42 protein-coding genes and 1 pseudogene are annotated in these 56,205 nt (G+C 72.1%); 11 read left to right on the top strand and 32 right to left on the bottom strand.

The annotated features are described in order from the left end of the window. Nucleotides 1-292: 292 nt before the first annotated feature. Together ACSIH6_RS27140 and ACSIH6_RS27135 are read right to left on the bottom strand one after the other, a co-directional pair. Nucleotides 293-823, bottom strand: coding sequence for a DUF1360 domain-containing protein (locus ACSIH6_RS27140; protein ID WP_435111179.1), 531 nt, complete (start codon nt 821-823; stop codon nt 293-295). Next, on the bottom strand, nt 816-2,687 hold the full coding sequence (locus tag ACSIH6_RS27135; protein ID WP_435111178.1) for a glycoside hydrolase family 15 protein: 1,872 nt from the start codon (nt 2,685-2,687) through the stop codon (nt 816-818). Before ACSIH6_RS27135 ends, ACSIH6_RS27140 begins: the two co-directional genes overlap by 8 nt. A 155-nt stretch (nt 2,688-2,842) precedes the next feature. On the opposite strand from ACSIH6_RS27135, the gene ACSIH6_RS27130 reads away from it, so the two are divergent. The 3 genes from ACSIH6_RS27130 (at nt 2,843) to ACSIH6_RS27120 (ending at nt 4,738) form a co-directional block, all read left to right on the top strand. Beyond that, nucleotides 2,843-3,895, top strand: a complete 1,053-nt coding sequence (locus ACSIH6_RS27130; protein ID WP_435111177.1) for an SDR family oxidoreductase — start codon at nt 2,843-2,845, stop codon at nt 3,893-3,895. A 33-nt stretch (nt 3,896-3,928) separates the two neighbouring features. Beyond that, on the top strand, nt 3,929-4,294 hold the full coding sequence (locus ACSIH6_RS27125; protein WP_435111176.1) for a DUF3140 domain-containing protein: 366 nt from the start codon (nt 3,929-3,931) through the stop codon (nt 4,292-4,294). A 261-nt stretch (nt 4,295-4,555) separates the two neighbouring features. Next, nucleotides 4,556-4,738 carry a Scr1 family TA system antitoxin-like transcriptional regulator gene (locus ACSIH6_RS27120; RefSeq protein ID WP_435111175.1) on the top strand — a complete coding sequence of 61 codons (183 nt, stop codon included), beginning with the start codon at nt 4,556-4,558 and terminating at the stop codon, nt 4,736-4,738. 69 nt (nt 4,739-4,807) lie between these two features. On the opposite strand, the gene ACSIH6_RS27115 is transcribed toward ACSIH6_RS27120, so the two are convergent. The 10 genes from ACSIH6_RS27115 to ACSIH6_RS27070 all read right to left on the bottom strand — a co-directional run bounded on the left by ACSIH6_RS27115 (nt 4,808) and on the right by ACSIH6_RS27070 (nt 17,888). Beyond that, nucleotides 4,808-5,488 carry a pentapeptide repeat-containing protein gene (locus tag ACSIH6_RS27115; RefSeq protein ID WP_435111174.1) on the bottom strand — a complete coding sequence of 227 codons (681 nt, stop codon included), beginning with the start codon at nt 5,486-5,488 and terminating at the stop codon, nt 4,808-4,810. Further along, nucleotides 5,472-7,982: a hypothetical protein gene (locus ACSIH6_RS27110; RefSeq protein WP_435111173.1), complete on the bottom strand. Its 2,511-nt coding sequence runs from the start codon at nt 7,980-7,982 to the stop codon at nt 5,472-5,474. Before ACSIH6_RS27110 ends, ACSIH6_RS27115 begins: the two co-directional genes overlap by 17 nt. A 33-nt stretch (nt 7,983-8,015) precedes the next feature. After that, the gene (locus ACSIH6_RS27105) at nt 8,016-8,351 is read right to left on the bottom strand and encodes a DUF6507 family protein (protein WP_435111172.1); all 336 of its coding nucleotides are present in this window, start codon (nt 8,349-8,351) and stop codon (nt 8,016-8,018) included. Further along, the gene (locus tag ACSIH6_RS27100; protein WP_435111171.1) at nt 8,348-8,665 is read right to left on the bottom strand and encodes a cell envelope biogenesis protein TolA; all 318 of its coding nucleotides are present in this window, start codon (nt 8,663-8,665) and stop codon (nt 8,348-8,350) included. Before ACSIH6_RS27100 ends, ACSIH6_RS27105 begins: the two co-directional genes overlap by 4 nt. A 234-nt stretch (nt 8,666-8,899) precedes the next feature. Then, complete coding sequence (locus tag ACSIH6_RS27095) at nt 8,900-10,321, bottom strand: DUF6177 family protein (protein ID WP_435111170.1); 1,422 nt, start codon at nt 10,319-10,321, stop codon at nt 8,900-8,902. A 59-nt stretch (nt 10,322-10,380) separates the two neighbouring features. Further along, nucleotides 10,381-11,553 (bottom strand): VWA domain-containing protein, encoded by a 1,173-nt coding sequence (locus ACSIH6_RS27090; RefSeq protein ID WP_435111169.1) that lies wholly within the window; start codon nt 11,551-11,553, stop codon nt 10,381-10,383. After that, a complete protein-coding gene (locus ACSIH6_RS27085; RefSeq protein WP_435111168.1) occupies nt 11,550-14,009 on the bottom strand; it encodes a DUF5682 family protein in 2,460 nt (819 codons plus the stop codon). The genes ACSIH6_RS27090 and ACSIH6_RS27085 overlap by 4 nt, the downstream gene beginning before the upstream one ends. Further along, nucleotides 14,009-15,079, bottom strand: coding sequence for an ATP-binding protein (locus ACSIH6_RS27080; protein ID WP_435111184.1), 1,071 nt, complete (start codon nt 15,077-15,079; stop codon nt 14,009-14,011). Before ACSIH6_RS27080 ends, ACSIH6_RS27085 begins: the two co-directional genes overlap by 1 nt. 41 nt (nt 15,080-15,120) lie before the next feature. Further along, a complete protein-coding gene (locus ACSIH6_RS27075) occupies nt 15,121-16,644 on the bottom strand; it encodes a DUF5691 domain-containing protein (RefSeq protein WP_435111167.1) in 1,524 nt (507 codons plus the stop codon). Next, a complete protein-coding gene (locus ACSIH6_RS27070; protein WP_435111183.1) occupies nt 16,641-17,888 on the bottom strand; it encodes an SWIM zinc finger family protein in 1,248 nt (415 codons plus the stop codon). The genes ACSIH6_RS27075 and ACSIH6_RS27070 overlap by 4 nt, the downstream gene beginning before the upstream one ends. 389 nt (nt 17,889-18,277) lie before the next feature. Between ACSIH6_RS27070 and ACSIH6_RS27065 the strand changes: the two genes are divergently transcribed. Next, on the top strand, nt 18,278-19,621 hold the full coding sequence (locus ACSIH6_RS27065) for a cytochrome P450 family protein (RefSeq protein ID WP_435111166.1): 1,344 nt from the start codon (nt 18,278-18,280) through the stop codon (nt 19,619-19,621). Nucleotides 19,622-19,742: 121 nt separating this feature from the next. Here the strand turns inward: ACSIH6_RS27065 and ACSIH6_RS27060 are convergent, their stop codons facing one another. The 4 genes and pseudogenes from ACSIH6_RS27060 to ACSIH6_RS27045 all read right to left on the bottom strand — a co-directional run bounded on the left by ACSIH6_RS27060 (nt 19,743) and on the right by ACSIH6_RS27045 (nt 23,412). Then, nucleotides 19,743-19,883 carry a hypothetical protein gene (locus ACSIH6_RS27060; protein WP_435111165.1) on the bottom strand — a complete coding sequence of 47 codons (141 nt, stop codon included), beginning with the start codon at nt 19,881-19,883 and terminating at the stop codon, nt 19,743-19,745. A 173-nt stretch (nt 19,884-20,056) separates the two neighbouring features. Continuing rightward, nucleotides 20,057-20,155: pseudogene (locus ACSIH6_RS27055) on the bottom strand (IS481 family transposase); the annotation flags it as partial. A gap of 116 nt (nt 20,156-20,271) precedes the next feature. Next, nucleotides 20,272-21,237 (bottom strand): TIGR03557 family F420-dependent LLM class oxidoreductase, encoded by a 966-nt coding sequence (locus ACSIH6_RS27050; protein ID WP_435111164.1) that lies wholly within the window; start codon nt 21,235-21,237, stop codon nt 20,272-20,274. Between the two features lie 66 nt (nt 21,238-21,303). Continuing rightward, a complete protein-coding gene (locus ACSIH6_RS27045; RefSeq protein ID WP_435111163.1) occupies nt 21,304-23,412 on the bottom strand; it encodes a catalase in 2,109 nt (702 codons plus the stop codon). A 285-nt stretch (nt 23,413-23,697) separates the two neighbouring features. On the opposite strand from ACSIH6_RS27045, the gene ACSIH6_RS27040 reads away from it, so the two are divergent. Further along, nucleotides 23,698-24,552, top strand: a complete 855-nt coding sequence (locus ACSIH6_RS27040; RefSeq protein ID WP_435111162.1) for an SDR family oxidoreductase — start codon at nt 23,698-23,700, stop codon at nt 24,550-24,552. 135 nt (nt 24,553-24,687) lie between these two features. Here the strand turns inward: ACSIH6_RS27040 and ACSIH6_RS27035 are convergent, their stop codons facing one another. Continuing rightward, the gene (locus ACSIH6_RS27035) at nt 24,688-25,101 is read right to left on the bottom strand and encodes a ChaB family protein (RefSeq protein WP_061082020.1); all 414 of its coding nucleotides are present in this window, start codon (nt 25,099-25,101) and stop codon (nt 24,688-24,690) included. 492 nt (nt 25,102-25,593) lie between these two features. Here ACSIH6_RS27035 and ACSIH6_RS27030 point away from each other — a divergent pair, with 492 nt between their 5' ends. Continuing rightward, on the top strand, nt 25,594-26,529 hold the full coding sequence (locus ACSIH6_RS27030; RefSeq protein WP_435111161.1) for an alpha/beta hydrolase family protein: 936 nt from the start codon (nt 25,594-25,596) through the stop codon (nt 26,527-26,529). 815 nt (nt 26,530-27,344) lie between these two features. Here ACSIH6_RS27030 and ACSIH6_RS27025 read toward each other — a convergent pair. The 7 genes from ACSIH6_RS27025 to ACSIH6_RS26995 form a co-directional block, all read right to left on the bottom strand. Next, nucleotides 27,345-28,646, bottom strand: coding sequence for an HNH endonuclease signature motif containing protein (locus ACSIH6_RS27025; RefSeq protein ID WP_435111182.1), 1,302 nt, complete (start codon nt 28,644-28,646; stop codon nt 27,345-27,347). Between the two features lie 796 nt (nt 28,647-29,442). Next, complete coding sequence (locus ACSIH6_RS27020) at nt 29,443-30,768, bottom strand: ABC transporter substrate-binding protein (protein WP_435111160.1); 1,326 nt, start codon at nt 30,766-30,768, stop codon at nt 29,443-29,445. Nucleotides 30,769-30,883: 115 nt separating this feature from the next. Beyond that, the gene (locus tag ACSIH6_RS27015) at nt 30,884-31,978 is read right to left on the bottom strand and encodes a branched-chain amino acid ABC transporter permease (RefSeq protein ID WP_435111159.1); all 1,095 of its coding nucleotides are present in this window, start codon (nt 31,976-31,978) and stop codon (nt 30,884-30,886) included. 2 nt (nt 31,979-31,980) lie between these two features. Then, nucleotides 31,981-32,832 (bottom strand): branched-chain amino acid ABC transporter permease, encoded by an 852-nt coding sequence (locus tag ACSIH6_RS27010; protein WP_017562488.1) that lies wholly within the window; start codon nt 32,830-32,832, stop codon nt 31,981-31,983. 12 nt (nt 32,833-32,844) lie between these two features. Then, nucleotides 32,845-33,564, bottom strand: coding sequence for an ABC transporter ATP-binding protein (locus ACSIH6_RS27005; RefSeq protein ID WP_435111158.1), 720 nt, complete (start codon nt 33,562-33,564; stop codon nt 32,845-32,847). Continuing rightward, the gene (locus ACSIH6_RS27000; RefSeq protein WP_435111157.1) at nt 33,561-34,478 is read right to left on the bottom strand and encodes an ABC transporter ATP-binding protein; all 918 of its coding nucleotides are present in this window, start codon (nt 34,476-34,478) and stop codon (nt 33,561-33,563) included. Before ACSIH6_RS27000 ends, ACSIH6_RS27005 begins: the two co-directional genes overlap by 4 nt. An 85-nt stretch (nt 34,479-34,563) precedes the next feature. Next, on the bottom strand, nt 34,564-37,425 hold the full coding sequence (locus ACSIH6_RS26995) for a helix-turn-helix transcriptional regulator (RefSeq protein WP_435111181.1): 2,862 nt from the start codon (nt 37,423-37,425) through the stop codon (nt 34,564-34,566). 385 nt (nt 37,426-37,810) lie between these two features. On the opposite strand from ACSIH6_RS26995, the gene ACSIH6_RS26990 reads away from it, so the two are divergent. Continuing rightward, nucleotides 37,811-38,983 (top strand): carboxylate-amine ligase, encoded by a 1,173-nt coding sequence (locus tag ACSIH6_RS26990; RefSeq protein WP_435111156.1) that lies wholly within the window; start codon nt 37,811-37,813, stop codon nt 38,981-38,983. Nucleotides 38,984-39,224: 241 nt separating this feature from the next. Here ACSIH6_RS26990 and ACSIH6_RS26985 read toward each other — a convergent pair whose 3' ends face one another. Both ACSIH6_RS26985 and ACSIH6_RS26980 read right to left on the bottom strand, forming a co-directional pair. After that, entirely contained in the window at nt 39,225-40,271 is a 1,047-nt protein-coding gene (locus ACSIH6_RS26985) for a carbohydrate kinase family protein (protein WP_435111155.1), read from the bottom strand. Then, nucleotides 40,268-41,551, bottom strand: a complete 1,284-nt coding sequence (locus ACSIH6_RS26980) for an AGE family epimerase/isomerase (RefSeq protein ID WP_435111154.1) — start codon at nt 41,549-41,551, stop codon at nt 40,268-40,270. The genes ACSIH6_RS26985 and ACSIH6_RS26980 overlap by 4 nt, the downstream gene beginning before the upstream one ends. Nucleotides 41,552-41,827: 276 nt before the next feature. Here ACSIH6_RS26980 and ACSIH6_RS26975 point away from each other — a divergent pair, with 276 nt between their 5' ends. Then, nucleotides 41,828-42,685, top strand: a complete 858-nt coding sequence (locus tag ACSIH6_RS26975) for an SDR family oxidoreductase (RefSeq protein WP_435111153.1) — start codon at nt 41,828-41,830, stop codon at nt 42,683-42,685. A 122-nt stretch (nt 42,686-42,807) separates the two neighbouring features. On the opposite strand, the gene ACSIH6_RS26970 is transcribed toward ACSIH6_RS26975, so the two are convergent. The 5 genes from ACSIH6_RS26970 to putP all read right to left on the bottom strand — a co-directional run bounded on the left by ACSIH6_RS26970 (nt 42,808) and on the right by putP (nt 49,056). Next, complete coding sequence (locus ACSIH6_RS26970) at nt 42,808-43,668, bottom strand: alpha/beta fold hydrolase (protein ID WP_435111152.1); 861 nt, start codon at nt 43,666-43,668, stop codon at nt 42,808-42,810. A 133-nt stretch (nt 43,669-43,801) separates the two neighbouring features. Next, nucleotides 43,802-45,130, bottom strand: a complete 1,329-nt coding sequence (locus ACSIH6_RS26965) for an acyltransferase family protein (RefSeq protein WP_435111151.1) — start codon at nt 45,128-45,130, stop codon at nt 43,802-43,804. A gap of 687 nt (nt 45,131-45,817) precedes the next feature. Next, on the bottom strand, nt 45,818-46,648 hold the full coding sequence (gene nadE, locus ACSIH6_RS26960) for an NAD(+) synthase (protein ID WP_435111150.1): 831 nt from the start codon (nt 46,646-46,648) through the stop codon (nt 45,818-45,820). A 131-nt stretch (nt 46,649-46,779) separates the two neighbouring features. Then, a complete protein-coding gene (locus tag ACSIH6_RS26955; RefSeq protein ID WP_435111149.1) occupies nt 46,780-47,364 on the bottom strand; it encodes a putative glycolipid-binding domain-containing protein in 585 nt (194 codons plus the stop codon). 123 nt (nt 47,365-47,487) lie between these two features. Beyond that, nucleotides 47,488-49,056, bottom strand: coding sequence for a sodium/proline symporter PutP (gene putP / locus ACSIH6_RS26950; protein ID WP_435111180.1), 1,569 nt, complete (start codon nt 49,054-49,056; stop codon nt 47,488-47,490). Nucleotides 49,057-49,500: 444 nt separating this feature from the next. Here putP and ACSIH6_RS26945 point away from each other — a divergent pair, with 444 nt between their 5' ends. Together ACSIH6_RS26945 and fxsT are read left to right on the top strand one after the other, a co-directional pair. After that, nucleotides 49,501-51,369: a S1 family peptidase gene (locus ACSIH6_RS26945; RefSeq protein WP_435111148.1), complete on the top strand. Its 1,869-nt coding sequence runs from the start codon at nt 49,501-49,503 to the stop codon at nt 51,367-51,369. Nucleotides 51,370-51,586: 217 nt separating this feature from the next. Further along, nucleotides 51,587-55,372 carry an FxSxx-COOH system tetratricopeptide repeat protein gene (gene fxsT / locus ACSIH6_RS26940; RefSeq protein WP_435111147.1) on the top strand — a complete coding sequence of 1,262 codons (3,786 nt, stop codon included), beginning with the start codon at nt 51,587-51,589 and terminating at the stop codon, nt 55,370-55,372. A 51-nt stretch (nt 55,373-55,423) separates the two neighbouring features. Here the strand turns inward: fxsT and ACSIH6_RS26935 are convergent, their stop codons facing one another. Further along, nucleotides 55,424-55,639, bottom strand: coding sequence for a DUF397 domain-containing protein (locus ACSIH6_RS26935; RefSeq protein ID WP_435111146.1), 216 nt, complete (start codon nt 55,637-55,639; stop codon nt 55,424-55,426). Between the two features lie 146 nt (nt 55,640-55,785). On the opposite strand from ACSIH6_RS26935, the gene ACSIH6_RS26930 reads away from it, so the two are divergent. Further along, nucleotides 55,786-56,106 (top strand): CU044_2847 family protein, encoded by a 321-nt coding sequence (locus tag ACSIH6_RS26930; protein ID WP_435111145.1) that lies wholly within the window; start codon nt 55,786-55,788, stop codon nt 56,104-56,106. Nucleotides 56,107-56,205: the final 99 nt, after the last annotated feature.

Here is a 56,205-nt window from a genome sequence, read left to right as displayed (position 1 = left end):
CTTCTCTGTCGCGCCCTCCGGGGCTTCGGTCGCTCCAAGCCGATGGCCGGGATCGTAACGGCGCTACGCCCAAGCAGTAACAGCGTTAACTGGGCACTGGGGCGTAGCGGTGCTATCCCCAAGGCGTATCGGCGATAACGGCGGATCGGGCCAACACCCGGGCATAACGGCGCTAACACCAAGCGGTACCAGCGCTAACCCACTCACCGGCCGCTGGGACGTAGCGGCGCTAACCCCAGGACGTAGCAGCGCTACTCGGCACTACTCGACGCTGTTCCTGAGCCTTCTGACACTACTCCTGGGCCTTCTGGAGGCGCACGTACGCCAGTTGGAGCCAGTCGGACACGGCCACGGCACTGAACACCGCCCCGGTCCCACGGGTTACCCCGGGCGCGAACACCAGACCGAAGGCGTACGCCGTGGCGATCCACTGCGCGGTGCAGAACGGGCAGGTGATCAGCTCGCCGACCGCCCGGCGGCCGCCCTGGCCGCGCACCTCCTCGGCCAGCTCGGCCGGAGCCGAGACCCCCTGGAAGCGGGTGAAGAACGCCCGGAGAGGGCTGGTGACGGGATCCTTCGCCAGCATCCGGGACAGCTTGTGCGTGGTCAGCCCCATCAGCGCCAGGTCCCACGGCCCCACGCTCTCGGCCCTGCGTCTGCCCCGGAACCGGCGCGCGGCGAGCAGCCCGACTCCCACCAGGGCCAGGTAGCCCGAGACCACGGCCGCGTACCCCAGGAGGGGCTGGTCGCTGTCGCCCCGGTAGGCCTCAGCCTCCTCCTGGATCGTCTCCTTGATGTCCCCTGTGGTGTTGTGGTCAGCCATCTGTTCCAGTCCTCCTTCGTCGTGTCGTGCCGCCCGACCTGTCGCGCACCCACGCGTGCAGCGCCTCCCCGTCCCCCGCCTGGTCGAGGTTGACCGCAGCCTCGATCAGCGCGAGGTGGGTGAAGGCCTGGGGGAAGTTGCCCAGCATGGTGCCGTCGGCGGCCATCTCCTCCGCGTGCAGGCCGAGCTCTCCCGGGCTCCCGCACAGTTCCTCGAACCTCCGCCGCGCCTCCTCGGTCCGCCCGGCCAGCACCAGGGCGGAGATCATGTCGAAGGAGCAGAGGAGGAAGGCGCCCTCCGGGGTGCCCAGTCCGTCGTCGGTCGTCTCGGGGTCGTACCTGTGGACGAGACCGCCCTCTCCGCCCAGCTCCGCGTCCACCCGCTCCAGGGTCGCGAGCACGCGCGGGTCGGTCCCGTCCAGGAAGCCCAGGAGCGGGATCCGCAGCAGCGACCCGTCCACGTGGGACGAGCAGTAGGACTGCGTGAAGGTCCCGGCCGCGGCGTCGTAGCCCCGGTCGAGGACCTCCTCGCGGATGGCGGCCAGCTCCTTGCGCCACTCGTCCAGGGGGACGTCCCCGCCCGCCTTGCCGGACTCGGTGACCAGCTGGATCCCGCGGTCCAGGCACACCCAGGCGTAGACCTTGGAGCTCGTCCAGTGCCGCGGCCGCGACCGCACCTCCCACATGCCGTCGTCCGGCTCGCGCCAGATCCGACATGCCGCGTCGACCATCGAGGAGAGCTGTTCGACGTCCTCGCGCGCGAGCTCGCCGGTGGCCTCCTCGTAGGACAGCGCGGCGTCGAGCACGTGCCCGTACACGTCCAGCTGGTGTTGTGAGTAGGCGTCGTTGCCGACGCGGACCGGCCTCGACCCGGCGTGCCCGGCGAGGTGGTCCAGGGTCTCCTCCCCGGGCGGGGGCTGCTCGTCGACCGCCTGCACCGGGGGAACCCAGTCGATCGGCTGACCGCACATCCGCAGCAGGAAGCGCAGGTAGTGCCCGGCCTCCTCCGCGTGCCCGAGCCGCAGGAAGGCCAGGACGACGAGCGCGGCGTCGCGGTGCCAGACGTAGCGGTAGTCCCAGTTGCGCGGACCTCCCGGCCACTCGGGCAGGGACGTGGTGGGCGCGGCGATCAGGGCGCCGCTCTCCTCGTGGAGCAGGCCGCGCAGGGTGAGCGCGCTGCGGCGCACGTGCGTGGCGCCGACCCCGTCGTAGCCGATGCGCCCGGACCACTCCCGCCAGGATTCCAGGGTCTCCCGGAGCAGGGCCCGCCCCTCCCCCAGTCCGACGCGGCGCCCGCCCTCCAGGTAGTCCAGGGCGAACACGGCGGTGTCCCCCTCGGCGAGCTCCACGCGGTACTCCGGCACGCCGTCCCGTGCGAGCGCGGGGGCGGGCGAACCCGACAGCAGCGGCCCCGAGACCTCCCGCAGCCCGCCGTCCACCCGTTCCCACACGGGTTCGGCACGCGCGAAGTCGGGCCTGGCGTCGAGCCGCGAGCGCACGGACGTGCTCCCCGAGCGGCACTCGACGACCCGCAGGAGGAAACCCTCCCGGTACAGGCCCGTCTCGCTCTCCCCCGACCTTCGCACCGCGAGCAGGTCGCGGACGGCCACCTCCGTGTCCGTGCCCCGCCAGAGCGTCTCCAGGACGAGCGTGTCGTCGACGTAGGCGCGTCCGGCCGGGCTCGCCCCCTCGACCTCCAGGGTCCACCCGCCGCCGCGCGGATCCAGGATCCCCGAGACGAGGGCGGGTCCGTCGAACCGGGGAACGCACAACCAGTCGACAGTGCCGTCCGGTGTGGTGAGCGCGGCGGTGTGGCAGTCCGAGAGGAAGCCGTGGTCGCCGATGCTCGTGGTGCCCTGCCCCATCCGCACCTCCGAGTCGTGTCGTGTTCCCGGGAACCCCTCATGTGCGACTGCCCCGGGGCTCCCCTGGCGAAACGACAGCTCAGAAGCTTGCCGTGGCATGTACATATCGGGCGGCGCTCCCGGGTAGCGGAGGGGGCGAAGGGCCGGAAGCGGCCGTGTCGACCCGTGTGGGGGTGGCCGAGGTGGCCGGGAGACCGAACGGCCGGATCGCGGTGGTCAGCGGGGCCAGCGCGGGTGTCGGCAGGGCGACCGCGCGGGAGTTCGCCCGACGGGGGTACACCGTCGCGCTGCTCGCGCGGGGACAGACGGGGCTGGAGGCCGCCTCGGCGGAGGCCCGCGCCGAGGGCGTGCCCGCGATGGCGCTGCGGGTGGACGTCAGCGACGCCGAGGCGGTGCGCGGGGCCCTGGCCCAGGTCGAGTCGGAGCTGGGACCGGTGGACGTGTGGGTGAACTGCGTACTCGCCACGGTCATCTCGCCGTTCATGGAGGTGGAGCCGGAGGAGTACCACCGGGTCACCGACGTCTGCTACCACGGCTACGTGCACGGCACCCAGGCCGCCCTGGAGCGCATGCTGCCCCGGGACCGGGGTGTGATCGTGCAGGTCGGGTCGGCCCTGGCCTACCGCGGCATCCCCCTACAGGCGGCGTACTGCGGGGCCAAGCACGCGATACGCGGGTTCACCGACTCCGTACGGGCGGAGCTGATCCACCGCGGATCGGGGATCCGGGTGACGGAGGTGCACCTGCCCGCGGTGAACACACCGCAGTTCACCTGGACGCGCGCGCACCTGGACGGCCGCCGCCCGCGCCCCGTGGCCCCCGTGTACCAGCCCGAGGTCGCGGCCCGGGCGATCGTCTGGGGCGCCGAGCACCCGCGACGGCGCCGGTACTGGGTGGGGATCTCGACGGTGGCCACCGTCCTGGGCCAGCGGTTCGCACCAAGGGTGCTCGACTGGCAGCTGGGACTCACCGGACGCAGGAGCCAGGTCCGCGACGCCCACCCGCCCGCGCGCGACAACCTGTTCCGCCCCCTGGACGACGAGCACGACTTCGGCGCGCACGGCGAGTTCGACGACGAGTCGCGCGAGTCGAGCCTGCTCCAGGAACTGAGCCAGCGGCGGGGCACCGTGGCCCTGGTGGGCGCCGCGGGGTTCGCGGCCGGAGCCGCGGGCTACGCGGTCGCACGGGGAGCGCGCCGACGGCCCTGATCTCGAACGAAGCCGAAACCGAGGGGGAAGAGCATGGTTGAGCACGATCCCGTCGTCGACGAGGCGTGGGAGGAGTTCCACGCGGTGGTGAACATGACCGGGGAGCAGCTGCGCGAGTGGCTGCTCACGAACGCCTCAGGTGAGGACTCCTTCCGGACCGAGCCGGGCCACACGGTGTCCAGGAGGGGTGAGGCGGTCGTGAACCTGCTGAACAAGCGCCGCGGGGACGTGACCGAGTCCGACGTCGAGCTGATGCGCGAGGTGACCGAGTACGTCCGCGGCCAGCTGGCGGACCCGCACCGCGAGGACGCGGAGTGGCGGCACCGGCTGATGTCGGTGGGACACGACCCGCTCAGCCCGGACTCGGCCCGACCCGACGAGGAGGACCTCGCCGGATAGCGGTCACCGTGAAGGCGGGGCGGGCGCGGGCGCCCGCCCCGGCGCGCGTCGGCGGCCGTCCGCCGAGCCGTCCCCGCGGGGCGGGACGCCCCTTCGCCGGGGAGATCACCTATCGCAAGGTCGCCACCCACCCCTGAGTCCGCGCGGGTTCTCCGCTGGAGTACACGCGCGGAGACGACCAGCGCCACCGTGAGGCCGCCGACGAACTGTCCGCGATGGACCGGGAACTGGGCCTGGACTGAGGCGCCCTTCGTCGTCATCATGCTGCATGTCAGCAACCATGGGCTGACAGCGGTGTACACCGAAGGACGGACTTCCAGCTTCTTTCTGACCGGTCAGGAGGACGTGGAAGAGTACGGCGCTCTCTTCAACAGGCTCCGGGCCTTCGCCCTGAGCGAAGGACAGCCCACACGCAGGCTTTTGGAGCACCGCGACATCCGCTGAACCCCCCGCCTTAACCCTCGGCGCACGGAGAGAGCGGGTGGGGACCGCCACCGGCTCGCCCGCTCCCGCTCAGACCTCGTCTGCGATTCTCACATCCGGTGCCCCGTTGTCCCGGAACCACTCGGCGAGCTTTCGCCCACCGATGACGCGGGGCTCGCTTTCTGTGCCGACGTCCACGGTCCCCCTGACCCAACCACCGGCTCCGGCCACCCCACACCCGAGGACCTTGGCCTCCTTGAGGACAGCGGTTCCGGAATCTCCGCCCGGTCCGAACCACACGCCTGACAGATCTGATCCACGCAGATCCGCCTCGTGCATCCACGCCGCGTTGAGGTGCGCCCCTCTGAAGCATGAGCCGACGATTTCGGCACGGTAGAACTTAGTACCAACGAACGAGGCCCTGGTGAAGTCAGTGCCCCGGGCCTCGCACTCCGAGAGGTCGGCCTTGCGGAAATTTGCTCCGATGAACTTCGAATTGTTGAGGACGGCCGCACTGAGTTCCGATTTCGAGAAGTCGCATCCGTTAAAAGCACACCCACTGAGATCAGTCTGAATAAAATGCAGGTATGCCATAGGTATTCCCGACAGGTCAGACCCTCGCATGTCCATCGTGGACACGCCGAGCTCCCCTCCTCGATCCCCGTTCGTGTTCAGCCAGTCAATATATGAACGGACGGCCGACGCAGCCTCACTGTCGACCGGCAAGATAGCAGCCTCGTACACCGTCTCGAATTCACTCTCCTTCTTCAACGATGATCACCTTGCCATCCCATTCTGGGTTGTTCTTAATGAGCTCACGCAAGGACCTCAAGTTTTCCGGCAAAGCTATCCCCGTAATATCTAGAAGCACGTTCTCTCCATTTTCGAGCTCGCCTCGGATCTCGTTCTCGATCCGATTTATATCGAACCCGCCCCTCATGCCTGGTGGCATGGGTTGCCCTGCTCTTGGACCTGCTGGGAAGGTATCCCGGAAGCCCTTGATGTCCCACGACTGTCCAGCGCCATCGATAATATCACCCTGGTCTCGTTGAAACGCAGGGTCTGAATTATCGATTTCCGCGCGTTGAATGGGACCAGGAACCAAACCCTGCCGCTCTGCCGCCAAACCGACCTCGGCCTCCCGCCTGGCCTTATCCAGTTGGTGCTGAGTCGGATTGTCATTTTTCTTGGCAGGGTCGTCCATGAGCTCTTCCACGCGGGACTCGAAAGCGTCCGACCCCGGTTCAGGACTCTGGTAATCAGAAGAGTCCGAATCCGAGTCCCCGGAATCCGGCTCTTCGGACGATCCGTCTTCACGGTCGCCGCCGCTGTCGGGATCGTCCTCGTCCCCGCCGGTACCGGTGCGGTCGTTGGGGGGCTCGTCGCCACCACCGCCACCGCCGCCGGTGGCGGGCTCGGGACGCTCCGCCTCCGGTTCCTCGCGCGGACCGCCCGTGCCCTCCCGCTCGTCATCGCGACGCGGTGCCCGCTCATCGCCTTGGTCGCCCTCGGCGTCCTCGTCACGACGCGGGGGACGCTGCTCGGGGTCGTCCTCCGCTCGGGGTGCGCCGGAGTCGCCGCGATCGGACTCACCGTCCAGCCGCGGAGTCGGTGCCGGTGCGCCGGGCCTCTCCTCGGGCCCCCTCGGCACGCCCGCCTCCTCCTCGCGGGGACGTGACGCCTCTTGCCCGTCCTCTTGCCTGTCCTCGGCGGGGCGTCGCGGGGCAGCCTCCTCACTGGGACGGTGGGGCGGTGTGCCGCCCTCCTGAGCCTGCGGGGCCTCACTCCGCTGCGGCGCGGACGGGCTCTGGGAGGGCCGGTCCCCAACACCTTCGGGAACGGAACCGGTCGGACTGGGGGAAGGTGTGTTCGGCGGGCTGGAGGGAGTCTCGCGGAACCGGTTGGGGTCGAGCAGGGATTCCTGGAGCACCGTGAGCTGATGTGCGAAGCGCTCACCGGTCGGAGTGCTGCCCTCCGGACGCTGGGGCAGGGGGCTGCTGGGCCAGTTCCCGCTCCCCGGCCCGCCTTGCGACATGGAGTTGTCGGAGCCTCCGGAGTCAGAGCCGTCAGAATCCGAACCGTCTGAACCGGAGGAGGGGACGTCCACACCCGTCCCAGCGATGATCTTGACCAGCTTGAGCGGAAGCCCGCCGGTCATCATCACCGCGTTGGTGGCCATGGTGGTGTTGGAATAGGCGACGCCGTCCTCGCGCGTGGACCAGGCGCTGTGGCCCTCCCACACCTCGGCACCGCTGGCCTCGATGTTGTCGGTCCACCGGTCCCATCCGGAGCCCCAGCCCTCTCGACCACCCGCTCCGGGGTCCCACAGCCAGCCGTGTTCGTCGTGGATGCCGATCAGGGCGGCCGCGTCCATCCCCGCGTCGCCCCAGGCCGCCTTCGTGTTCTCCCAGCGGCCCGAGGGATCGAAGCGCCACCCGTTGTCGGGGTGCCAGTACCCGAGCTTGGACGTCAGCCCCACCGCCGAGCCCCACAACACGTCGGTGACCACCACGTCCCAGACGGCCTGGCCTATGTCGTTGTCGAAGCTGGCCAGTGAGGGGTGGAACTCGCTGCCAGCCCAAGCCGCGAAGTCGTTGAAGTTGGCGTTGACGCCCTCGAGACTCAGGTGGTGTCCCAGGGACATGTCGCGCTCACCGGCGTCACTGGGCAGACCGTAGACGAAGTCGCCCGCGCCGGCCTGGTCCGGGGAGGCGTAGGCGGGACCGCCGAACACCGCCGAGATCCGGGACGCGCACGCGTTCTCGGCCTCGTTGAACGTCGACCAGGCCGTGTTGACCGCGTCCTTGATACGGATGTTCTCCAGCCAGGCCCACTCGTCGGTCTCGTCGTCCTTGTTCAGCCACCACACCTTCTTGTCGTGGTTGGCGTTCCACAGACTCTGGGCCTCGATCCGCAGGCCGTTGAGCGACCGGCGTGCGGTCTGCGCGGCCTCGGCCAGGTCCTCCAGCGCGCTGGCGACGGTGCTCAGGTCGCTCTGGATGTCCTCGCCGCGGGTGAGGACCGGGTCCATCGCGGCGAAGAGCGTCTCGCTCTCCGGCGCGGTGTAGTGGGACTGGAGCCCGCCCCAGGTGGAGGACATGTCCTCGGCCCCGCCGAAGAGGTCCTCCCCGCCGGTGCGCAGGGTCTCGGCCGCGTAGTTGAGGGACCAGACATCGGTGAGGGGGTAGGGGATGGTGTCCGGGTCGATGAGCGTGAACGGGTTGGGGTCCACGCCGTCCTGGGGCTGGGTGGGCTCGAAACTCACCAGGGGGCCTTCCGTGGGGGGCGAAGCGTCAGGTCACAGGTCGAGGTTCTCGCCGGTGCCCGCCTGGCTCTGGGCCTCGGCGGCCATCTCCTCCTGGCCCTGGTTGTAGGCCATGGTGGCGTCGTTGGCACCCTGGAGGCAGGACAGGGTGCGGGTGAACATGGCGTCGGTCTCGCCGGTGAAGTGGTCGAAGAACCCGGCCAGGGCGGACTCCACGGGCGGGCTCTTGGCGTTGGTCAGCGCCATCTCGATCCCGTCGGCGGTGGAGTCGATGGTGTCGGAGAACCCGCCTCCTTCGAGGCCGAGCTGGTCGCCCAGGTCGCTCAGGACCAGCGAGACCCCGTAGACGTCGATGTTCCACTGGCTCATCGCTTCTCCTTTCCGGGAACGCCAGCGGCGAACCGGTGCGCGTGGAACAGGGCTCCGGTCTGCGCCACGGGCACAGGAGCGGCAGCGCCGCGGGCCTCGGTCATGCTCCGCTCGGCGGCGCGGGCCCGCAGCAGCTCCAACGAGGCGCGCACACCCTCGACCGCCCTGGCCCTGCGTTCCCGGACGGGTGTGCGGGAGGTTTCGTCCGGCTCCTTGACGACCACGATCCCGTCAGCGAGTGCCGGGTCTCGGAAATCGGCGACGGCGGCACTCTCGTCCGACTCGTCCGACGGCTCCACCAGTTCGAACTTCATCCGACCGCTGCCCTCCCTCGTTGGATCCGGGGTCCGCCTGGCGGACTCCAGTAGCAGTATGCGTATAGGGGGTGACGCCCCACGACGGGCTCTGGTTCGCGGGAAGAGCCGCCCCTGCGATGGTCGGGACAGGGTTCTCCGTCCGGACGAACAGAACACGCAGCTGAAGACAGCTCGAGTGATATACATCATTTTTTCTGCGAGAAAGGGGAACCCGACTCCCTCCGGAACGACTCAGGCCCTCTTCGCGGAAGTCGCGGACAGGTACTCCGTCTGCCTCCGCATGAGGTCCAGCGCCCGCAGGGGCGCCCCAGCCTCCTCCACCACCGGGTACCAGACCGCCTGGCCGTCACCCTCGCCGACGAGCGTGCCCGGGATCGGCCCCGCCTGGGCACGGCCGGTTCCGATCCTGCGCAGCCGGCCCGGCCCGACCGCGAGCCCGACCGGGACCGCGGGCCCCGCCCACACCGGCACGTAGGTGACATCGGCGCGCCCGGGGATACGGCGCACGCGCAACCCCTCCAACAGCCCCTCGGCCGCCAGCGCCTCCACCAGGGCCGGGAACGCGTCGAAGGGCACGGTGTCCTCGTCCTCGAACCCGGTCACCACCGACACCCGCTCCAGGAGTCGGCTCCCACGCCGGGCCAGGTGGAGCTGCCCCGAGAAGGGACGCCCCTCGCCCAGCGGCCCCTCCAGGTACAGGATCGAGGGCTTGGGCCCGCGCTCGCGGACGAAACCGGCCACCCGTTCGCGGTCCCAGGCCATGAGCGCGGGCTCGTGCGGACCCCACGCCGACGGCGCGGTCCCGGCCAGGTGCTCGGCGACGACCTCCGCCGCACGGCCCAGGTCCGGGGTGAAGGGGGCGCGGTGGAGAACCGACACATCCACCACGACCTGCGTTCCGGCGCTCTCGGCGAAGTCCGCCAGGAACCCCGGAACCGGCTCGGCGTCCGGTTTCCCGGCAGCCCACGCCAGCCCGACCGGTTCCCTGTCCGCGCGGAACCCCTGCTCGTCGTCCCAGCGCACGGGCAGACCGGTGATGCCGTCGTAGTGGCCGCCGTCCTCGCCCCGCACCACCCAGCGCCCCAGCGATCCGGCCGCGAAGGTGCGCACCGCGTAGGTCAGGCGCGCGGTGGGCGGGGTGAGCACCTGGAGCGTCCTCTCCCCGCCGTGCGTGGCCACCGCGTCGCTGAGCCAGGACGAGAACGGCACCACCGCCCGGTCCTGGGCGACCAGGAGCGCCCTGGTCGCGGTGCGCTCGACCGCCGGGTGCTCCGGCTCCTCCCACAGGCCGAAGTCGGCCTGCCCCGAGGTCCACACCGCCCCGCCGAGCCGCAGTACGAGCCCGTCGGCGAACCGGTGGGCCACCTCACGCCCCCGTTCGTCGGGGCGGGCGCGCGTCTCCACCCACCAGAACGTCTCCGGCAGCCCCGCCACGACCTCCGGCCCCAGCAGGCGCACGACAGCGTCCGGACGCTCCACCCGCTGCCCGGGTTCGAGGGTGGCCAGCAGGTGGGCGTCCCCGTCACGGATCTGCATGACATGGGTGTCGCCGTGCCAGTGCAGCCGCAGCTCGGGGTCCACGCCTTGCAGGGCGTGGACGATCGCGTGCTCGTCGGGCTCTTCGGTGACCAGGGCCACCACGTCGTAGCTCAAGGGCTCTCCCGGGGGGACTGGGGGGCGGGCGGGGACCGCCACGGCCCCGCCCGCCCGGATCAGGCGTCCTGGTGCTTCTCGACCCAGGACGTGAGGGGTTGCCCCTGGATGGCCGCCGCCATCAGCTCGGGGAACGCGTCGGGGGTACAGGCGAACGCGGGCACTCCCATCTCGGCGAGCGCGGACGCGTTCTGTCGATCGTAGAACGGCGCGCCCTCGTCCGACAGCGCCAGCAGCACCACCACCTGGACCCCGGCCGCCTGCATCGCGGCCACCCTCCTCAGCATCTCCGCTCGGACACCGCCCTCGTACAGGTCGCTGATCAGCACGAAGACCGAGTCGTTCGGCTTGGTGATGAGCCCCTGGCAGTAGGCGATGGCCTTGTTGATGTGCGTGCCGCCGCCCAACTGCGTACCGAACAGCACCTCGACCGGGTCGGTCAGCTGCTCGGTCAGGTCCACCACCGCGGTGTCGAACACGACCAGCGACGTGCGCAGGGTCTTCATCGAGGCCAGCACCGCGCCGAACACGCTCGCGTAGACCACCGAGGAGGCCATCGACCCGCTCTGGTCGATCGCCAGCACCACGTCCTTCTGCACGCCCCGGCTGCGGCGACCGTACCCCACCAGGGTCTGCGGCACGATCGTGTCGTACTCGGGCAGGTAGTGGGCCAGGTTGCGGCGGATGGTCGCGTTCCAGTCGATGTCGGCCGCCCGGCGCGGCCGGTGCGTGCGGGACGACCGGTCGATCGCCCCCTGCACCAGGGAACGCGTCTTCTGCGCCACTCGGCGCTCCAGGTCGTCCACCACGCGGCGCACCACCGCGCGGGCGGACTCGCGGGCCTGGTCGGGCATCACCCGGTTGAGGGACAGCAGGGTCCCCACCAGGTGCACGTCCGGCTCGACGGCCTCCATCATCTCCGGTTCCAGGAGGAGCTGGTGCAGCCCCAGCCGATCCATGGCGTCCTTCTGCATCACCTGCACCACGGAGGAGGGGAAGTACTCGCGGATGTCGCCCAGCCAGCGCGCCACGCGCGGCGCCGAGCCGCCGAGCCCGGCGGAGCGCTGGGCGCTGGTCCTGCCGGGGCCGACACTGTCGTAGAGCGCCTCCAGGGCTCCGTCCATCCCCTGGTCGGCGGCGCTGAGGCCGGAGGCGCCGACCCCGCCGGAGCACTGCGCCTCCCTGCCCAGCACGAGCCTCCAGCGGCGCTCCCGCTCGTCCACGGCGTTCATCGGCGCACCTTTCCGTCGGTGAGGATGGCCAGCGCGGTGGCCAGGGCCGGGGCCGCGCGTCCGGTGTCCACGTCCACGCGGGCCGGGGCGGCCCGGTCGGCGGCGGGCGCCGTCCCGAGCCGCAGGGCGGCCGCGCCGATCTCCTGGCGCTCAGGGCCGTCGAAGGCCCCGAAGGTGCGACGCAGCAGCGGCAGCACCGCGGTGAAGCGCTCCTCGGGCAGGGAGAGCAGCCAGGCGTCGATCAGCCCGAGCAGCCTGTCGTCGTGCACCAGGATCAGCCCGCTGCCCTGGAGGAACCCCTCCAGCCAGGCGGCGGCCGAGGCGGGTTCGGCGCCCGGGGACATCGCCAGGCCGAGGCGGCGGCGCAGCTCGTCGGCGTCCACGAGCCCGGAGTCGGACAGGATCCGGTTGACCCGACCGGCGATGCGGCCGGGCAGCGTGTCGCGCACGGCCAGGGCGGCCAGGGCCGCCGTCCAGGCCTGGGCGCCCTCCCCGCCGAGGAGGGTGGCGGCGCCCTGGGTGGCGTCGATGCGCCGGACGAACTGCGCCGCCGCGTCGTCGTCCAGTCCGTGCACGGCCGGTGCCAGCCCGACGCACACGCGCCGCAGGATCTGCTCGGCGACCGTGCTCAGGTGGGCGCTGTCGGTGCCGCGCACGTCCCCGTAACGGGCGGAGCGGGCCAGCGGCGGCAGCGCCTCCATCAGGTGGGTGACGTCGCTGTCGGTGGCCGCGCGGTCGGTGAGCAGGGACAGCACGCGGGGCAGGGCCTCGCCCAGGTCCGCGAACAGGCACTGCTCGGTGAGGGAGGTCAGCGCGGGCAGGGCCGCGTCCTCGGCGAGGTCGGCCACCCGGGCCGTGGCCGCGGAGGCGACGGTGGTGCCCCACCGGCTGGCCTCGATCAGCGCCACGTCCATGTCGGGGTCCCAGCGCAGCCGCCACGACTCCCGGAAGGTGCCCTTCTGCCCGCCGTCGGGGGTGCGGGGAACGCCCCACTCGACGCCGAGCAGCCGCAGCCGGTGCAGCAGCACGCCGCGTTCGCGCTGGCTGTCCTTGCGCAGGTCCAGGTCGAGGTCGCTGTCGAAGGGCTCGGCCTTGAGCCGCAGGCGCTTGCGGAACGCGATGAGGTCGCGCTGGAGCGGGACCATGGGCGTGGACGGGGGCACCGAGCCCATCCGCTCGCCGACGGCCATCCGGCGGTGGACGAGGGCGGCCCGGGTGGGCTCGCCCTCGCACAGGACGGCGGTGAGCGCCTCGGCCACCTCGTCGAGTCCGGCGAGCGGTCGCCCGCGCAGCACGGCCAGGCTCTCGGCCAGCCGCACGCCCTCGATGACGTGGGACGAGGACACCGCCAGCCCCTCCTCGCGGAGCATACGCGCGGCGCCGGTCAGCCACCGGTGCACCGGCAGGTCGGGCGCGGTGAACAGGTGGTGGTACCAGCCGGGGGCGGCGACCCCGGCGCCGTAACCGCTGGAGGCGGCCAGGCGCCCGTGGGTCCAGGGCACCCAGGTGGCGGTGACCTTCACCTTGGGCAAGCCCTTGAGCAGCGCGGTGTCGTCCTTGACCGGGTAGTCGGCCAGGTCGCGCAGGGCGGGTGCGTGCCAGGCGCCGCAGACCACGGCGATCCGCTCGTGACCCTCCTTGAGGGTGGCGCGCAGGGTCTGGCGCATGTACGCCTCCCGGCGCGCGTCGCGCTCCGTCTCGGGGCCGGACTCGGCGCGGACGGCGGCCATGGCGTCGGCGATCGCCGGGAACGGGGAGGGCTCCCCGTCCCGGCGCTGCTCGACGACGTCGTCCCACCAGCGCTCGGCGTCGTCGTAGCCCGCGGCCTCGGCGAGCACCCCGAGGGGGTCCAGCCGGATCCGCTCCGGCTCGCCGACCTCGCCGCCGTCCGTCCCGTCAGCGGTCTCCGAAGCCTCGGTCCCGTCGGTCTCTTGTTCCGCGACAGCCGCACCGGTTCCGGCCGCCTCGGTGTCCCCGGGAGCCCCCTCGGCCCGGGCACTCTCCTCCTCGGCCCGGCGCCGCTCCTCGGCCTCGGCGACGCGCTCGGCCAGGGTGTGCGTGGCGGGCAGGTCGCAGAAGCGGACCCGCACGCCGTTCTCCACCGCGTAGCGCAGCGCCTCCCACTCCGGGGAGAAGCTGGCGAAGGGCCAGAACGCCCACCCGTCGCCCTCCGCCACCCTCAACGGTCGCGCTCCGCGCGCAGTGCTTTCTTTTCCCTCGCCAGCCCTCGGCTCGCCCCCCTTCGGGGTGTCGGCGAGGTAGGCCAGCAGCGCCACCGGAGGCTCCAGTTCACCCACCAGTGAGGTGAGGGCGTCCGCCTCCGGCGGCCCCTCGATCAGCACGGCGTCGGGCTTGATCTCCTCCAGCGCCGCCCGGACGGCCCGGGCCGACCCCGGGCCGTGGTGCCGCACGCCGAGGACGTGCAGCCCGCTCGTGTCCAGTCGGGGCCGACCCATCAGGCGCCCACCTCGCGGCAGGCGCGGTAGAACTCGCTCCAGCCGTCGCGCCCGCGCGCGACGGTCTCCAGGTACTCGCGCCACACCACGCCGTCGGACACCCGGTCCTGGACGACGGCGCCCTGGATGCCCGCGGCCACGTCGGCCGGACGCAGCTGCCCGTCGCCGAAGTGCGCGGCCAGCGCGATGCCGTTGGTGATCACCGAGATCGCCTCGGCGGTGCTCAGCGTGCCGCTGGGCGACTTGACCTTGGTGCCGTTGTCCTCGGTCACCCCCGAGCGCAGCTCGCGGAAGACGGTGACCACCCGCCGGATCTCGGTGAGGCTGGTGGGCACCTCGGGCAGGTCCAGGGCGCGGCCGAGCTGCTCCACCCGCTGGGTGACGATGCGGACCTCGTCCTCGGCGCTGTCGGGGACGGGCAGCACCACGGTGTTGAACCGGCGGCGCAGCGCGCTGGACAGGTCGTTGACGCCGCGGTCGCGGTCGTTGGCGGTGGCGATGATGTTGAAGCCGCGCTGGGCCTGCACCTCGATGCCCAGCTCGGCCACCGGCAGGGCCTTCTCCGACAGCACGGTGATGAGGCCGTCCTGCACGTCGGAGGGCATGCGGGTGAGCTCCTCGATGCGGCCGATGGAGCCGCGCGACATGGCGGTCATGACGGGGCTGGGCACGAGGGCCGCCTCGGAGGGGCCCTCGGCGAGCAGCCGGGCGTAGTTCCAGCCGTAGCGCACGGCCTCCTCGGAGGTTCCGGCGGTGCCCTGGACGAGCAGTGTGGAGTCACCGGAGACCGCGGCGGCCAGGTGTTCGGACAGCCAGGTCTTGGCGGTACCGGGGACGCCGATGAGCAGCAGGGCGCGGTCGGTGGCCAGGGTGGCCACGGCGACCTCGACGACGCGGCGGGCGCCGATGTACTTGGCGCTGATCTCGGTGCCGTCGTCCAGGGTGGTGCCCAGCAGGTACTGGGTGACCGCCCACGGGGAGAGCTTCCAGCCCGGGGGCCGCTGCCGGTCGTCGACCTTGGCCAGCGCCTCCAGCTCGGCGGAGTAGGTCTGCTCCGCGTGCGGGCGCATGGCCTGGGCGGCGTCGGTGCGGATGGAGGGGGTGGAGGTGGTCAACTGAGCTCCCTGTGCATGTCGAGTCGGAACCGGAGGGTGTCCCGGAGCCGGAGGTAGGCGTCGGCGGAGGTGTCGATCGGGGGGTCGCCGGGCAGTTCGGCGACGTACCCCGGGGCCATGTGCGCGGCCGCGGCCTCGCACAGCTCCCGGTATCCGTGGTGGTCGTGTTTGTGGGCCCTGGTGAGCAGGCGTCCGATCACCCGCGTGCTCAGCTCCGGGGTCCAGGGGCCGTGCGTGGCGTGCAGCAGCTCCCCCCAACGGACCAGGGGGGCGGAGTCGTCGAGGAGGCCGCACACGAGCTCGCAGCGCTCCGGCAGTGACAGCAGCCCCAGCAGACTCGTCAGCTGGAACAGCTGGCCGGTGTTCGGATGGCGCATGGTCTGGGCCCCGACCGTTCCGAGGACGGCCCCGGCCCATTCCGCGTCCCGCTGAACCACCACGGCGTTGACGAGGGCTCCGAACAGCCAGTTGCTCCTGCCGTATCCTCCGGACCTCTTCACCACCGCCGCGAAGACCCCGGCGGGACCGGTGCCCACGAGTTTGGGCCACACGTCCAGCGGTGTGTGGGTGACCAGCGCCCACATTCTCTCCTGCCGCTGGTCCGCGCCCTCCCCCCGGCCGTCGGACGCGGCCAGGGCGAGGGCACGGCGGATGGCGGAGTCGTCGGTGCAGGCCGGGTCCATCCGCAGGGCCCCTTCCGCGTCGAGCGAGGCGTGCGCGCGGACGCGGCCGCGCAACAGATCGGCGTGCGCGCTGTCGGGCAGACGGGTGAGCAGGGACAGCGCGAGTCCGCGCACGTTGGCGCTGCGGTCGTCCAGCGCCCGGTCGAGGAACTCCCCGTCCGCCGGGCCGAGCCCGATGGCGAAGGTCTCCAGCAGGCGGCGGCGCAGGTCGGCCTTGGCCAGGCCCGTCCAGACCGCGCCGAGCAGTTCGCGGGCGCGGTCGGGGTCGGTGGCGCGCAGCGCGGCGAGCGCGCGGCGGCGCTCACCCGGGGTGCCGCAGCCCCAGTCGCGCTCGCTGAACCGGTCGGTGGGGACCGACTCGGCCAGCATGTAGGACCAGGCGGGGTTGAGCCCGGCCAGCCAGTGCCCGCGGGTGCCGACCGCGGCCGCGAGCGCCGGGCGCAGCTGGCTGTCGCGCGCGCCCTGGTCGAGGAGGGCGGGAACGCTGGAGTGCGCGACGCGCCGTCCCGAGGCGGCCACCAGCTCCAGCCACTCCGGGAGGAGTTCGGTCCGTGTCGTGAGGAGGCCCTCCAGCCGGGTGGTGGCGGCCTGTCCGGGCTCGGGGCGCCCGTCCTCGGCGCCGGGCTCGACCGGCGCGATCCCGGTGGCGGGGGTGTACCCGGCGGCGCGGCGGACGGCGATCAGGGCCGCCCGGTCCAGGAGGGCGACGGAGTCCTCGTCCTCGGGGGTGGGGGGCAGGTCGGGGGTGTCGGGGACGGAGCGCTTGGAGGTGCCGACCAGGGCTGTGGAGACCAGGCGGTCCCAGGAGTCCACGGCGGCCAGGGGGTCGGGGGTCACAGGGAGACCGCCTTTCCGTTCCGGTCCCACACGGTGATGGGGGTGAGTCCCGTCCCGGGCGTCCACTCGGCGGCGACGGTGGAGGGGTGGCCGCCGGTGACCGCGAGGAGGCGCCAGGGCTCGGGGGAGGCCAGGGGCAGTGCGTGTCCCTCGTCGTCGGTGAGGTACCACCGGCCGTCGCGGGCGGGGGCGGCGCGGTCGAGCACGACCGGCCAGGTGTCGCGCCAGGGGTCCTCGGCGAGGGAGGCGGCGAAGGCGTCGAGGGCCTGTGTGACCGTGCCGCCCTCGGGCGGGGCCGCGTCACTGGTGACGCCGTCGCCGACGGGGGCGACGCGGTTGCCGTCGGGGTAGAAGGCGAACTCGGCCTCCACGTCGGTGCCGGCCCTGAAGGGGGTGGTGGGCGCCTGGCCGGATCGGGCGAAGGCCAGGTACAGGGCCACGCGCCCGGTCGCGGTGCCACGCAGCCACAGGCGTCGCACGCGCATGTCGGCTTCCAGGGTGGGGGCGTCGCGCCAGCCCAGGACCCGCCAGGTGTCGCGGACGCGCTCGCCGCTGGCGATGACCTCCTCGGCCTTGACGGTGATGCCCACCCGGGAGCGGACGGCGCCGCGGACGCGCTCGTCGAGGGCGTCGCCCGCGCGGTAGCCGTTGACCAGCAGGTGGAGAAGGCTGAGTCGTTCGAGCATGCGCTCGGGCCAGCTGTCCCCGCGCGCCGCGGAGGGCAGCCGGGAGACGAGGGAGGCCGCGCCGCCCGCCTTGGCGTCCACGAGGCGCTTGGCCATGCGGTCCCAGTGGTCGTAGCCGTGCTTGGGCACCTCCACCAGCCCGGCGTCGACCTGGTCGCGCAGCCAGAGGCCGAGTTCGTCGACCCCGACCCCGACCGCCTCCTCCCTCTTACGCAGGGTCGCGGCCGCCCTCTCGGGGTCGGCGGGCGCCGCCGGACTGTCCGCCTTCGCCTGGCGGGCGGTCCGTCCGGAGAGCCACTTGGCCACCCACTCGGGCCGCTCCTCCCGGTCGGCCACGCTGTCCTGGGCCCACAGGGCCAGCAGGCCCAGGACGTGCTTGCAGGGAATCTTGCGGCTGGGGCAGCTGCACTTGTAGGCGGTCCCGCCCGCGCCGTCCAGGTGGACGGCGGCCAGGTAGGGCTTGGAACCGCTGCCCTTGCACTCGCCCCAGACGGCGGAGGCGCCGCCGGAGGGGGCGGCGACCGCTCCGCGCTCGGGCCAGGACGACTCCTTGGCCACCTTGAGGGCGGCCTTACGCGAGGAGGCGTCCGGAGCCAGAGCCCATACGTCGTCGGTACTCCATCGATCGCTCACACAGAGAACACTACGGACTCCCTATGACAAAAATCGGCCTTTTCGAACCTCCTTGCGAACGCTCGCGGAACTGTCGCATCCCCGTGGCAGACTCCGGCCGCGGAGCGGCTCCCCCGCGGCGATGAGCCCCGGGATCCGGCATGCGTGCGCCTCAGAAAAAGCACACTTAATACCATTTATCACTAATGCGTGAGCGCCTTTTCTCCGTCGTGTTGAAAAAAGAACTCCACCCCTTCTACAATGAGTGATCCCGCTTCTCCCCTCCGTCACCGCACCGGCACACCATCTCCCCCAAGAGAGAGGGCATCGGTTCGATGACGACCACCCGGCTGTACGGCACCACACCCGACACCGGACGCGACGCCCTCTGGGCCGCGCTGCGCGAACGCCACGGACCCGTGGCCCCGGTCGAACTGGAGAACGGCGTCCGGGCCTGGCTGTTGCTGGGCTACCACGAGAACCTCGCCGTGTTACAGAACCAGCACCTCTTCTCGCGCGACACCCGCCGCTGGCGCGAGGTCGCCGAGGGGCGCGTCGACCTCGCCTGCGCCCGGCCCGCGCTGTCCTGGCGTCCCAACGCCCTGTACGCCGACGGGACCGAGCACACCCGGCTGCGCTCGGCCATCGCGGACAGCCTGGCCCGGGTGGACCTGAACGCCACCGCCCGCACGATCCGGCGGATCGCCGACGAGCTCATCGACTCCTTCGTCACCGACGGCAGGGCCGACCTCATCGCGGAGTACGCCAGCCCCCTGCCCGTGCTCGTGGTCAACAGCCTGTACGGGCTCTCCGACAGCTACGGGTACATGCTCGGCGACCTCACCGCCATCGTCTTCGGTGAGAACGCCGAACGCGCCGAGGACGCCGTCGGCCGCATCCACCAGTACTTCTCCGAGCTGGTGGCCCGCAAGCGCAGGGTCCCCGGCCAGGACCTGGTGTCGTGGATGCTGGAGCACCCCGCGGGGCTGAGCGACCACGAGGTCGCGCACCAGGCCGCGCTCATCAACAATTCGAGCCACCAGACCACCACACACCTCATCGGCAACACGATGCGCACCCTGTTCACCGACGAGGTGGTCCGCACCGCCTACACGGACGCGCAGATGACCGTCCACGAACTGCTCGACCACGTGATGTGGACCGACACGCCCTTCCAGGTCCTGCCCGCCAGGATCGCCCTCCAGGACATGCGCATCGGCAGCGCCGACATCCGCGCGGGCGACGCCCTGCTGATCGGCTTCGACGCCGCCCACCGCGATCCGGCCGTCCGGTGCGAGCAGGCGGGGGGCAGCCGGGCCCACCTGATGTTCGGCGCCGGGCCGCACGCCTGTCCGGCCCGCGAGCTGGCCCGGCTGACCGCCACGATCGCGGTCACCACGCTCCAGGAACGCCTGGGCGGACTCCGGCTCGCCGTGGAACCGGAGGACCTGCGCTGGGTCCCGTCGCCGTTCCTGCGCGGGCTCCGCGAACTCCCGGTGGCCTTCACCCCGGGCGAACCCGTCGCCGTCGGCCCCCGGGAGGGCGCCGGGAGGGGCGGGTCCGGAGGGGACGGGCAACCGGAGTCCGGGACACGGGCGGGAGACCGGGACCACGACGACGATGGCCACGAGGACGACCTCCTCAGCCGCCTGCTGGCCTGGTGGCGCGGGCGGAGTTGACCCTGCCGCAGCGTCAACTCCTGGGGTCGGTGGCGCGGGCGGAGGTACCGCGGCGGGCCCGGGGCGCGCCGGGGAGCGGACCAGTGATCTCCGGCCTGCGATGATCTTGTACTTAGAGGTCCTAACACAAGGTGCGTACTCGCCTGTACAAGATCATGCAGGCAGCCAGTTGGAGGAAGCCGTCGTGGATGTCGTCGCGGCGTTCCCAGCGCACTCTCAGGTGTCGGAAGCCGTGCAGCCAGGCCAGGGTGCGCTCGGCCACCCACCGGTAGTGCCCAGCCCGGAACCGTGGGGCTGCCCGCGGCGGGCGATGAACGGAGTGACGCCCATCGCCCGCACCGGGCGGCGGTAGCGGTCGTAGTCATAGGCGCGGTCGGCGTACAGTCGACGGGCCCGACTTTGGGGCCTTCCCGCTCGGCCCCGCACCGCCGGGATCGCCTGGAGCAACGGCCAGCCCTGGTCCACGATGCAGCGGGCCAGAGCCAGGCGACCGGTGGGTGTGAGCTTGGCGTTGGCGTGGGTAATGTGGGCCACGGAGGGCCTCCTGACCTTCTTCAGGTGTTGATCTCGACAATCCACACCTATGTCGGAGGCCCTCTCTTGCTGTCAAATCGCTGCTGGTCTGTATCTAACCTCTGTGGTCAGTACAGTTAGCCGGTCCCCATCGCGCGGATCGGCCCGGCCAGCTCCCGCTCGAAGAAGCCGAAGAACCCCTCCGGATCGGGTCCGGCGTTGATCAGGCACAGGTGGTCGAACCCCGCGGAGGCGAACTCCCGCACCACCTCCAGGTGCCGGTCCGGGTCCGGACCGTACGCGAAGACGTCACGCATCGCGTCCCTGCCGATCAGCGCGGTGGCCGCCTCGAAGTTCACCGGGTTGGGCAGTTCGGCCTGCACCTTCCATCCCGTGAGGGCGAAGCGGAACAGCTCGCGCGCCGACTCCAGGGCGTCGCCCTCGTTGGTCGCCCACGCCAGCGGCACCTCGGCGTAGCGGGGGCCGAAGCCGCCGTTGTCCCCGTAGACCCGGTTGAGCGCCTTGCTCGGCTCGGTGCAGAACATGCCGTCGCCCGTCTCGGCGGCCAGCAGGGCGGCCTCCTCACCGCCCGCGGCCACGACGATCGGCGGCGCCTCCTCCGGCAGGTCGAAGACCCGGGCGTCCTCCAGGGTCAGGTACCTGCCGTCGTAGGAGTGGTAGCCGCCCGACCACAGCAGGCGGATGATCTGGATCGCCTCGCGCAGCATCTCGTGGCGCCGGGTCGCGTTGGGCCACCCCTGGCCCACCACGTGCTCGTTGAGGCGCTCCCCCGACCCCAGCCCGAGCGTGAACCGCCCCTCGGACAGGATGGCCGTGGTGGCCGCCGCCTGCGCGACGATCGCCGGGTGCACGCGCAGGATCGGGCAGGTGACGCCGGTGGCCAGCTCGACGCTGTCGGTGCGTTCGGCGATGGCGGCGAGCATCGACCACACGAACCCGGAGTGGCCGTGGCTGTACAACCACGGGTGGAAGTGGTCGCTGATCTCCACGAAGTCGAACCCGGCCTGTTCGGCGCGGACCGCCTGTTCCACGATCTCGCGGGGCCCGAACCCCTCGGCGAAGAGCTTGTAGCCCACCTTCATCGCGCCTGTTCTCCCTTCACTCTGTCTTCGCTCCGTGTCAGTCGCTCCCCGCCCGTGCGGGCACCGTCAGGCGGGCACCGACGCCGTCGGCCGGTCCCAGAACCGGTGCTCCCCCAGCAGCCTCGTGAACGCGGCGACGCCCTCCTCCTCCGCGTCCGGCGAGGCGACCACCCCCAGCTCCACCCGCAGCGCGTCCACGGGCCCGGTCACCTCCTCCGGCAGCGGCGGGGCGAGCAACTCCGTCCCCGCGCCGACCGCGGCCACCGGCTTGTGGTGCTTGTACGCCTCCAGGACGAAGTGCCGAGCGAGCCCGTCGCCCGCCAGCGTCCGGGCGGCGTCGGGGCCGCCGGTCACCACGACCGCGTCGTAGAGCACCGAGGAGACGGTCGGGTAGGCCCGGTCGACGGTGACGACGCCGCCCCGCGAGGTGCGGACCGCACCGTCGGTGGCCGCGAGGAGTTCGACCACGGCCCCGGACCCGATCAGGGGATCCCGGAACGCGTCGACGGCGGCCTCGTCCACCCCGTCCGCGACCAGGACGGCCACCTTGCGGCCGACGACGGAACCGAACGTGGTGCTGAGCTGGCTCAGGGCGGGCGAGGAGCGGCCGTGGTTCGGCGTGACCTCCTCCTCCGGCGGCTCGACGCCGAGCCCCTCCGCGACCTGGACGGACAGCCGGTGGTCCACGTGGTTGAGGTTGGTCACCACCCGCTGGCGCACCTCCAGCTCCTCGCACTTGCCCAGCTCGAAGCGGAAGGCCTCCACCAGGTGCTCGCGCTCCCACCCGGCGAGGCTGTTGTAGAAGAGCGTGGCCTGCGAGTAGTGGTCGGCGAAGCTCTCGCTGCGGACCCGGATCTTGTCGCCCTCGACCTTCTCCGCGTAGTGGCGGTAGACGCCCTCCCCGTGCGCCACGGCTGGGCAGCCGCCGCCCAGGCTGTTGGGGTGGTAGGAGGTCCCGCCCCGGTGCACGCGGTGCTGGGCGAAGCCGTCCCGCTGGTTGTTGCTCACCGGCGCCAGCGGCCGGTTGACCGGGATCTGCTGGAAGTTGGAGCCACCGAGGCGCAGCAGCTGCGTGTCCAGGTAGGAGAAGTTGCGGGCCTGGAGCAGCGGATCGTTGGTGAAGTCGATGCCCGGGACCACGTTGGCGGTGTGGAAGGCGACCTGTTCCGTCTCCGCGAAGAAGTTGTCGGGGTTCCGGTCCAGGGTCAGCCTTCCGATCGGGCGGACCGGAACCTGCTCCTCGGGGATGATCTTGGTGGCGTCCAACAGGTCGAAGTCGAAGGCGTGCTCGTCCTCCTCCGACACCAGCTGCACGCCCAGCTCCCACTCGGGGTACTGGCCGCGCTCGATGGCCTCCCACAGGTCGCGCCGGTTGAAGTCGGGGTCCTTGCCCTGGACGCGCTGCGCCTCGTCCCAGACCAGCGAGTGCGTGCCGAGCAGGGGCTTCCAGTGGAACTTGACGAAGGTCCCCCGACCCTGGGCGTTGACGAACCGGAAGGTGTGGACGCCGAAGCCCTGCATCGTCCGGTAGCTGCGCGGGATCGCCCGGTCCGACATCAGCCACATCATCATGTGCATGGTCTCGGGCTGGAGGCCCACGAAGTCCCAGAGGGTGTCGTGCGCGGACTGCGCCTGGGGGATCTCGTTGTGGGGCTCGGGCTTGACCGCGTGGACGAAGTCGGGGAACTTGACGCCGTCCTGGATGAAGAAGACCGGCATGTTGTTGCCGACGAGGTCGTAGTTGCCCTCCTCGGTGTAGAACTTCACCGCGAACCCGCGCACGTCGCGCACCGTGTCAGCGGATCCGCGCGACCCGGCGACCGTGGAGAAGCGGACGAAGACCGGCGTGGTGACGTCGGGGCCGCTCAGGAAGTGGGCCGCGGTCAGCTCGGAGAGCCCCTCGTAGGGGCGGAAGTGGCCGTAGGCGCCCGCGCCGCGCGCGTGCACCACCCGTTCGGGGATCCGCTCGTGGTCGAAGTGGGTGATCTTCTCCCGGGCGTGGAAGTCCTCCAGCAGTGTGGGTCCGCGCGCCCCGGCCCGGAGCGAGTTGTCGGTGTCGCCCACCCGGACGCCGGTCTCGGTGGTCAGGGGCTGCTCCGAGTCGGTCCTGACCCCGTCGAGCTGGCGGTCCTTGCCGTCGCGCCCGTCGCTTCCACCACGTCCCTCAGTGCTCACAGCAGGCCTCCGTCGATCTGCGGGTACCACGTGCCGGGGGCTCCCCCCGGTTCCACCTGACCGACGCCGGTTCGGGGCAAACGTCGTTGACCGCCTTTTGGAACGGCGTTCACCGCTGCGCCGTCCGGGTGGGTACGGCCCGCGCCGGGTCCGAGTCAGCGGGGGCGAACGGGGTAGGGGCGGGCACGCGGAAGACCGCCCGGGCACGCCCGGGCGCACAGCGCGAGACGCCCCGGACGGGGTCCGGGTCGGCCCGCGAGACCGAAACGACAGGGGGAGACGACCATGTCCGAGACTTCGCCTCCGGCACAGAGCCAGCCCTACCCCGGCCGGACCGAGCCGATGGATCCGCAGCCCAAGGACGAGATGCGCGACTACGAGGGTCGCGGCCTGCTGAAGGGGAAGCGGGCGCTGATCACCGGGGCCGACTCCGGGATCGGCCGCGCCGTCGCCGTGGCCTTCGCCAAGGAGGGGGCGGACGTCGTCTTCGGCTACCTCAGCGAGGACGCCGACGCCCAGCACACGGTGGGGCTGGTCCAGGAGCAGGGACGCAAGGCGGTGGGCGTACGCGGCGACCTGGCCGACGAGTCCTTCTGCGCCCACCTGGTGAACCGCGCGGTCGAGGAGCTGGGCGGGATCGACATCCTGGTCGAGCACGCCGCGACCCAGGCGCCGGTGGACGACTTCACCGACCTGAGCACCGAGCAGCTGCGCCGTACGTTCGACGTGAACGTGATGGGGGTGTTCTGGACCGTCCGCGAGGCGCTGGAGCACATCCCCGAGGGCGGTTCGATCATCATCACCGGCTCCATCAACGGTCTGCGCGGCAACAAGTCGCTGATCGACTACGCGTCGAGCAAGGCGGCGGTGATGAACCTGTCGAACTCGCTGGCGCAGACGCTCATGGACCGGGGCATCCGGGTCAACTGCGTGGCGCCCGGACCGGTGTGGACGCCGCTCATCCCCTCCACGCTCGGGGAGAAGGGGGCGGAGGGGTTCGGCCAGCAGTCGCCCATGGGCCGTGCGGCGGATCCGGACGAGATCGCGCCCTCCTACGTCTTCTTCGCCAGCGGTCGGCTGTCGTCGTACTACACCGGCGAGACCCTGGCCCCGACCGGCGGTGAGATCCAGGCGAGCTGAGCCGGGGGAGGGGGCGGGGACCGCGCGCCCCGCCCCCTCCCGCGCACCTTCCCCGCACAGGGAAAAGCCCCTCCCGGACGGAGCTCGGGAGGAGCTGCCTGAGGTACGCCGACGGCGTGTCCGGCTGGCGTGGTGTCAGGACGAACGCGCCTTGGCGGTGCGCCGGTTGTTCTCCTTGCGCAGCGCCTCCACCAGCTGGTCCTTGTTCATGTTCGAGCGCCCCTCGACGCCGAGCTTCTTCGCCTGCTCGTAGAGGTGCTCCTTGCTGGCGTTGGCGTCCACTCCCCCGGCGGTCTTCTTGTCCTTGCCCCGGCCGCGCGCGGCCTTGGGGTTGGACGCCTGCTCGTCCGAGGGGCCCGAACGCTGCTTGGGCACCCAGCGGTCGCCCTGCTTCTCGAACTCGTGCTTGACCGCCGCGAAGGCGACGCGGTGCGCGCGCTCACCCTCCCCGTACTCCTCCACAGCGGAGTCGTGCGCCTTGATCCAGGTGCGCTGGGCCTTCTCCGGAGACCGCTGGAGGGTCGACGGAAGTTCGCTTGCACCGGGCATGGTCCTCACTCCCTCGTCGTGCGCCTACACGGTTCGCCTGCCCGGGGAGGAACCACCGAAACACCGGGGCCCACCAGCGGCGAGGCGCCGGGGTGTCGGGATGCCAAGGTGTCGGGATGCCAGGGTGCCGGGGCGCCGTGATCCGGAACCCCTGAGTCCCGGGGCACCGCTGGACCCCGCAGCACCGCGAGCACACCCAGGCCACCACGAGGCCGCACGTCCCCCTTGTCCCCCGCGAGCTGGGCTCCGTCACTACTGGTGATTCAACGGATGCACGTTTACCGAAACGACACCATAGTGAATCCACGGCCGAAGGGAGCCGGCCCCCGGCACCCTCCTCCGCCACCGAGAGGCGGGGCGGCCACCGCCGACCACCGTAGGTACACCTATCGCTACCGTGCGGTAACGTCGGCTTTCCCCCCACGGGAGACCCTTGGTCCGCGAACACCGCGAGGTGCGCGGATCCCCGCTGTACGAGAAAAAGGAAAAACCGTGCGAACATACCCCCTTTCCCCCGAAGAGACCGACGGCGCACGCAGCGGCCCCCGCTCCCGGGTGGTCCGGTTCGCCGCCCGCGCGGGTATGACCCTGGCGCTCACCGCCGGGCTGACCGGCGTCGTCGTCGCCCCGGCCCAGGCCGCCAACCCGTACGAGCGCGGCCCCGCGCCGACCGAGTCGAGCGTCACCGCCGAGGAGGGCTACTTCGACACCGACGACGAGAGCGTGTCCTCCCTGGTGAGCGGATTCGGCGGCGGCACGATCTACTACCCCACCGACACCAGCGAGGGAACGTTCGGCGGCGTGGTCATCGCACCCGGCTACACGGCGAGCCAGTCCTCGATGGCGTGGATGGGCCACCGGATCGCCTCGCAGGGCTTCGTGGTGTTCACCATCGACACCAACAGCCGCTACGACCAGCCCGACAGCCGGGGCAGGCAGATCGAGGCCGCCCTGGACTACCTGGTCGACGACAGCGACGTGGCCAACCGGGTGGACGGCGACCGCCTGGCGGTGATGGGCCACTCGATGGGAGGCGGCGGCACGCTCGCGGCCGCCGAGGACCGGCCGGAGCTTCGCGCGGCGATCCCGCTGACCCCCTGGCACCTCCAGAAGAACTGGGACGACGTCGAGGTGCCCACGATGATCATCGGCGCGGAGAACGACAGCGTCGCGTCGGTGAACTCGCACTCCATCCCGTTCTACGAGAGCCTGGACGGCGACCTGGAGCGCGCCTACCTGGAACTGGAGGGGGCGAGCCACTTCGCGCCCAACCTCTCCAACACGGTCATCGCCAGGTACAGCATCTCCTGGCTCAAGCGCTTCGTCGACGAGGACGAGCGCTACGAGCAGTTCCTGTGCCCGCCGCCGGACACCGGGTTCTTCTCCGACTTCTCGGACTACCGGGACTCCTGCCCGCACATCACCTGATCCCGTACCGGCGCCGCGGGGCCGCTCCGGCCCACGGCGTCCGGGACAGCGACACGGCGGCGGTCCGGGGAACACTCCCCCGGGCCGCCGCCCCCGTGTGTCCGGGCACCGGCGGGCGTCCGGACACCAGCGGGCGTCCAGGCATCGGTGAGCGTCCGAGCACCGGCGAGCGTCCGGTCGGACGACCATGGGGATCCCGGGAGTCGCGGGGATCCCGGGAGTCGCGGGGATCGCGGGAATACCGTCCCGCGGGCGCCGGTCAACGCCCAAGCCACGAGTGGTGGCGGTGGCGGCGTCGGCACCAAAGGCGGGAGCGGTTACCGGAGGGCGGTCAACGCCCAGGGTTCGGGGTTGGTTACTCGTTCCTGCGTTGGCAGCAACGGCGGGAGTGGCTCCGGGAGGGCGGTCAGCGCTTGCTGTTCGCGCGTGGTTGCTCGCTCCTGCGTCGGTAGCTGCCGCGAGGTGGTCCGGGTCGCGACCAACGTCCGGGGTTGGGAGATGGTCGGTCTCTGCTGCGGTGGCGTCAGCTGCCGCGAGGTGGTGCGGGAGGGCGTTCAACGGTGGGGGTGTGGGGGTGGTTGCTCGCTCCTGCGTCGGCACCAAAGGCGGCGGGTGTCTGGGGTCCCCGTTCAACGCTTTGGCTGCGGGTGGTGGCCGAGGCGGCGTTGGCACCAAAGGCGAGCGGACCCTCCGGCTCCGAGCAGCGCTACCGGCCCCGGTGGCGAAGGCGTGCGACGGTGGCAGCGCGCACGGATACCAACCCTCTACCGGGTCCGAAGGTCTGTCCCGTGACGCGTGGCGGAGGAGCCGGGGTGCTACTCCCGGGGCGGCGGATGCGGATCGGGAGGATGTCCCCGCCCCAGGGGCCCCGCCCCGATTCGCGTCCGGTGGTGTGCGCGCAGTTCGCGTTGGTACTTGGCCCGGTTGTGCGGGCCGCACAACGGTTGCAGGTTCGCCACCACCGTGCGCCCACCCCGCGAGAACGAGGTGACGTGATCGGCCTGGCACCAGGCCACCGGCACCTCACACCCGCCCGGATGCGCACACGTGGCATGCCCATGGAAAGCCGCCGCGCGTTGGCGGGCCGAAGCCAACCGGCGGCTGGGGGCCACATCCAGCACCCGCCCCGTGGGGGGTGCGGTAAGCATCCGCACCACCTCCGCATCTGCGGAGAGCTCGTGCACCACCCCGGCCGGGATCACCCGGCCGCGCTCGTCCAACACCGGAACCTCCTGGCCTTGGGCGTCCAGGTAAGTGTGCACCGGCACCATAACGCGGATCTGCGCCAGCGGAGCGGGAGCGTTGTCGCACCCGGTGTGGGTGGTCGCAAAGCGCAACGCCGCGATGAGCGCGTCATGCTCACGCTGAGACCGGGACCGGTCCTCGCCCTCTCCGGGCGGGGTGGTGAAGGTGTCGATGGCCGCGCGCACGATCAACGCGTCCCCGACCCCGCCCCAGGCCTGCAACTGGTAGCTGCCCTGGAACGTGTCATGCACGACCAGACCACGCCCGGCGTGGGCGGCCTCGTGATCGCGGTCCAGGCGGTGCGGGTCCAACCGATAAGCGACCTGGCGGGCCACCGACTGGAGCTGGTTGACCGACAACGCGGGCCGCTCTGCCTTCGCGGCCACCAACGCCGACTCAAACCCCTGCCGGTACTCCACCGCGTCCGGAAAGTGGTCCTCATCCCGAGTCTGGACGGCTTTGTCGGTGGCCTTGGCGATCGCGACCGCCTCACCCAACGCCACCGTGCCCTCGCCCACAGCCTGAACCGTGGCCGGCAACGTCTCCTCGTGCACGTGCTGGGCCAGACGAGCCAAATCCTTGGCCTGAGCGGCGGGAACCTTGCACCGGTGGGTGATCCACTTATCCAAGGTGGAGTAGCCACTGTAGCGGGCCACCTCACCCCGCGCATACAAACCCGCCATCCGCGCCAGCGCCTGGTAACGGATCCTCTCCACCTGCGCCCACAATGCCGCGACCTCCTCGGCGGCGGCCTCATCCGCCCCCGGCGGCAGTTCCCCACCCCACGTCTGGTCGATGAGCTCGCGCGCACCGGCCAGCGCGGCCACAACCGGGGAGCATTCCCCGGGGGCCACGTCGGGCGCTGCAAGCATCATCTCCATGCTTCTTATTATAAGCCAGCATTCGCCATTTGACCAGCATTCACAGCCTTGAATTCGCCGCCTTTCCGGATCTCTTTCCGACTTCCTTTCTGGGAACTCGCCCCTGATGGGCGGGTCATAATTAGGGCGGGTCAAAATGTGTCCGTAAATGCGCGGCCGAAATGATCGCTCGCCTTTGGTGTCATCGTCGCCCGCCCCGGCCGCAGGAGTCAGGGCGCTGTCCGAGGCTGGAGGACCTGCCTGCCGTTGGTGCCGACGCGGCAGAGCCCAGCCATTCCCGAACCCCGGGCGTTGGTCGCCCTCCGCCAGGGCGCTCCCGCCTTTGGTGCCGCTTGTCGTCGGGGACCTTCACCCCCACCGAACGTCTACCGTTTCCTCGCACTCCCGCGCCCTTTCGCGGCAGCGGGCGCGCTTTCGTTGCCGCCAGCAACCCCTGGCAGGAATGGCGTAGGGGAGAGACCTGGTGACGGCCCCTCCCTACCCCTCAATTCCTTGTTCTTTTCTCACTGTCGGTCGGTTGAGGGCATGCCGAAACGCACGTGGGTGGGATCCCCCCTATTTCCAGGAAACCACCCCCACCCCACCCCGGAACACCCCCAACCACCACCTGTGGAAAACACGACCGACACCGACACCGACACCACCTTCACCCCTGGTCAGCGCCCAGCTTCTTCAGGACCACCAAGGCGGTGACTCGGACGCACCACGGCGGTAGCTCGGAGGAAACGCCCTCCGAGCCACCGCCGTGCGGGAACCACCGCCGTGCGGGAACCACCACTCACCGAGCTCAGTCGTGGAAGACCAGCTCGTCCGGGGCGAGGGCCGTGAAGTCGGTCTCCTCGATGGGGCCGCCCTCGCGGTCGGTCACACGCGTTTCCTGGACCATCTCGATGCTGCCGCCCGACTCGTACTGGACGACGTACACGCCCTGGTGGCCGCCGTGGTCACCGTCGCTGGAGGCGAAGGGGACGGTGCTGGGCCCCTGCCACTCCTGGGCCTCCAGGGCGTCGACGAGCGACTGGCGGGTGAGGTCCTCGCCCGCCGACCTGAGCACCTGGGCGAACATGACGGCCTGGGTCATGCCGAAGACGTGCGTGTTGGTGAGCGTGCCGCCCTCGCCGTACTCCTCGTACACCTCGATGAAGAACTGGGCCCACTCGTCGTCCTCGTCCTCCACGCGCGGCATGTAGCTCGTGATGAGCATGCCTTCGAGGAAGGCGTCAGCGGGGACGTCCGCCGCGTCGGTGTCCTGCGTGAACTCCGCCAGCAGTCCCTGGAGTGTCGTGGTGTCTCCACCGATGCTGGAGACCATCCACTGGGGCTCGTAGCCGATGCTGGCCGCCTCCAGCATGCCGAGCGCGACGAACGTCGGGATGCAGGAGCACACGACCACCTCGGCCCCCGTCCGCTCCAGCTCGGCGATCTGCGCGCTGAGGTCGGGCACCTCGGACTCGTAGTGCTCCCGGGCCACGACCTCGTCGCCGAGGTACTGGTCGAGTCCGGCCTGGGAGTCCTCGCCGACGTCGTCGTTCTGGAACAGGTAGCCGACGTTCTGGTCGGGGAAGTTCTCCGCGATGTACTCGCCCTGGATCTTCGCCTCCTTCGTGTAGTCGGTCTGCCAGCCGTAGGTCAGCGGGTGCTCCTCGGGGTTGTTCCACGCCAGGGCGCCCGAGGAGGGGAAGACGTCGGGCACGCCCTCCTCGTTGAGGTAGTCGAGGACGCCGCTGTGCGTGGGCGTGCCCAGACCGCCCACCATCGCGAAGATCTCGTCCTCGATGACCAGCTGCCGGGTCACGTCGATCGTCTGCGCGGGGTCGTAGGCGTCGTCCTCGACCCGGTAGTCGATCTCGCGTCCGTTCACGCCGCCCTGGGCGTTGACGTACTCGAACACGGCGCGGGCGCCCTGGGAGACCGCGAGGTAGCCGGGGGCCGCAGGGCCGGTCAGGGGCTGGTGGGAGCCGATGACGACGGCGTCGTCGGTGACGCCGGTGGAGACGTTCAGGTCGGCCTCGGCGCCCTCGGTGACCTCACCGGCGCCGGTGCAGGCCGTCGCCAGCATCGTCAGGGCCAGGGAGGCCGCCAGCGCGGCCCGGGTTCCGCTGCGGTTTCGCATGGTGTTCTCCTTCGTTGGGGGGTTGGAAATCGACCGGGATCCATGACGGCGAAGTGGGCGGGACTGCGCCGGAGGCGGCCGTGGAGGGGGACGGAGGGGAGGCGTCCGGGACCGTTCAGCGGGGTCTGGACCCGGCGGGTGTGAGGCGTGCGGTCAGGCGCTGGAGCGCGCCGTGGATCCCCAGGGGCCAAAAGCGCAGGACGAGGATGAGGACCACGCCGAAGAACACGATCGGGAGGTTGTTCTCCGCGTCGCGGCTCAGGCTCAGGGATCCGGCCAGGTCGGAGACCCAGACCTCCAGGTAGACGATGGCGACCGCGGCCCACAGCGCACCCCACAGGCTGCCGATGCCGCCCAGGACGAGGGCCGCGAGCAGGGTCAGCGACAGCGCGAGGGTGAAGGTGCTGGGGGTCGCGGTTCCGAGCACGTAGGCCTGGAGGCCGCCCGCGAGGCCGCCCGCCGCCGAGGCGATGACGAACGCGACCACCTTCGTCGTGCCGACCGGGATCCCGGCCATGGCGGCCGCGGTCTCGTCGTCGCGGATGGCGCGCATGCGGCGGCCCAGGCGGCCGGTGGAGACGGTGGCCAGCACGGCCAGGCCGATCACCACGGCGGTCCACACGACCAGGGCCTTCCACTCACTGTCGGTGACCAGGCCCTGGAGGAGGGGCGGCGCTCCCGCCGTGCGGATGTTGAGGCCGTTGCTGCCGCCGAGGAGCTCGTGGTAGCGGTGGGTCAGCCCGGGCAGGCCGACGGCGAGGATGAGGGTGGCCCCCGCCAGGTAGGGGCCGTGCAGGCGTGCCGTGGCCGCGCCGACCGCGATTCCGGCGACGGCGGAGACCCCCACGATGAGCAGCAGGTTCGCCGCCAGGGGGAGCATGGGCTGGTACAGGACGAGCAGCGCCATCGTGTAGGCGCCGATCATCATGAACGCGCCGTGGCCGAGGGACACCTGGCCGCTGCCGCCGACGAGCAGTTGCAGTCCGGCGACGGCCAGCATGGTGTAGCCGACGGCGGCCACGCGCAGCGCGGTGAGGTCTCCGGTGGCCAGCAGCAGCACGGTGACGGCGGCGAGGCCGAGGGCGGCCAGCAGCAGGTGGCGCAGCGGCGCGGGCAGGCCGCGCCACCGGCCGCCGGAGGAGGCGGCGGACGGGTTCGGTGAGTCGGGGGCGGTGGCGCGCTCCGCGCGCTGCCGGGTGGGTGAGGGCATCGCTACACCTTTCGCGCGGCCGGGCGGGACAGGATGCCGTCGGGGCGCACGCTCAGCACCGCGACGACGATGACGAGGGCGGCGAGGGTGGCCAGCTCGGGCCCGGCGTAGCCGGACACGTAGGACATACCGAGGCCGATGAGCATCCCCCCGAGGACGGCGCCGAACGGGTTGTCCAGGCCGCCGATGACGGCGGCGGTGATGCCGTAGACGAACACGACGTCGAACACGTTCGGGGAGATGAAGGGCGGTCCGGCGAGCATGCCCGCCAGGGCGCCGATGAAGGAGGCGATCGCCCATCCCGCGGTGAGCATCAGGCCCACCCGCACGCCGCTGAGCCGGGCGGCCTCGGGGTGGAAGGCGGCGGCGCGCATGCGCAGGCCCAGCGGGGTGAACCGGTACAGGGCGAACAGCAGCAGCGCGACGGCCCCGACCGACACCAGGGCGAACACGTTGGCGGGCGAGAAGCGGCCCACGTAGCTGAACGCGTAGCCGAACCCGTGCTGCTCGTTGCCCCAGACCATCCCGACCAGCCCCTGGACGACCAGGAGGAGGCCGAGGGTGACGATGATGGCGTTGAGCTGCGAGACGCGGGCGATGGGCCGGATGACGAACCGCTCGACCAGCGCGCCCGCGGCCAGGCCCGCGGTGAGCGCGGCGGCGAAGCCGAGCCAGTACGAGCCGGTGAGCTGGGTGACGGTGTAGGCCGTGTAGACCGCGACCAGGGCGAGCGCGGGCTGGGCGAAGTTCACCAGGCGGGTGGCCTGGTAGATGATCACCAGGGACAGCGCCAGCGCCGCGTAGGCCGCCCCGGACGCCAGCCCGTTGAGGGTCAGGTTGATGAAGTGGGTCATACGGGGACTCCTCTAAAAGCCCAGGTAGGCGTGGCGCGTGCGGTCGTCGGAGAGCAGGTCGGCGGAGGCGCCCCCGACCGCGACGCGTCCCTGGTTGAGGACGAACCCGGTCTCGGTGACCGACAGCGCCCCGGCCGCGTTCTGCTCGACCAGGACGACGGTGAGCCCGGTGCGGTCGCGCAGGTCGCGCAGGAGGGTGAAGATCTGCCTGGTGACCAGGGGCGCCAGGCCGAGCGAGGGCTCGTCCAGCAGCAGCACCCGGGGCCGGGCCATGAGCGCGCGGCCGATGGCGAGCATCTGGCGCTCGCCCCCGGAGAGGGTGCTGGCGGTCCTGCCGCGCCGCTCGGCCAGGGGCGGAAAGAGCTCCAGGACCTCGTCCATGGCGGAGTCGCGGCGGCGGTCGGACCGCCACAGCCCGCCCAGTCGCAGGTTCTCCTCGACGGTGAGTTCGACGATGACGCCGCCGCCCTCGGGGACGTGGGCGAGGCCGCGGGTGATGACCTTCTCGGCGGGCAGGCGGGTGATGTCCTCGCCGTCGAGCAGGACGCGCCCGGAGGCGGCCGGGTGGAGGCCGGTGAGGGTGCGCAGCAGGGTGGTCTTGCCCGCGCCGTTGGCGCCGAGGACGGCGCACACGCCCTTGGCGGGGACGGTGAGGGACACGCGGTCCAGGGCGCGGACGGCTCCGTAGGAGGCGCTGAGCTCCTCGACGGACAGCAGGGGCGGGGCGGTCATCGGGCGGCTCCGTTCGCGTCGCCGGGACCGGCGGCGGGTGCGCCGCCCCGGTCCGGGGCGGGCACAGCGGCACCTCGGTCCGGGGCGGGGGTGTCCGTGGGGGCGGGCACAGCGGCACCCGTGCCCTCGGCGGGGGTGTCCGCGGAGGTGCCGAGGTAGGCCTGGGTGACGAGGGGGTCGGCCTGGACCTCGGCGGGGGTGCCGGTGGAGATGACCCGGCCGAAGTCGAGCACGACGATGTGGTCGCAGACCCGCATGACCAGGTCCATGTGGTGTTCGACGAGGACGACGGCCATGTCCCGGCTGAAGCCGCGGATCTGGTCGGCGAGGGCGTCGATCTGCGCCCCCGACAGCCCGCTGGCGGGTTCGTCGAGCAGGAGGAGTTCGGGTTCGCCGACGCAGGCGCGGGCGAGGGCGACCTGCTTCTGCACGCCGTAGGGCAGGGTGGCGGGCATCCGGTGGGCGTGCTCGGCCACCCCGAAGCGCTCCAGGGCGGCCAGGGCGCGCCCGCGCAGCTCCCGTTCGTCGCGGTGGTGCCGCCCCAGCCCTGTGAGCAGCGAGAACGGGCCTCCGGCGGCGAGGCGGTCGGCCCCGGCGACGACGTTGTCCAGGACCGTCATCATCGGGAAGAGGTTGAGGCCCTGGAAGGTCCGGGCGATGCCCGCGCGGGCGAGGTGGTGGGGGCGGCGGCCGGGCGGCGGGGCGCCCTTCCAGGTGATGGTCCCCGCCGTGGGGCGCAGGACGCCGGACAGGACGTTGAACAGGGTGGTCTTGCCCGCTCCGTTGGGGCCGATGAGGCCGACGACGGATCCGGGCGCGACCCGGAGTCCGACGTCGTCGAGCGCGGTGAGGCCCCCGAAGCGCACGGTCACCCCGTCAGCGCTCAGGAGGTGCTCCGTTGCGGTCGTCGTCATTGGCTGCCTTTCTCTTCGACCGGAGGCGTACCGACCAGTTGGTATGAGGGGGGTGTCCGGCGGCGCCTCGACCGTCGGCCCGGGGTCAGTTGAACAGGCGGGCCAGATCCACGCGGGACCTGATGTTGAGCTTGCGGAAGATGCCGCGCAGGTGGTGCTCGACCGTGCGCGGGCTGATGAACATGTGGGCCGCCACCTCGCGGTTGGTGGCCCCTTCGGCGACCAGCCGGGCGATCTGCTGCTGTTGCGCGGTCAGCTCGCTGGTGGAGACGGGGTCGGGGCCGCGTTCGGCGGTCCCGATCGCGCGCAGCTCGGCGCGGGTCTGGCGCACCCACAGCCGCGCGCCGAAGCGCTCGAAGGACTCCAGCGCGTTGTACAGGTGCTCGCGGGCCCGGCCGGGCAGGCGGGCCCGGCGCAGGTGGGCGCCGAACAGAAGCTGGGTGCGCGCGTGCTCGACGTCGTCGTCGCCGCAGGCCCGGTGCAGGGCCAGCGCGTTCTCGAAGTGGTCGCAGGCCTCGTCCCCCGCGGCCAGCAGGCCCGAACCCCGGGCGGCCAGCGCCAGCGTGCTCGGGCTGCCCACCGACTCGGCCCAGCGCCGGTACCCGGCCAGGGAGGTGTGCGCCCACTCGGTCTCGCCCATGCGGGTCGCCGCCTCCACGAAGTGCGGGGCGGTGAGCAGCCGCATGGTGGGGTGGCCGTGCCCGGGGGCGGCGTGCACCAGGGCGCGCAGCCGGAAGAACGCCTCCGCGGCGTTGCCCCGGGACAGCTCCAGGACGGCCAGCGCCCACGCCGACAGGGCGGCGGCCAGGCCGAGGCTGTTCTCCCCCGCCTGGACGGCGACCGCGCGCGCCCGGATGCGGCAGGTGTCCACGTCGCCCTGGATCGCGGCGATCATCGCCAGGGACGCCAGGTGCTGGGTTGCCCACACGGTCTGGCCGGTCTCGCGGGAGATGCGCAGGCCGGTGAGGGCGGTCCCGGCGGCCGAGGGGAAGCGCCCGCTCCAGAACTCGGAGAAGACCAGGAAGCCCAGCGCGGCGGGCATGGTGGCCCGCTCGCCCCGCAGGCGGCCGACCTCGACGGCGCGGGAGGTCACCGAGCGCACGAACGGGGCGTCGCCCAGGCGCAGGCCGCTGATGCCCGCCCAGACCAGTTCGGAGGGCTTGGCGATCGCGGCCAGCCCGGTGGCCTCGCGCAGCAGCGGGGTGGAGCCGGGGTAGTCGCCCCGGAAGGAGACCGCGCACCCCTCCAGGAAGGACGCGACCATGCGCATCGGCGCCGGGTCGTCCGGGCGGACCAGGGGCAGGGCCAGCTCGGCGGCGCGGCCGTGGCGGACGGCGTCCCCGGCCAGGGAGGCGGCGTCGGCCGAGCGCACGAGGGCGCGTAGGGCCAGGGAGCGGTCGTGGGGGATGAGCTCGCGGCCGACGGTGAGCAGGCGCTCGGCGACGTCCATGGCGTTCTCGCCGCGCATGGCGATCTGGGCGTCGATGAGGTCGGCGGTCACCCGCCGCCGGTCGGACACGGCCAGGGGTCGCGCCCGCGCGAGCAGCCGGGTGGCGCGCGCCGAACTCCCGGCCATGTAGGCCTCGTAGGAGGCCGTGTTCAGGCGGCAGGCGCGCTCGTCGGGGTCGGGGCACAGGTCGGCGGCGCGCTCGTAGGCGTGGGAGGCGGCGAGGCGGCCCTCGACACGCTTGACGCGCCGAGCGGCGGCGGTCACGGCGTCGGCGAGGGCGGTGTCGGGGGCGTCGGCGCCCGCGGCGGTGTGGCGGGCGAACTCCGCGGGCGAGAGTTCGGGGTCGCAGGCGCGGGCCAGGGCCCGGTGCGCGGCGCGCAGCCGTCCGGCGGGGGCGTCCTGGGCGATGGCCTCGCGCGTCAGGGGGTCGGCGAAGACGACGGTGTCGCCCTCCACCCGCACCAGACCGCGCTCCTCGGCGGGTTCGAGGTCGGTGACGGTCGCTCCGGGCTCCCCGCAGGCCTCCAGCAGCCGGCGGACGCGGGGCTCGTCGCCGAGGGCGGCGAGCAGCAGCAGGTGGCGGGCCCGCTCGGGGAGGCCGCGGTAGGGGGCGAGGAAGTCGGTGCGCAGACGGCCGGGCAGGCGTGGCGGGTCGGGAAGGGGCTCCTCGCCCAGGAGCTGGGCCCGGGACAGCCCCCGCAGGAGGCCGAGGACGGCGGCGGGGTTGCCGTGGGCGGCGCGGACCAGGGCGGAGCGCACGGCGGCGGCCGGGGTGACCGGGGCTCTGTCGGTGAGGATGTCGTGGACCGCCCGCTCCTCCAGGGGCGCGAGCAGGAGTTCGGTGACGCCGGGGACGAGGGTGTCGGGAGGGGGTTCGGCGGCGGTCTCGGGCACGCGGGCCCCGGCGGGCTTGCCGTGGCCCTCGCGCGCCGTGAGGACGGTGGCGATGGGGGTTCCGCCGAGGCGACGCGCGACGAAGGCCAGGGCGTCCAGCGAGGGCGCGTCGAGCCGGTCGGCGTCGTCCACGCACAGCAGGAGGGGGCGGTCGGCGGCGGCACGGGAGAGCAGTTCGACCAGGCCGGTGTAGAGGGTGAGGCGGTCGGCGTCGGCGACCGCCCCCCGGGCCAGGGCGTCGCGGAGGAGGTCGCGCCAGGGTTCGGGGAGGCGCTCGGTTGCCTCCGTGAGGGGGCGGAGGAGGCGCTGGAGCCCGGCGAGGGGCAGGTCCGCCTCATCGGCGATCCCACCCGCGCGGAGCACGGTGAAACCACCTGCGGACCCACTCAGGTGCTCCAGGAGCGCCGTCTTGCCGCGCCCGGGGCCGCCGGAGAGAAGCAGGGAGGCGCCCCGGCGGGACCGCGCGTCCTCCAGGGCGTCGGCGAGGGCCCGCTGCTCCGTGTCACGACCTCGGAGGCGGGCGACGGGGGGTTGTGTGTTCCTGCCAGCCACGTGCACACATTCGCACAGCGGGCCCCCGTCGCGGCAGGTGCGGATGTCCACACTGGTCGTTTCACCGATACTCACCCGGAGTCGCACGCACCCGGCGGGACGGGACGGGGTAGAGGTACCCGCGGGGGAGGCGGGACGGGTGTGCGGGCGCGGTATCGCGGTGCCCACCTGGGTTTCCACCGCCGGGGCAGTGACGGGGCTCACTCCCGCGAAGGGGGTGCGCCGCCGCTTCGGCTCCCCCACGGGCCGGGAGCACGGTTATCAAGCCGTAACGTGCGCACAACGACACACCCGCGATACCGGCAAACGGGACAAAAGATCACATGGATAGCTTTTTATCTTCTTCAGGACACTGTCGCGGCCACCCCTGACGGGGATATCCAGTCCGGGACGCCTCCGTGAGGGAGCGCCCTACGGCAGGGAGGGACCGACGCCCATGGAGAACCGCTCCACGGCAGCACACGACAGGCGGTGGCCGGTGTCCGCCGGCACCCGCACCGGGAACCGCACGGTGCCCCCGACCTTCGGCGTCGAGGAGGAGTTCTTCGTCGTCGACCCCGGCACCCGCCTCATCCTGTCGCGAGCGCCCGAGGTGCTCGCCAACACCCGCGTCCTGAGCGATCACCTGTGCGGCGAGTTCAGCCGGGCGCAGGTGGAGGCCAACAGTCCCGTGTGCGACGACGCGGGCGACGCCCTGCGCTTCCTGCGCGCGGCCCGCGGGGAACTGGACCGCGCCGCCGGCGCCGCCGGGCTCGCCGTGGTCGCCTCAGGCACCGCCGTCCTGGGCGACCCGGCCTCGGCGCGGACCAGCGAGGGGCGCCGCTACGCCGACATCGCCGCGCACTTCGGCGCGCTGCGCGAGTCGCACGTGGTGTGCGGCTGCCACGTGCACGTGGGCATCCCCGACCGGGAGACCGCCGTGGCCGTGGGCAACCACCTGCGCCGGTGGCTGCCGTTCCTGGTGGCGCTGTCGGCGAACTCGCCGTTCCACTCCGGGCGCGACACCGGGTACTCCAGCTGGCGCACGATCACCTGGAACCGGCTGCCCTCGGCCGGCCCTCCCCCGCTGCTGCGCTCCCTGGCCGAGCACGAGCAGGCGGTGCGGACCCTCTCCGACACCGGGGCGATCCTGGACCGGCGGATGGTCTACTGGGACGTCCGCCTCTCGGACCACCTGCCCACGCTGGAGATCCGCGTGAGCGACGTGGCCGCCACCGCCGAGGAGGCGCTGCTGCTGGCCCTGCTCATCCGCGGCCTGGCCAGCCGCGCGCTCACCGACGTGCGCTACGGGATCCCCGCGCCGGGCATCCCCGACCAGGCGCTGCGGGCCGCCGTGTGGCGGGCCGCCCGGGACGGGCTGGAGGGCGTGGTGCCCGACCCGCTGACCGGCGAGGCGCTGCCCGGGCACGCGGCCGCCGACCGGCTGCTGCACGCCGCGCTGCCCGGTCTGCTCGCCAACGGCGACGCCGACCTGGCTTCTTCCCTGCTCGACCGGGTGCGCGCGGCCGGGAGCGGGGCGGCCCGCCAGCGCGCCGCGTACGCCCGGCGGGGCAGCCTCGCCGACGTGGTGGACCACCTCGTGGTCCAGACGAGGGAGGGCCTCGCCTGAGGCGGGCGGGCCGCCCCGGCGCGGTTGTCCACAGGGGCTACCGCCCGCCCCGGATCCGGGGTTTCCTGGATACGGGGGGTCCCCCGGACCCGCCCACGTCGTGCTGCCCTCATCCGGCCCCCGACTCCGCCTGCCGCCGCCCGAAGGCAACCAGGGACAGCCGGAAACGCCCGGGAGCGCCCGCAGGCAGCCGGGGACGGCCCCAGGGGTCATCGCTCCCAGGAGCCACCGCCCCCAGGGGCTACCGCTGGGCCAGCTCCTCCGGCCGTCCGTCCCCGCCCGCCACCTCGGCCATGGTGGGCGGGTTCGCTCCCTCCCGGGTCACCGTGACCGCGGCGACGGAGACCGCGAACCCCAGCAGGTCCTCCAGGTCCGCCTTGTCCAGCCCGGTCAGGCGGGCCCGCGGGTCCTCCCCCAGCCGGTCGTGGCGGTCCAGCCAGTTCAGCAGGGCTCCCATGAAGGAGTCGCCCGCGCCCACGGTGTCGGCCACCTCGGTCCTCGGCGCGGCCACCGCCACCTCCTCGCCCCGGGAGACCGCGAGGGCCCCGTCGGCGCCCATGGTCACCACCACCAGCGCCGGGCCCAGCGCGGCGACGGCCTGGGCCGCCCGGGCAGGGGACAGGTCCGGGTACAGGAACGCCAGGTCCTCGTCGCTCGCCTTCACCAGGTGCGCCTGCGCGGCGTGCCGCAGGGCCAGCGCCCGCGCGGTCACGGGGTCGCCGATGACGTCGTGGCGGATGTTGGGGTCCAGCGTGAGCGTCACCCGCCCGCGTCCGTGCTCGCGGCGCAGCATCGCCTCGATCAGGGTGGCGCCGGGCTCGCGGAACAGCGCTATCGACGCGGCGTGCAGCGCGCGGACCCCCGGTTCCAGCTCCTCGGGCAGCTCCCCCGCGCGCCAGCGCCAGTCGGCGGCGTCGTCCATGCGGAAGTCGTAGCGGGCCGACCCGTCCTGGCCGAGCGTGGCCAGGGCCAGCGCCGTCGGCTCCTGCGCCGGGAGTAGCCCCGCCGGGTCCAGCCCCTCCCCGAGCAGGCGCTCGCGGATCAGCTCGCCGAAGCCGTCCGCCCCGATCCGCGCGAGCAGCCGGGTGGGCGTGCCCAGCCGGGCCGCCGCGACCGCCGTGTTGGCCGGACCGCCGCCGGGCGCCGCCTTGAGCACGTCGGCGCCGTGGGACGTGGGCAGCAGGTCCATGACGTTCTCGCCCACCACGACGAGCCGGGGGGAGGAGCCGGACCCCGCGGCCCCTCCGGCCGGGGCGCCCTGCGCGTCCCCTGGGTTCTGGGTGGTCACGCGTTTCCTCCGGAGTTCTGGTCGGTGCCGGGCAGGAGGGCGGCCGCGATGGAGGCCGACAGCCCGACCTGGGGCAGGAGTGCCGCCTGGTAGGCGTGGTAGACGTCCGGCTTGCCCGGCCACACGCTCGCGGCCGGGCGGTTGTCCGGGTCCAGCTCGTGGTGCCAGCTGCCGCGTTCGCGGTCCACGTGGTACCGGTCGGCGTAGGCCCACCAACGTTCGTACAGGTCGGTGTAGGAGGCCCCGCCGGTGTGCTCCCCCAGCGCCCAGGCGGCCATGGCGGCCTCGGCCACCACCCAGTGCATGCGCTCGCGCACGACCGGCCGGTCCTCCCAGTCGAGGGTGTAGACGAACCCGTCGGCGCCGTCGACGGCCCAGCCGCGCCGGACGGCGTGGTCGAACAGTGACTCGGCGTCGGTGCGCAGCCACGCGGGGACGGGGTCGCCCGCACGGCTGAGCGCGACCTCCAGGTGGACCAGCAGGCGCGCCCATTCGAGCAGGTGGCCGGTGGTGCTCCCGAAGGGCCGGAAGGGGTGGTCGGGCTGGTCCCGGTTGTAGTCCGGGACGGGCTTCCAGTCGGAGGTGAAGTGCTCGGGCAGGCGCCAGTCGTGCTCGGCGGCCACACCGTGGATCAGGCGCTCGGCGACGGAGAGCGCGCGGCGGGCCCACAGGACGTCGCCTGTGGCGTCGGCCGCGGCGAGGAAGGCCTCGACGGCGTGCATGTTGCTGTTGGCGCCCCGGTAGTCCTCGGTGGCGGTCCACCCGCTGTCCCAGCTCTCGCGCAGGGCTCCCGCGGCCTCCTCCCAGAAGCGCTCCTCGACGACCCGCAGCGCCTCGTCGAGCAGCTCACGCGCCCCCGGACGACCGGCGAGGGTGGCACTGGAGGCGGCCAGGACCACGAACGCGTGCTCGTAGGCGGACTTGCGCGGAAGTTCATGGGAGCGCTCCCGGGAAGGGTCTCCCTCGGTGTCGTCCGGTACCCGGTCGAACCACCCGCCCTCCCGGGCGTCGCGCAGGGGACCGGTCGCCAGGGCCGCCACACCGTGGTCGGCCAGCCGCCCGGCGTCGGCCTCCCCACGCAGGTGGGCCAGGGAGAACACGTGCGTCATCCGCGCGGTGATCCAGGCGGCGGCGGGCCGGTCCCGCTCCACGCGCCCGTCCGCGTCGAGCCAGCCGAAGCCGTCGGACACGGCGGATCCCGCGGCGAAGCCGTACAGCCGCCGCTCCTCCTCGCGCAGCCGCTCGGGAAGACCCGGGGCCGGTCGTGTCGATGGTGTCAATCCACTGCCTCCTCAAGGCGTCGGTGAGCGGGTCCACGGTATCCCGCGAACTCGACACCGCGGTAGACCGGGGAGCTCGATCAACAGAACACGCCATCACTCCCGAGACAGAACATTCCGGACACACGGCTCCGGGGAGGGCGCCGAAAACCGGGTGCGCGGACACACCCCCTCTGCCAGGGTTCCCCCGGCGCCGCGCGCCGCGGCGCCCGAGGGCCGCCCGGATCCGCGGCGCGTCCGGTTCCCCGTCCGTCCACGGCAGAAGGCAGGCCCGTCATGGCCCACTCCTCCCGCTCCTCCTCCCCCTCTCCCTCCCCAGAACACTCCGACCGGGACGCCCTGTCCCGCGGCCCCCTGCCCCTGCGCGGCAGAACCGCCCTGGTCACCGGGGCGAGCAGGCGCGGCGGCATCGGCTACGCCGTGGCCCGCCGCCTCGCCGCGTACGGCGCCTCGGTGATGGTCCACCACCACCAGCCGCACGACGCGGAGCTGCCCTGGGGCAGCGACGACCTCGCCGCCGTGCTCGACGGCGTGCGCGCGGTGCTCGGCGACCCCGGGGCCCGCGTGGCCGACGTCGGCGCGGACATGGCCGACCCCGACGCGCCCCGGCGGGTGGTGGAGGCGACCGTCGCCGAGTTCGGGCACCTGGACGTCCTGGTGGCCAACCACGCGCGCAACGGCGGCGACGCGACGCTGGCCGAGGTGACCCTGGAGATGCTCGACGGGCACTGGGCGGTCGACGCCCGCGCGCCCCTCCTGCTCGCCCAGGCCTTCGCCGCGCGGCACGACGGGCGCCCCGGCGGCCGGGTGCTGTTCATGACCTCCGGTCAGATCCGCGGGGCGCTGCCCGGCGAGGTGGCGTACGCGTCGGCCAAGGCGGTGCTGGCCCAGATCACCCCGACCATCGCCGCCGAGCTGGGCCCGCGCGGCATCACCGTGAACGCCGTCGACCCCGGACCGGTGCAGACCGGCTACATCGACGAGGACCTCATGCAGCGCATCCTGCCCGGCTTCCCGGCCGGGCGTGTGGGCGTGCCGGACGACCCGGCCAGGCTGCTGGCCTGGCTGACCACCGACGAGGCCTCGTGGGTGACCGGCCAGGTGATCAGCGCCGACGGCGGCTTCGGCTGCTGACGGGCCGACCACGTGTTGCCGGTGGGACACGAGGGACCTGACCTGCGGTGATCTTGCCCTTGGTGGCACTGTGGAGCGCCGACATGGCCGCCAAGGGCAGGATCACGGCGAAGGGGCCGGGCTCAGTCCTGGGGACCGGGTTTGGTCACCCGCCCGGCCGCGTTGCGCGCGGCGGCCTTGGCGCTCCCCAGGTCGGCGGCGCGGCAGGTCCACCGGACGTGCTCGGCGGCCGTGATCGGGTCGTCGGCCATGGGGATGTGCCCGCTGCCGATCAGCGAGACCATGCGCGCGTTGGGCACCCGGTGGTGGGCGTGCGCGGCGCTGGACGGCAGCAGCGTCCGGTCGCGGTCGCCCCAGGCGATGGTGACCGGGCACTCGATCGGCCGCGCCGTGAAGACGTACTCGGCGATGTGCGGAACGAGCCGGATGTAGGGCGCGCCGTGCTGGAGGCCCCGGACGCTGAACCGGGTCGCCTTGGCCGCGGGCGACGAGGGGTCTCCGCGCAGCGCGATCCGCGCGGCCGTCCTGGCCGGGGCGGTGTTGGCCAGGCGTTCCTTGACCGGCATCGGGACGTGCGTGGCGAGGCGGGAGAGCGCGCCGACCGCGCGTATAGCGCACCGGGCGAGCCTGTCGGAGAACCCCGCCGGGGAGAACACCGTCACCGACGCGGCCAGGCCCCGGACCCCCAGTTCGAGGGCGATCGACCCGCCGAGCGAGTTGCCCGCCAGGTGCGGGCGCTCCAGTCCGTGCAGGCGGCAGAACGCCTGGATGTCGTCGGTCAGGGTGAGAACGTCGTAGGGCTCGTCGGGGCCGGGCCCCGGCGAGGCGCCGAACCCCGGCAGGTCCACGCAGATGACGCGGTAGTCCGCCGAGAGCCGCCGCATCACGGCGGTCCAGCTCTGGCGGCGGTCCCCGAGTCCGTGGAGGAGGACCAGGGGGCGGCCGCTCCCCCGTTCTTCGAAGGCGATACGTGTCGGGTCCATGTTCTTCGGTCTACCCGATACGCGGACCGGCCGCGCCCCCGGCTCGCGAGGCGGCCGGGAGAGCGGTTGGCCGGGCGCCCGGAAACGGTGGCGCCCCCGCTCCGGGCCGGGCCCCGGACCGGGCGCGGAACGGTCAGCTCCTCCGGGGAGCCCGCGTCAGCACCACGCCCGCCAGCACCGCGAGCAGTCCGAGCACCGGACCCGCGCCGAGCCCCAGGCCGGACACCGTCAGCAGCAGCATCCCGCCGCCGACCAGCGCCGCGGCGGCCAGGACGCGGACCATGCCCGGGGAACCGCTCAGCACCTTCGGCGGGTTCTCGAACCGCACCGCCCAGTGCGCCAGCGGCACGATCAGCGGCACCAGGACCACCAGCCCCAGCACGCCCCACAGCACCCACGTGCCCGTCAGCGGCTCGGGGGTGTCGATCCCCAGGCCGAACACCAGCACGCCCGCCACCACGCTGAGCGGCAGCATGTGCCACAGGTAGACCGTCATCAGCTGCGGGCAGATCCGGTCCAGCAGACGCGCCGGGCCGGGGCGCTCCGACCAGGCGCTGATCCGCTCGCGCAGCAGCACCGCGACGCCGATCTGCAGCGCGCCCATGGCGGCGAGCAGCAGGGTGGGCGGGGACACGTTGGAGGACTCCGTGGCGAACACGCCCGTCATGTTGAGCGAGTAGGGGCCGAACAGCGCCAGGGTCAGCGCGACGGCCGCGCCGCCCGCCACCATCCCCGCGGCGTAGCGGAGGCGGATCGTCCCCGTCGCGTAGCGGAACCCCAACTGGTGCACGCCCAGCCACACGAAGGCCACGTTGAGGTAGCCGACCCAGTCAGCGCCGGTCGAGAAGCGGGTCAGGTCCACGGCCGCGGCGGCTACCAGCAGGGCGATCGGGACCCACCAGCCGAAGAGCTCCTGGGCCCGGACCAGCAGCGGGGTAGACACGACCACCAGCACGTACACGGCGAGGAACCACAGCACCATGCCCGCGGCCTCGGCCCCCACCAGGACCGCCTGGGCCGGTGCGCCGCCCAGGACCAACAGGTGGGAGGCGACGATCCACAGGGCCGCCAGCGGCACCACCGGCCAGGCGAGTCTGCGCAGTCTGCGCGCGAACCAGTCCGAGGCGGACATGCCCCGGCCCGAGGCCGAGCGCCAGCTGATGAGGTTGGCCGCGCCCCCGACGAAGAAGATCAGCGGCATGACCTGGACGACCCACGTCAGCACGAAGCCGCCCTCGGTGGACAGGACGCTGCCCGCCTCGAAGGAGCCCGGCTCGTGGACCAGGACCGGCAGCCACCAGTGCTGCATGACCACCAGAGCCATCACGAACAGCCGGATGACGTCCAGGAACCTGTCCCGGCCCGCCCCGGGACGCGGTGTCCGCGGAGACGGCAGGAGGGCGGTGCCGGAGGTGTACGCCGACGACGCGCCTCCACCTTCGTTCTCGACGGTCACGGTCATCGGTCGCTCCTTGGTCTACCCCGTACGCGTGTGCGTCCCCGGGCGCGGTGGTGCGCGGGGGCCGTGTGGCCGGGATCAGGGGGTGGCGACGCGTTCTCGAACGCGCCCGGTGGCGTGGCCGCGTCAGCTCTACTGTCGGCGACGCGTGGTAACGAGAGTAGGTCCGGTCGGGTGGTGGCCGCGATGGATCTGACGCCCCTCTCCGAGGGGCGGTTCGCCCGACCGTGGAAGGTGGTGCCTGCACCACCGCGCGTCGGGGCACGGCGGGTCGGGGACCGTCTTCCCCCGGGCGGAGGGCGCGGACGCGCCGAGCGGTGCTCCGGAAAACCCGGGAGAGTTCCCGCACACGGTACCCCGCGGGCCAGCGTGCACGGAACCCTCGGGGAAGGTCCGTGTGCGGAGACGGAACAGCTGTCCGGGGTGGTCGGGCCGCGCGACACCGGCGCGGGGGCCCCGGGCGCGAGCGGAAACGGCGGCTCAGGATTGAGCGGAAACGGCGGCTCGGCCGGAGGCGGAAACGGCGCCCCGGGCAGAAGCGGAACCGGCACCCGGGGCGGGCCGCTCCGGTGGGCGCTGTGACCGAGAAGCCCCACCGGCCCGGCCGCGTTCGCCGCGGGTCAGGACCGCCCCCGTCACACGGGCGACGTTTCCGGTCGCGGTGGCAGGGCTCAGTGTCAGGGCTCAGTGTCAGGGCGCGGTGGGCAGCGCGCGCTTGTGGGCGGTGACGCGGTACCGGTCGACCAGCGCGGTCTCCACGTGCTCGGGCACCGGCAGGCCCTCCAGGAAGTCGTCGATCTGCTCGTAGGTCAGGCCGAGCGCCTCCTCGTCCGGCTTCTGCGGGGCGAGCGTCTCCAGGTCGGCGGTGGGCACCTTGCGCACCAGGTCCTCCGGAGCGCCCAGCTCGGCGGCGACCGCGCGCACCCGGCGCTTGGTCAGCCCGGTCAGCGGTACGAGGTCCGCCCCGCCGTCGCCGTACTTGGTGAAGAACCCGGTGACCGCCTCGGCCGCGTGGTCGGTGCCGACCACCAGTCCGCGCAGGCCGCCCGCGACCGCGTACTGGGCGATCATCCGCTGCCGCGCCTTGACGTTGCCGAGGACGAAGTCCGCCGAGACATCGCTGGCGTAGGACATCCCGGAGGCCGCCAGGGAGTCGGCCATGGCGTCGCTGGCGGGCCTGACGTCCACGGTGAGGCAGCGCTCGGGTGCCGTGAACGCGACGGAGCGGGCCGCGTCCTCCTCGTCCTTCTGCTCGCCGTAGGGCAGGCGCATGGCGACGTACTCGCACTCGTGGCCGTTCTCCCGGGCCCGGTCCACCGCCAGGCGGCACAGGCGTCCGGCGGTGAGCGAGTCCACACCGCCGCTGATGCCCAGGACCAGCGCGGTGGAGCCGGTGCTGATCAGCCGCTCGGCGAGGAAGGCCACACGGCGTTCGATCTCGACGTGCACGTCGAAGTGCTCGGGCACTGCGAGGTCGCGGACGATCTCGCGACGGGCCTGGCTCAGCTCGGTGTCGGTCACTGCGGTCCCCCGTGGATGTGGTGCGTGTGCCCGCCGATTATCGCCTGTCCCGCGTTCGGGGACGAGTCCGGGGAGTGGCCGGAACCGGAAGGGACGGGGAGGGGGCGCGACCTCGGGGACTCGGGGCGGTCTCAGGAGTCCGTGCGCAGGCGGCGGGCGAAGCGCTCGTAGTCGACGACCACGCCGTCACCGTCCACCGACAGCCGGTACTCGCCGTGCAGGGGGTCGCGGTAGGTGTAGCGCTCCAGCCCCTCCTCTGCGGGGTGGCGGGTGTAGCGCTGCCGGACCCGGCGCACCCGCAGGGAGGGGATGTCGATCCAGACCACCGCGATGTCGCGGTACTCGCCCGGACGCAGGCCGAGACGGCGGATGGGCAGGGTGTTGGTGAGCGGGGTGGCGGCGACGTCCACGTCCAGGCAGCCCACCAGGCCGGGGAGGGGGACGCCGTCGGGCCCGGTCCAGTGGCCTCCGTGGGCGTCGAGCGTGACCGACTCCAGCCCCTGGGAGGAGAGGACCTCGGCGCGCACCCGCCGGGTCGTCCACGCCAGGTCGGTGCGGACGCTGAAGCGGGTGAAGAACCGCTCCTCGCCCACGACGACGGTCTCCCCGGCCTCCAGGCGGTAGCCGTCGGGCTCGGGGAGGAGCGTGCCCAGCCCGAGCCCCTCGGGGACGTCGGTCCGGGTCCACACGGCCGGGTGTTCCGTCAGTGACGACATGTCACCGTTCTACCGTTCCGGGATCGGGTGCGCCAGAGCGGCCCTCGGCCCGCACCGCGGACACGGTACGGGCCGAGGGTGCCGGGGCGGTCGCCGCCCAGCCGTCGCCGGTGTGGCGGCCGGTCAGACCCGGGCGGACTCTCCCGGGGCGGAACCGGAGCCGGTCCCGCGGACCTCGGCATCGACCCGGTCGAAGTCGCTCTCCATCTGCGGGGTGACCCTGGCCAGGCCGTTGAAGACGAAGATGGCGGCGACGCTGAGGATCACGGCCGGGACCATGGCGTACAGGCCGGTGTTGAGGAAGTTCGCGTCGAGGATGTCCCACACGATCGCGGTGGTGCCGCCCGCGACCATGCCCGCGAGCGCGCCGGACCAGCTCATGCGCTTCCAGAACACGGAGAGCACCAGGATCGGGCCGAAGCCCGCTCCGAACCCGGCCCAGGCGTAGCCGACCAGGTCCATCACCGACTGGTTGCCCCACAGGGCGATGGCTGCGGCACCCAGGGCGACGGCGACCACGGTGACGCGGCTGACCCACAGCAGCCTCTTCGGGTCGGCGTCGCGGTCCACGAAGGCCCGGTAGCCGTCCTCGGTGAGCGCGGACGCGGCGACCAGCAGCTGGGAGTCGGCGGTGCTCATGACGGCCGCGAGGATGGCGGCGAGCAGCAGCCCGGCGACCAGCGGGTGGGTCAGGGCCTCGATCAGGAGCGGGAAGACCTGCTCGGAGTTCTCCAGCGGGGTGTCGAAGTAGGCGATGCCGATGAAGCCGACCAGCACGGCCAGGATCATGGCGGTGACCGCCCAGGCCACGCTGATGGTGGCGGCCTTGGGGATGTCCCGGACCGAGCGGATGCCCATGTAGCGGGACAGGATGTGCGGCTGGCCGAAGTAGCCGAAACCCCAGGCCAGGCCGGAGACGATGACGACCCAGCCGAGGGTGTCGGTGCTCACCCACTGGCCGAGCTCGGCGTCCAGGGCGGTGCCGCCGACGGCCGACAGCAGTCCGGTGCTCTGCTCGGACACGCCCTCGGACAGCCCCGCGAAGCCGCCGAGCGTGGTGATCGCGACGACCGGGACGATCAGCAGGGCGATCCACATCATCGCGGCCTGGAGCACGTCGGTCAGCGACACGGCGAGGAAGCCGCCGAGCACGGTGTAGAGCACCACGATGCCCACGCCGATGGCGATGGCGGGCGCCGGGCTCAGGCCGAAGACCTGGTCGAACAGGGCGGACATGGCGACGAGCCCGGAGGCGACGTAGAAGAAGTAGAAGACGATGATGAGCACCGCCGATACCCCGCGCAGCAGCCGGGTGGGGTCGTTGAAGCGGTTCTCCAGGAAGGAGGAGAGGGTCAGGGAGTCGGAGTCGCCCCCCGAACGTGCGTCGGTCACGCGCTCGGTGTACACCCGCAGGCGGGGCGCGAGGAGGATCCAGCTACCGGCGAAACCGCAGGCCAGACCGACGGCGATCCAGGCCTCCCCCAGACCGGAGACGTAGATGGCGCCGGGCAGCCCGAGCAGCAGCCACCCGCTGAAGTCGCTGGCGTTGGCGCTCAACGCCGCCACCCAGCTGTTGAGCTGTCTGCCTCCGAGCACGAAGTCCGACTGCGAGACGGTGCGCTTGTAGGCCCACAGCCCGATGGCCACCATGGCGGCGAGGTACACGCCGAAGGTCGCGACGGACCAGAGCATGGACTCGTCCAAGACCCTGCCCTCCCTTCCCTTGAGCGCGCGGACGAGAGCCTTACGCGCTGTTTATGGACATTGCGGGAGATCATTGCCCTTTGTTCGGCAAGTCACAACGTCCGTGCGTGGAACAACACCGCTTTGAGATCTCGTCGAGTTCTCGACCAGGCACTATTGTCCGCCAGGCCATGCCGGGGCACCGGTGTTTGTCGGATCGGACATACGCGGGCCGTCCACCCGCCCCCATGAGAGCCCCTGTGATGCGGATCACCCTCCACCAGAGCGCCGGAACCCGTGCGCACCGGTTTCCACGCTCGTCCTTATAACTCCCTTCCGTCACAGAGAGCACTCGTGGAACTCTGTTCCCTCCGCTCCAGTGCCTCTTGATTCACCGCTGCCCGAGGGGGAATTGTTCCGAGAAAAGTTGACATCGAGAGAGGTCTCCCGAACGTGGCCGCCCCCCGTACCCCGCGTGGTCTGCAACCCAACGAGCCCTCATGGCAGATGCGTGTGCTCGACCAGTACGACACCGTGGGCGGTGCCGTGCTCCTGTCCCCCGGCCTGCTGGTCACGTGCGCGCACGTCGTCAACGCCGCGCTCGGCCTCGACGGGGACAAGGAGGAGCATCCGGGCGCGCTCGCCACCGTGCGCCTCAAGTCCTTCGACGACCGGGAGTGGGAGGCCACCGTCGACACCCAACTGTGGTCGGCGGGCCCCGACAGCCGCGACCTGGCCGTGCTGCGGCTGCGGGACGCGGGTCCCGACACGTCCTTCCCCGTGCTGAGGGAGTGCGCGAGCCTGGAGCCGCAGCAGCCCCTGTACACGGCGGGCTACCCGGAGGGCATGCGCTCCCTCCAGGCCCCGCTGGTCTGCCAGGGGCCCGGCGGGCCCACCGGGCTCACCCACCAGGTCGAGACCCCCGCCTCGCAGCCGGTTCGGATCACCGGCGGCTTCAGCGGCTGTGCCGTGCGCACCGGGACCGGCGAGCTGGTGGGGATCATGCAGAAGACCCACCACTACGTGTGGAACGACCCCGACCGGCCCTCGGGCATCGCGTTCATCCTCCCGGTCGAGGAGCTCGTCGGCGAGCGCGACGGGGGCGACGTCGTCTCCGCGCAGCGCCTGGCCGACGAGTCCCTGTGCGGCAGGGAGGCCTACGACAGTCTGCACGACCTGCTGGACTCGGTCTCCCTGGAGGCGGTCCCGCCGGAGGACCTGCTGCGCCCGAGCGAGACGCGCAGGGCCAGGCGGCACGGCACGGGCACGACCGCGTGGCGGGTCCTCACCGCCCTGTGGGACCTGGTTCCGCCCCTGGGCGAGCCGCCGCCCCGGGTCGCCTGGGTGCACCACGTCCACCAGGAGATCCGGCGCCAAAGACCACTCCCGCCCGCGGTGTGGTCCTGGATCAGGCGGGAGGCCTCCCCGATGGGGCGCGACTGGGAGGAGGTCCTGACCCGCGACCGGGACCGGCGGCTGCTCAGGAGCCGGGAACCGAACGCTGCCGCGGCACCCCACACCCACCGTTCCGTGCGGCCGCCCGGAACGGTGGTGACCTTCGAGCTGGAGCCGGTGACCGGCGGGTACCGGCTCCTGCACAGCATCGACCACCGGGACGAGAGGGGCGAGCTGCCACAGAGCACGAGGCTGGTCGGCGAAGCGGAGATCTGCGACGAGATCGCCGACCTCATGGGCGAGGCCACCATGCAGATGTTGATCACGCCGGACGAGGACTCACTGCGGCTGAGCGTCCGGCTGCCGAGGGAGCTGCTGCACCTGAGCCTGGGACAGGCCAGCCCGCACCGCGACCTCGTGGCGTTCCCGCCCCTGCTCTGCACGATGTACGAGATCGTCTACCACGTGCGCGAACGCGTGACGGCACCGCACTACCTGGGCGCCTCGGACCGGTGGCGCGCACGCACCACGCGGCAGCGGGCCCGGCCCCTGGTGGAGGACCGCAACGTCCTCACCTCATGGAGGCAGGAGGCGAACGAGGTGGCCAACGTCCTCTCCGACCTGGACCTGACGGTGCTCGTCGTGGACGACGAGAGCCCGGACCTACGGCACGTCTACGACGCGGCCCTGTACCAGGGGGTCCCCACCATCATCAGGGGCCCCAAGAGCGCGATCCTTCCCCTTCTCCAGGAACTACTCGACCAGGAACCCGACGCCCGGGTACGGATATCCGGGCTCCCCCGTTATCTGCGCGACAGGGCGAGGGAAAATTCGGACAGTCGAAAAATCGCGATCATCCATGACTCCTTTGAGGACACACTCCTCCGGGACGCTCTCGGCGGCCCCAGCGACACTGAGAGCCCCTGAGCCTGGGGGATGATGGAGGGGCACGGCACACCGGGTCCGGTCGCCACACACCGGTCGTATTCGCGTCCGGACCGTGACGGCTCCCCGTCCCTGCGGGAAACCACCGTCTTTCCTGGCTAGAATCTCTCTGATTGGATAGGAGAACCAGAGAGGTATTCCCAGAGGGCAACGGGGACACGCCCGCCGATTCGGATATCAGGTCCATATTAGGACAAAAATGGATGATCTGTCGCACAGGTATCGCAACGCACTCGGCAACCTGACAGACGGGCCGTCCCGTCTGGCCGTCCTCGTCGACTCCTCGTCCCTGATGGGCCTGCACCAGCGCAGTGTCGCGGAACTGACCGGTGAGGCCGAGCGGGCGGGGGCGACGGTCGTCCGCTTCCACCCCGGCCACGCCGCTCACGCACCGAGAATCCACGGCGCCGAGGCGGCCGTTCTCGTCACCGACACCCAGGACCGGGGTTGGCGCCAGCCGAAGCTGCGGTCCTGGGTAGCCGCGCTCGCCTCGCGGATCCCCACCGCCGTCCTGCACCTCCTCGACCGCTCCGTGTGGTCCGGGGGGCCGCTCACACCGCAGCCGATGCGTATGACGGCCCCGCCACCCGTCTCCCCCGCCTCGTGGACCCTCGCACGCGCCCCGGACGAGAGCTCCGATCCCGTTCTCCCCGCCGACGCGGCGGTACTGCCGGTCCTGGAGTGCGGACCGGAGGCCCTGGAGGAATGGGTCTCGGTTCTCGACGGCGGGATCCAGGTGTGGGAGGCCGACGTGTGCGTCCTCCCGCCCGACGGCGCACGGCCGCCCAGCGCCACCCCCTGGGAGCCCGACCCCGTGTCGCGCTTCCTCTCCCACGCCTCGCGCGGGGCCCGCGAACTCGCGGTACGCCTCACCCAGGCACCCGTCAACCTCGCCGTCGCGGAGCTGATCCAGCGCAACATCCCCCACGCGCCCCGCGACGGGCGCCTCGCCGTCACCGAGATCGCCGAGGTCTTCGGCGGCGAGCTGATGGACCCGACACTGCCCACCGGTGACCTGCACGACCCGGCCGCCACCGCCCTGGAGTTCCTGCCCGGAGTGCGCAGGGACCTGCTCGGCAGGTTCGGCGACCTCAGCGTCATGCGGTCGGTGTACTACTCGCTCGGCATCGAGTTCAAGGACTCCGCCCGGATCTACCAGTGGCTGGCCCGGATCGAGACCGGAGCGCCCCTCGTTCCCTCGCTCGACGGGGAGGAGGACCTGGCCAGGGCCGTGCTCCCCGCGCTGTCCGAGATGCCCGGCGAGTACCGGCGCTTCGCCGAACACCTGCGCGCCGCGCTGGAGGGGGGTTCCGCTCCCGCGGTCCCCGACGCCGTCACCGCTCCCTCCACCACCGCACGCCGCACTACCGCCGCACCCCGAGAGGAACCGAGTCCGACCGTGACCGACACCCACGCCTCCGAGACGGAGTCCGCCCCCTCGGAGCCCACCGCCCTGCGCCCCCGGAGCCGTCAGCCCCGGACCAGGTCCCTGGCCAAGCTCCGCGGCGTGCCTCCGCACAACCTCAACTTCACCGGGCGCGAGAAGATCCTCGAACGCGTCCACGGCCTGCTGGAGGAGTCCGCGGGCGGGATCTACCTGCTGTCGGGCGGGGGCGGCATCGGCAAGACCCAGATCGCCATCGAGTACGCGCACCGGTACCGGGACGACTACGACCTGATCTGGTGGATCACCGCCAACAGCCCCGCCGACATCCAGCAGTCCTACATGCACCTGGCCCGGCACCTGGGTGTGGCCGAGGACGGCGGCAACCTGGAGAGGACCGCCCAGCACGTCCGGGACGTGCTGGAGAGCGACCCCGAGGTGGGGCGCTGGCTCCTCGTCCTCGACGACGTCTCCGACCTGGACCAACTGGGCGCGGGGGAGATCCCCACCAACGGCCCCGGCGACATCATCATCACCTCACGCGACCAGAGCTGGATCCCCAGCGGGCGCAGCGAGGGCTCGGTCGTGCCCAGCCTGACTCCGGAGGAGAGCGTCGCCCTGCTCCGCAAGGTCTGCCCCCAGGGCCTGGAGGACGACGGGGACGCCCTCCGGATCGCCGAGCGCCTGGAGCACCTTCCCCTGGCGCTGGCCCAGGTGGGCTCCTACCTGCGCGACTCCCTGATGAGCGTCGAGGACTTCCTCCAGCTGATCCAGGACAAGTTCGACGACTTCGTCACGCACGTGGAGTCGGAGGACCTGTACCCCCTGCCGCTGGCCGCCGCCTGGAACATGCAGCTCGACGACCTGCGGCGCGGCAGCGGAGGGGACCGCGCGCTCAAGCGGATGGTCCGCGAGTTCGTCCAGCTGTGCGCGTTCTTCGGTCCCCGCCCGCTGGCGCGCACCCTCTTCCACCGGGCACGGGGCCTGAGTGCCAACCCCGAGCTGGCGCAGATCCTGGGCAACGAGATGGCCCTGTCCAGGGTGCTGCGCTACGTGAGCAGGCACAGTCTCGCCGAGTTCGACCGGACCAAGCACACCTTCCAGATGCACGTCACCTTCCAGACGGTCGTGCAGAACACGCTCGGCGACGAGGAACGCGTGCGCTACCGGGACCTGGCCCACCGGCTCCTGGCGCAGAGCGACCCGCTCGGCCCCGAACTCCCGCAGAACTGGCCCGAGTACCAGCTGCTGTTCACCCACGTGACCGCGTCGGAGGCCTGGCGCAGCCACGACCTCCAGGTCCGCGGACTGGTCTACAACGTGATCATGTACCTGGTGGAGACCGGGAACGACAACGAGGCCCTGAACCTGGCGGACCGCGCCATCGAGTCCTGGTACGACGACACCGCGCAGCGGTTCCAGGTGCAGCTGCTCCGTGCCCGGCTCCTCCGCGCCCAGGGCGACAACGAGATCGCCCTCTCCGAGGCCGAGCGGATGTACGCGGAGCAGACGGAGCTGGAGGGCCCGGAGAGCGAGGAGGCCCTGGACGCCTACCGCGCACGGGCCACCGCCCTGAGCAACCTCGGCCACTACGGCGAGGCCCTGACCATGTTCGAGGACATCCACCGGATCAGGATCGCCCGGTTCACCGAGGACGACGAGAGCACCCTGAGCCTCGCGCACGACATCGCGGTCTGCCTGCGCCGTCTGGGCCGGTTCCAGGACGCGCTCGACCTGGACCGCCGCACTCTCGAACAGCGCAAGTACGTGTTCGGGACGAACGGCATCCCCACCCTGCGCACTCGGCTGTCCATCGGTCTGAGTCTCATGGCCCTCGGGCACCTTCAGGAGGCCCGGGAGACGCTGGAGGACTGCCAGCGGCGCTTCGACGCCGCCGAGGCGGACGCCAGTGTCCACACCGCGGACATCCCCGTCTTCCTCTCCGTGGTCCACCGTAGGCTCGGCGACCACGACCTGGCCCTGGAGCTGTCCGGGCAGGTACGCGACGCCAACGCCCAGCGCCACGGGCCCCGCACCAGGCCGATGCTGCACATCAACAGCATCCACATGGTGAACCTGGCCCTCACCGGCCGGGTGGAGGAGGCCGAGGACCTGGCCGAGGACCTCCTGGAGCACATGGACGAGGAGTTCTCCAGCCGCCACCTCTTCCCGTGGGCGTCCCGGGCCAACGCGGCGATCGTGTTCCGGGCCGCGGGCGAGTACGAGCGTGCCTACGATCTCGACCGCGCGGCGTCGGAGGAGATCCGCGGCATCTTCCCGGACGCGCTGATCACCCTGGCCGCGGTCGAGGTCAACCTGGGCAACGACCTGTTCTCGCTGGGACGGCTCAAGGAGGCCCGCGCCCAGGACACGGCCGGCGTGGAGCTGTGCCTGGAGAGCCTGGGCGAGCACCACCTCTTCCTGACCACCGCCCGGCGCAACCTGCTGATCAGCCGCCGGGCTCTGGGAGAGGACGTCCGGGAGGAGTGGGGAGCCCTGCGGGACCTGTACGCCGCCCGTTTCGGCCCGGACCACCACTTCGTGACCACGATGGCGGACTTCGTCCGGCTGGACACCGACATCATCCCGGTCGGGGGCTGAGGCACGGGTCCGGAAAACGTCCGGGAACGCTCCGGATCGCAGGACGCGGCGTCAGGAGAGGGACGAGAGCAGGGACAACCACTCCTGACGGCCGAACACCAGTACACACCCGCCCGGATGGCGTGAATCGCGGAAGAGCACCCGGCCCGGTTCTGTCAGAGAGGCCTCGCAGCAGTTCTCATGCCCTGAGGACCTTGACGACTTACGCCATCCGGTGCCGTCGCGTCCGTCGCACCAGCGGGCACGCGCGTCGTTTCGCCCGGTCATAACTGGTTCGTCCCACCGTTTCCTCCGCGCGGACGGCAGCGGAATCTCGCCTTTTGCGGACACTTGCCAGTATTTTACTTTCCGAGCTCTCCCACAGGAATAGCTTTCCCCTCCTCCAAGGAACACGTGAGGTCAAAGTGAACAAAGTGATCGACTTCGTCACCGACGACGGCACCGTGGTCAGCATCGAGTCCGTGCCCGCCCGCAGGGAGGGTGCCGCCAACGTCTCCAAGAGGTCCGAGGAGGCCACCGGCGACAAACGGCTCGACGACGTCCTGCTCCGGATCCGCAAGGTCGCCGAGGCGGTGTCCGGGCAGTTGCGGGAACTGTCCTCTGCCTCGCTCGCCCCCTCGGAGACCGAGGTGGAGTTCGGGGTGAGCGTGACCGCCGAGGCCGGGGCCGTGGTCGTCAAGGGGAGCGCGGAGGCCACCTTCAACGTCAGGATGACCTGGTCGGGCAAGGGCTGAACGCACACGGCGGGGGGGGGGGGGGGGGGGGGGGGGGGGGGGGGGGGGGGGGGGGGGGGGGGGGGGGGGGGGGGGGGGGGGGAGGGGGGGGGGGGAGGG

The sequence above is a fragment of the Nocardiopsis synnemataformans genome (assembly GCF_965343085.1).
GTDB lineage: Bacteria > Actinomycetota > Actinomycetes > Streptosporangiales > Streptosporangiaceae > Nocardiopsis > Nocardiopsis alborubida.
The sequence above is the reverse complement of the archived record's forward strand: the minus strand, read 5'-3'. Positions and strand labels throughout refer to the sequence as shown.

What these genes read in the sequence shown, in the direction of transcription:
- ACSIH6_RS27140 (WP_435111179.1), bottom strand. Translation starts at nt 823, where the DNA reads ATGGCTGACCACAACACCACAGGGGACATCAAGGAGACGATCCAGGAG.
- ACSIH6_RS27135 (WP_435111178.1), bottom strand. Translation starts at nt 2,687, where the DNA reads ATGGGGCAGGGCACCACGAGCATCGGCGACCACGGCTTCCTCTCGGAC.
- ACSIH6_RS27125 (WP_435111176.1), top strand. Translation starts at nt 3,929, where the DNA reads ATGGTTGAGCACGATCCCGTCGTCGACGAGGCGTGGGAGGAGTTCCAC.
- ACSIH6_RS27120 (WP_435111175.1), top strand. Translation starts at nt 4,556, where the DNA reads ATGCTGCATGTCAGCAACCATGGGCTGACAGCGGTGTACACCGAAGGA.
- ACSIH6_RS27105 (WP_435111172.1), bottom strand. Translation starts at nt 8,351, where the DNA reads ATGAGCCAGTGGAACATCGACGTCTACGGGGTCTCGCTGGTCCTGAGC.
- ACSIH6_RS27100 (WP_435111171.1), bottom strand. Translation starts at nt 8,665, where the DNA reads ATGAAGTTCGAACTGGTGGAGCCGTCGGACGAGTCGGACGAGAGTGCC.
- ACSIH6_RS27090 (WP_435111169.1), bottom strand. Translation starts at nt 11,553, where the DNA reads ATGAACGCCGTGGACGAGCGGGAGCGCCGCTGGAGGCTCGTGCTGGGC.
- ACSIH6_RS27085 (WP_435111168.1), bottom strand. Translation starts at nt 14,009, where the DNA reads ATGGGTCGGCCCCGACTGGACACGAGCGGGCTGCACGTCCTCGGCGTG.
- ACSIH6_RS27080 (WP_435111184.1), bottom strand. Translation starts at nt 15,079, where the DNA reads ATGCGCCCGCACGCGGAGCAGACCTACTCCGCCGAGCTGGAGGCGCTG.
- ACSIH6_RS27065 (WP_435111166.1), top strand. Translation starts at nt 18,278, where the DNA reads ATGACGACCACCCGGCTGTACGGCACCACACCCGACACCGGACGCGAC.
- ACSIH6_RS27050 (WP_435111164.1), bottom strand. Translation starts at nt 21,237, where the DNA reads ATGAAGGTGGGCTACAAGCTCTTCGCCGAGGGGTTCGGGCCCCGCGAG.
- ACSIH6_RS27040 (WP_435111162.1), top strand. Translation starts at nt 23,698, where the DNA reads ATGTCCGAGACTTCGCCTCCGGCACAGAGCCAGCCCTACCCCGGCCGG.
- ACSIH6_RS27035 (WP_061082020.1), bottom strand. Translation starts at nt 25,101, where the DNA reads ATGCCCGGTGCAAGCGAACTTCCGTCGACCCTCCAGCGGTCTCCGGAG.
- ACSIH6_RS27025 (WP_435111182.1), bottom strand. Translation starts at nt 28,646, where the DNA reads ATGCTTGCAGCGCCCGACGTGGCCCCCGGGGAATGCTCCCCGGTTGTG.
- ACSIH6_RS27020 (WP_435111160.1), bottom strand. Translation starts at nt 30,768, where the DNA reads ATGCGAAACCGCAGCGGAACCCGGGCCGCGCTGGCGGCCTCCCTGGCC.
- ACSIH6_RS27015 (WP_435111159.1), bottom strand. Translation starts at nt 31,978, where the DNA reads ATGCCCTCACCCACCCGGCAGCGCGCGGAGCGCGCCACCGCCCCCGAC.
- ACSIH6_RS27010 (WP_017562488.1), bottom strand. Translation starts at nt 32,832, where the DNA reads ATGACCCACTTCATCAACCTGACCCTCAACGGGCTGGCGTCCGGGGCG.
- ACSIH6_RS27005 (WP_435111158.1), bottom strand. Translation starts at nt 33,564, where the DNA reads ATGACCGCCCCGCCCCTGCTGTCCGTCGAGGAGCTCAGCGCCTCCTAC.
- ACSIH6_RS27000 (WP_435111157.1), bottom strand. Translation starts at nt 34,478, where the DNA reads ATGACGACGACCGCAACGGAGCACCTCCTGAGCGCTGACGGGGTGACC.
- ACSIH6_RS26990 (WP_435111156.1), top strand. Translation starts at nt 37,811, where the DNA reads ATGGAGAACCGCTCCACGGCAGCACACGACAGGCGGTGGCCGGTGTCC.
- ACSIH6_RS26975 (WP_435111153.1), top strand. Translation starts at nt 41,828, where the DNA reads ATGGCCCACTCCTCCCGCTCCTCCTCCCCCTCTCCCTCCCCAGAACAC.
- ACSIH6_RS26970 (WP_435111152.1), bottom strand. Translation starts at nt 43,668, where the DNA reads ATGGACCCGACACGTATCGCCTTCGAAGAACGGGGGAGCGGCCGCCCC.
- ACSIH6_RS26965 (WP_435111151.1), bottom strand. Translation starts at nt 45,130, where the DNA reads ATGACCGTGACCGTCGAGAACGAAGGTGGAGGCGCGTCGTCGGCGTAC.
- ACSIH6_RS26955 (WP_435111149.1), bottom strand. Translation starts at nt 47,364, where the DNA reads ATGTCGTCACTGACGGAACACCCGGCCGTGTGGACCCGGACCGACGTC.
- putP (WP_435111180.1), bottom strand. Translation starts at nt 49,056, where the DNA reads ATGCTCTGGTCCGTCGCGACCTTCGGCGTGTACCTCGCCGCCATGGTG.
- fxsT (WP_435111147.1), top strand. Translation starts at nt 51,587, where the DNA reads ATGGATGATCTGTCGCACAGGTATCGCAACGCACTCGGCAACCTGACA.
- ACSIH6_RS26935 (WP_435111146.1), bottom strand. Translation starts at nt 55,639, where the DNA reads ATGACCGGGCGAAACGACGCGCGTGCCCGCTGGTGCGACGGACGCGAC.